This window comes from Leptospira kirschneri serovar Cynopteri str. 3522 CT (assembly GCF_000243695.2).
Taxonomy (GTDB): domain Bacteria; phylum Spirochaetota; class Leptospiria; order Leptospirales; family Leptospiraceae; genus Leptospira; species Leptospira kirschneri.
In genome coordinates this window covers 325,001-380,000 of the sequence record NZ_AHMN02000011.1, presented here as the reverse complement: position 1 = coordinate 380,000, position 55,000 = coordinate 325,001, and the positions used below count along the sequence as shown (strand labels likewise).

Genomic DNA, 55,000 nt, shown 5'->3' with positions numbered 1-55,000 from the left:
CCATAAAAAATCAATGTTTAAAAATTTGTAATGCGGTTTGAGACGCAGAAATTCCCAAAAATCAAGTCGGCCCGGATTATTTAACTTTTTGTGGTAAATCCTACATTCTCAGTTTTTTACAAACTAGAATTTGACGTTATGCGAAATTAATCGACGCGGGGAACTTTAGCAGAACGCTCTTTCAAACCAAAGCGTTTCACTTACTGAATGCCGATCTTTAGAGAATCATTCGCTGAGTTTTCTGGATCGTTAGACGGTATCGTGTTCTATAATCAGGTGAATTAGCGCGAAAGGGATCGATGCGGGGTTAATAAATTGCGACTTAAGACGATATGTTGCATTACATTTCCTGCATGCAATTTATTAACCGGAGCTAAAGAGCCCGGTCCGGCTGCCCATAGCAGCCGGATTCGCCCTGATTTTCCTACGCCGAATTCTTGTTAAAAAAGGAACTTTATAAAATCCATATCAAGATTCCAATTTTTGCATAAAACCAAACGGCTTTTGCGGGCCTAACTCTTGAAATGATAATGAAAAAATTCCAGGACCTGTTTAATTTTGAAGACATATTTTTAGGTATTTTTTTTGTTCTAACAATTAGGGGAAAATTTTTAAATGTCTACGATCTTATTCTCTATTTCAAAACTCGCCACTCTGTTTCTATTTCCTCTACCGTTGGTTCTTTTGATTCTTTTGCTTGTTGGTGCAAAACTCAAAAAATGGAAAGAAAAATTTTCCGTTTGGCTTCCCGTTTTGTTTCTTTGGACCTTATCCACAAGTACGGTTTCCCAAAAACTGATTCAATCTTTAGAAATTTATTATCCTCCGGTTTCTTTGGAACAACTTCCAAAAGCAGACGTCATACTTGTGTTAGGCGGAATGGTTTCAACGTTAAGCATTCACGACGAACCGGTCGATCTTTCCAACAGCGCAGAAAGACTTACCGAAACGGTCCGACTTTATAAAGCCAAGAAGGCACCTAAAATTCTATTCTCCGGAGGTTCCGGAAATCTTTTTTATCAAACAGTGCCGGAATCCGAACCGGCGGGCAGATTTCTAAAACAAATGGGTATACCCGATTCCTCTTTGATCTTAGAATCTAAAAGTAGAAATACCGCCGAAAACAAAAGTTTTGCCGTAGGACTTCTAAAAGAACACGGTTGGAATTCGGTGATTTTAGTGACTTCTTCTTTTCATATGAAAAGGTCCGTCGAAATCTTTCAGGAAAATGGAATCACGATCATCCCCTTCCCTACCGATTTTCGTTCCCAAAAAGCAGTTTTAACCTTGGATAATTTCTTTCCCTCTACAGGTTGTCTTGAAAATTCCACGATTTCTATTAAAGAATGGATCGGTATTTTGGTTCATAAAATCCGAAACTTTTAATCTAGATTTTGCAGTAGTTCCCACATTTGAAAAGTTCATCTGTAAAATCCTCGATTTGTGAGAGTTCCTACATTTGAAAAGTCCATCTGTAAAATCCTCGATTTGTGAGAGTTCCCACATTTGAAAAGCTCATCTGTAAAATCCTCGATTTGTGAGAGTTCCCACATTTGAAAAGTTCATCTGTAAAATCCTCAATTTGTGAGAGTTCCCACATTTGAAAAGTCCATCTGTAAAATCCTCAATTTGTGAGAGTTCCCACATTTGAAAAGTTCATCTGTAAAATCCTCAATTTGTGAGAGTTCCTACATGAATCTAAAAAACGAACCTCCAAGAGCCAGAGATTCCACTGAACTAGATCCATAACGGGGGATTTACACTTTTCTCCGCCCATCCGTTCTGATTTTATGGTCTAAAACGAAAAACAGTCGGAACTTCAACGATGAATATAAAATTTACGGTACTATCTGGGATCATCCTTTTATCCCTCGGCTCCATCGCTTACTTCTCCTCTAAGGAAACCTCTTATACCCTACTCGACGCCTCGGAACTGGCCGCCTCTCCTACAAAATACGAAAACGATCTTTTAAGAGTCAGAGGTTTTGTAAAATTAGGATCCGTAACTCGAGAAGGCAAAACCGCAAAATTCATCTTAGAATTCAACGATAAACAAATCCCCGTTTTTTTTACCGGAGAAACCCTACTCCCGGACGCTTTTAAAGAAGGTACACGAGCACGAGTAGACGGTTATATGAAAGACGGAATACTCGTTTCCGATCACGTAGAAGCAAAATGTGCTTCCAAATACGAAGCAGATTATTCGGAAGAAAATAAGTAAAATAAAAAGGATTATAATTTTTTAATATGAATGATTTCGGCGCACTTTGTATTATTACGTCATTTGCGGTTCTAATATTTTCAATCTTACAAACGTCTTACGGACTTTGGAAACGTGACAAAAAAGCGATCGAACTAGGTAGATACACTTTGATGACCAATTCCGCGGTCATTCTTCTCGGATTTATAGTTTTACTCGTTCAATTATTCAGAACCGATCTTTCCAACTATTACGTGGTAATGCATTCGAACGAACACCTACCTTTATTTTATAAACTTACCGGCATTTGGTCCGGATCTTCCGGTTCCCTGCTTTTTTGGAATCTTTTACTTTCTATTTTTACTTTTATCGTTCTTTGGCAAACAAAAGATCTAACCCAAGATAGAATCCCTATCTTAAATTTAACGTTAGCCGTCATATCTGCTTTTTTTTCTTATCTCGCCGTATTTTATCCGGATGCTCAACCCTTTCGAGAATTTCAACCGGCGGCAGTTGCAGGAAGAGGATTAAACCCTCTTTTACAACACTGGGCAATGATCATTCATCCTCCGATTCTTTATGTGGGTTACGTAAGTTTTGCGATTCCTTTTGCAATTGCAGCTTCGGCTTTAATCACAGGACATCTTTCCGAAAATTGGTTTCGTTTTGTTAGAAGATGGACTATCTTTTCTTGGTTTTTTTTAGGAACCGGAATTCTACTCGGTTCCAAATGGGCTTACGAAGAATTAGGTTGGGGAGGTTACTGGGCCTGGGATCCGGTGGAAAACGCCTCTCTTATGCCCTGGCTTTTATCCACTGCGTTTCTTCATTCTATGATCATCCAAGAAAGAAGAGGTATGTTAAAGTTTTGGAATATGCTTTTGATCATACTCGCTTTTCATTTTTGTTTATTAGGAACTTGGATCACTCGAAGTGGAGTACTCGAAGGTCCTCATAGTTTTTCCAAGTCCACAATTGGCACTCCGTTCATCATCTACATCGGAATCAGCTTTTTATTTTTTTTAGGATTTCTAATCTACCGCAGAAATTCTCTAAAACCGGAACACAATTTAGACGCAATGACTTCCAAAGAAGGAAGTTTTCTTTTTAATAACTTTCTTCTTGTGATTGCAACCCTAGCAATTCTTCTAGGAGTATTTTCTCCTCTTCTTTACGGAAGAGAATTTAAGGCCCCTTGGTTTAACTCTTGGGGAGTTCCCTCCGGAATTCTTTTGATCCTTTTGATGGGTTCGGCCCCACTTCTGGCTTGGAGAAAAGGCGCAGATAAAATTTTCTTCTCCACTTTACTCAAACCGTTATTAGTCGGAATTGCAGGAGCTGGAATTTACATTTTATTTTATACTAAAAACTTTACGATCAGCGAATATAGTTTAGGTGACGTATTAGGAGAAGTTTATTCAGTGATCGCGGTCGGTCTCGGAATTTTTACGATTGCAGGGATTGTACAGGAGTATCATAGAGGAATCATCGCCAGAAAAACTGCGTATCCAAACGAGAATTATTTTTTTTCCGGATTTAGGATGCTTTTAAAAAATAAAAGAAGATACGGAGGTTATCTAGTTCACTTGGCGATGGTGATACTTTTTATAGGTTATGCAGGAAACGCGTTTAAACAAAACACTTCTATTAAGTTTTTCTACTTTTTAAACGCACCCGAAAAAAACGAAATCGTATATTCCAGCCAGGACACTGGCGTTTTAGGTAACTATCAGATCTCCGCTCATACTTTAAAAATCAAACCTCTCGTTAGCGGAGAAGCCAAAAACGGTCTCAATATTCAGAACGTTATCGTTTCTCACGAAGCGACCTTTCAAGTAAAACGGAACCTAAAAGAATTTTCCACGATGGTTACAGAAAGAAGATTTTATCCACAAATCTCTCACTTAAGCGGAGACTTTGAAACTCATATCCCTACAAGTGAACCCGCAATTTCTTCCACTCCTAAAGAAGACTTATACATTCAACTCGGGGCCATCGAACATTCCGATCTTTCCGATGAAAATCCAGACCTTCCCATACTTTTTATGAATTATCTTTTTACAAATGAGAATCAGCCTGTTCGTAAATTAGAAAACTTCAACCGATTTCCGAGGCAACTCGTAGCCAATTTAGAAGTCTGGGTAAACCCTCTAGTAAAATTCATTTGGGTGGGTTCTTTGTTATTTTTCTTTTCGGGACTTTTGATCCTGCTTCCGATCGGAGAATCCAGATTATGAAGATAGTATTTCATAATATTCTAATTTTATTTATTTTTTGGTGCGTGTTCATTTTGAACGGCTCATTTAGTTCTTTGTCCGCGGATTCCACATTCACCAACTTAACGGAACCGGATCAGATCCGAACTTTTCACGAAGTCACTTCTAAAATCAGATGTATCTGTATCCCTTCGATTACAATCAAAAGTTGTTCGTTTAACAATTGTACCGTTTCGGCCAAATTGAAACTTTTTATAGAAAACAGGATTCAAAAAGGGGAAAACGCGGACGTAATCGTAGATAAAATGGTTCACGGTTTTGGAGAAGAAGCTCTCTCCGATCCGGTGATCCAAAAATTCGTGGAAGCGGGTAATACCGGAATGGCAAACTCCGTCGTCTTCGGTTTTGGTGAGAATATTCTGGCGACTCCGGATTCTACTTGGATCAACTTAAGTCTTGTTCTCGCTGGTTTTTTAGGAATCATACTCATCTATCTTTATATGAAACGAAAAAATCCGGGTTCTTTAAAACGAACTCAGGAATCCGGGAATTCAGTCAAACAAGTAGAAGATTCTTTTCAGAAATATATTTCCGAGATACAGGAAAAACAAAAATAATGGACCCTTTACTCATTTCGTTCTACGTTATTTTACTTGGAATCATTCTTTCTCCATTTTTATGGATCCGATTTGTAAACCACTCTAAAACATCCGACATCGAATCCGAAAAGTCGGAACTGATCAATCGGAGAGAGGTGATTTTAGAAAACCTAAGAGATATAAAAATCGAATTTGATACTGGCAAACTCACTGAGTCAGAATTTCATTCCATCTCTTCCGGAATTGTTAAGGACTTAGAAGACTTCGACGAAAAAATCAGATCCGTCACCCAGAACATTCCAAAACAGGTAATCTCATCCGAAACCATCCCCAAATTTTGTCATGAATGTGGTTTTAAAATAGCTTTCTATGGAGCCAATTTTTGTCCTTCCTGTGGAACCAAATTGTTGATCTGAAGGCATTTCTTTTTCCTAAAACGCCTCAGATGACCTTTTTAAAAATATCCTATTATTTTAGTATATTTATATATTCTTTTTTATTAATAGATTGTTCAGGAAAAAATCTTAAACTTCAAGGAGAACCGAACCGTCTTTCTGAACTTCCTTTTTACGGAGCCGGTTTTTTCGTTTCCGCCTCTAAAATTGAAAAGGGTGACCTTGAAGAAATCAGAAAGGATATTAAAAACGAACTGGCCTCCAGAATTCCAAAGGACAGGATCGAACGATGGAAAGAAGCCGATTCGCTCAACGGCTCGGAAGGTATTTATATCCTTTTTCAGATCGTTCCGGAAACAAGAGTTCTTCCTGAGTTTTTGGATTTTCAATTTTACTTAAACGACATTCCCGCCGACAAAATTTGGAATTATTACGTTCAATCTTTTACTGCTAGAATTCGTAACTATCGTTTTTCAGCTCTTCCTGTCTATGGAACCTTCGGTTATCCTTTTTATACGGCTCCACCCGGAGTTTATTCTTCAGGCACCTTTGTTTATGATTCGGATATTACTACAGAGACGGAACACATGTATCGTTTTTTGGTCCGTTTTCCTAAGGATACTTTATTTAAAAATTCCCAGAGTAAAACTTTTTTTCAGGTCGTAACTCCGGCCAAGTCCATTCTACGTTTTGAATATTAGTATAAGAACTTGTTCCAAAACCTCAAAGAATTTTACACGATAATTCTTTAGAAATTTTTAATAAACTGAATTCCTCCGCAAGCGACACGAAGGACTTGGTCAGAGCGCTTGACTATTGTGACCTAAACGACATCCAAGCGCGAAAGACCAAACGGTGAGCCCGGAGTCGGCGTGGTCTGTGGAACCGACATCTCTGAACTTCGATTTAGATCGTTCCGTAAATGCGGTCGATTCAGTTTTTTTAGTAATTCCTACCTTCAATGATTTTCCGTTTGGCCCAAATTTTCGGAATCTATTTAACGTGAGCAGGGCGTAACGCGAAAGGGATCGATGCGGGGTCAATAAATTGAATCTAAAGACGATTGTTGTATTATGTTTCCTGTATGCAATTTATTGACCAGAGCTGAGAGCCCGGCCGGCTGCCTGTGGCAAGCCGGATTCGCCCCGGTTTTCTTATGTCGAACTCACTGAATTCGACGTAAAGAATCCGTTTTATCTTAACGCGAGCAGGCGTAAGAGATTTGTTTTATAAAAACCTGATTTTTCCATAAAAAATAAAATGAAGAACTCCCCAACTCGAGTCACAAAAAATGAATGTTTAAAGATCTGTAATACGACTTAATCTGCCACAAATTTATATTTTAACGTGAGTTCGTAAAGAAATCCATGATTCATTTTTATGAAAAAAAATTGGAATTTGAACCTGCAGATTTTTTTCTTAAACGTGGGAACTACTACTTTTAGAAAATTCTTTCTTATTTTCTTACGTCCTGCTCACGTTAATCTTAGGTCAATTTTTTTGTAAGAAAAATAGATGTGGGAACTCTCACAAATCGTGGATTTACAGTTAAACTTTGAAAGTTGTGAGAACTACTTAAATCATCGTCCAGTCCGATTTTTGCACAAAATCGCTGTTTTACGGTCATCATCAAATTTAAATCCCATTTTAACGTGAGTTCAGTTGAGAAAGATTTTTTTAAAAGTATGAGTTCCTACAAATTTTAGAATTTATTTGTAAAATCGTGGTTTGTGAGAGTTCCCACACTTGAATACGACAGATTCAATTATTATAAACTTCTTTTTTTAAATTGTGGTAGTTCCTACATCATTTTACGGACAAACCTAAGTTTTGTATGAGTTCCCACATTTAAAGAATCGATCTATAAAATTCAGATTTCAACTTTTTTCAAAATCATGGGTTTCTTACATCTTGCTCACGTTATTTAAGGCTCGATGATAAACCGAATCGGATTTCCTTTTCTCAGATCCAAGGCCTCGAGGCATTCATTCAATTCTTCTAATGGATGATGAGAAGTAATCGAATGTGATAGATCGATTTTCCCTTTTAAATAAAGATCGATCAGTTCCGGAATCGCTCTTCGATCAGATCCATAAGAACCAGACACCGAAATCATTTTTTCGATTAATATAAAAGGAATCTGAAATTTCAAAGGTTGTCTGCCAATACCCACGAGTACAATTCTACCTCCTGGGTTCATCGCTCGTATTGAATCTTCTACATTAGACATATAACCCGAAAAGTCGGCGAGTAGATCCACACCTTTCGACACTTCCTTTAGAACCTTACCTGAATTTCGTACTTCTTTTAAATTGATCACTTCATCGGCTCCGTATTTAGAAGCATTTTCTAAAGCTCCCAGATCCACATCCAATGCGATCACCTTACCTTTTGTCATCGCCCTTGCAACCGCCACCGCATGAATTCCAAGACCCCCACAACCAAAAATGGCTACCGTATCACTTTCTTGAATATTCCCTCTATAACGTATGGCATGATAAGGAGTAGACACCGCATCCGCAAGAATCGCCCCTTGATCATACGGAATCTCGTCCGGTAGAGAATACAAATAACGTTCTTCTACTATATTAAATTCTGCAAAACTTCCGTCTCGATCAAAACCGAACACTCCTACGTCTTTACATAGATTTTCTTTTCCTTCTTTACAATAAGAACAAACTCCACAAGAAGTTCCGGCCGCTATGACTACCCGATCTCCTTTTCGAAAGCGTCTAACGTTTTCACCTACTTCTTCGATAACTCCCGATGACTCGTGTCCGGGAACTCTGGGAAAATGTTTACACTTGAGAGTTCCATGAACCACGAGATGTACATCCGAACCACAGATTCCACAAGCTTTAATTCTTACCTTTACTTGTTCGGCCCTAAGTTGTGGAACGGAAACGTCTCTGATTTCTAATTTTTTTTTACCGGATTCTAAAACCGCTGCTTTCATTTCCCATTCTCCCCATTTTTTTATCAAAACCGAGTTAGACTAAGATCATTGATAAAGTGGTCAAGACGATTTGTTTTTAAAATCAGTTTCTCTTCAAAAGATTTTATAAAAACGAACTGAGAAAAGACTTTTGAGCAATAGGTTTCGAACTTGAATCCGTAAGTGTCAAATTTTTCATGGAAATAGAATCTCAAAACTTCAAAGAAATAACTTATAAGTTGAAGCGATGTTTTTAGAACTGATTCTTAAAATGAAACGTTCGATATAGTCACCGGAGGAAAATATGGATACGGAAACGATCTACCGGGAAATCAAAGCTAGTCAAAACGGACAAGATTGGCATCATAAAAATTGTTTTGGTTGTGGTCCCGAAAATACCAAAGGAATTCACGCAAGTTTTCCATTTCATGAAGAAAGTGGAGAAGTTAGATTTCCGTTTAAAATCGAAAAGGCTTTTGAAGGTGCTCCTGGTTACGCACACGGAGGAGTTCTAGCAACTCTACTCGACGAAGCCCAAGGAGTTCTTTGTTTTCATCTCGGTCATTTCGTCATGACGGATCAACTTTATATGCGTTATCACAAAGCGGTTCCACTAAACGAGGAAGTTGAAGTACGTTGTTGGGTTACTATGGTGAGAAGAAGAAGGCTTTACACTAAGGCCACGATTCATCTTTCTAAATCAGGCGAACTTTTAGTTTCTTCCAAAGCGCGCTGGTATGATATGTCGGAAAGAACGATGAAAAGAATGTTTCAAGGGACCGTCTTTCCGATCGATACACTTCTACAAGTTTTAGAAGTAAATCAAAGACGAGGTAAAGAAATTAGAAAACGTCTTAAACTTCAAAAGGTAGATTTATAGATCTCATTCTATAACCAAAAATTTAAGACTTGTAGTAAAACCGATTTCGAAACTAAAAATTTCAGACCCAGTGCAGAAAGAATCAAAGTCGATAAAAGAACTTGTAGATTTCAAACCAAGTTTGGTAAAATTCGTAGAGAACTTTTTTACCGAGCTGGCCTTCGTAAGAACCAGAGTCAATTTTTCTGGTTTTTATTGAGTTTTTTTAGATATATTTTCAATTCGTTTTTTTAAAAAATCACAAGTAGATACAAACATTTTAATATATTCAAGAATTCTGAAATATAAATTTTAACCCTGAACTTCCAATAGAATTGTTGAAAAATAAATTCTCCATCTATTTCTATTTCATGGAAAACGGTCGATTGAATCAGTTTTGTTAATTAAACTACAAAATTTTTCAACAACTCTAATCTACTACTCGAAAGTAGTATTATGAACTTTTTCTAAAATTAAGATGTGAAAATAATTCCGGGTTAGAATTAATTTAGGAGAATTTTACTACTCGGACGTATAAACAGAATATTTGAGTTAGATTGTTTCAAAAACTTGAATGTTTTGTTTCTACTCTAAAATACCGAATTTACGGTATTTTTTAAGTACCACTATTTTTTTCGCAATTCGACCCGTTAATACTTGGTACTATTTTTATACGTTCGAGTACAAGTGAGTATAACTCAAAAAATTCTCGTATCATTTTAAACTATTCTCAAATATAAAAATTCCCACAATGGATTTGAATGTCCAAGAAACTCATTCGATTCAAATAATTTTTTTTTAGACTCTACATAAAAGCTGAATTTTCCCTAAAAGCAAAGTCTAATTTCTAAACAAACATTTCGCAACTAGGAGAAAAACATTGATCGAATTATATTCGGCGTCTACACCCAACGGAAGAAAAATTTCTATTTTACTAGAAGAATTAGGAATTCCTTATACAGTTCACCCGATTGATTTGGGTAAACTGGAACAAAAACAAGAGTGGTTTCTTAAAATCAATCCAAACGGAAGAATCCCTGCAATCATAGACAAAGACAACGGAAACTTTGCAGTATTTGAATCTGGAGCAATTCTGATTTATCTCGCTGAAAAAACAGGAAAACTTTTACCTAAAGATCCAAAAGAAAAAAGTACCGTAATTCAATGGCTTATGTTTCAGATGGGAGGAGTTGGCCCAATGCAAGGACAAGCCGGAGTATTTCTTAAATACGCACCCGAAAAAATTCCGTTCGCGATCAATAGATACCAAAATGAAACCAAACGACTATATTCCGTTTTAGATAGAAGACTGAGTGAAAGTAAATTTTTAGGCGGTAAAGATTTATCCATCGCAGACATTGCTACCTGGCCTTGGGTCAATATGCACGATTGGGTAGAAATCAGTCTGAATGAATTTCCCAATCTAAAACGCTGGAACGATGAATTAGAAAAACGTCCTGCTTTTATTAAGGGTAAAGATATACCAAATAAAGTAGATCATAAAAAAGACGAAGAAGAGATCAAAAAGAAAGGTCAATCTATATTAATAAAATAGAATTTACTGATTTTTACTAATTTGACTTTCGAGTTTTTGCAAAATCGGTTCCGAGGCGGGAAGAATCACAAAAAACGTGGTCCCTTGTTTGGAAGTTTCAAAATAGATTTTTCCATTATGATCTTCTATGATTCTTCTACAAATGTCCAGACCTAAACCAGTTCCCGCACCGGAAGGTTTTGTAGTAAAAAAGGGTTCGAAGATTCTATCTTTGATCGATTCTTCGATTCCGGCTCCACTATCCTTAATTGCGACTTCCCAAGTAGTCAAAACTCTTTTGCAAGAGATTTCAATTTTCCCTTTATATCCCATCGCATAAAGAGCGTTTCCGATCAAATTTGTCCATACTTGTGTAAGAGACTCCGCATTTCCTTGAACGTAGGAAGTTTCCGGCATTTCACGAACGATCTCTACTTGAGTTTTGTATTTAGAATAATAAAGAGTCAGTACGGTTTCCAATTGTTTCCGTACATCTACGGGACTCATAGCAGTTTCGCTACGATCTCTATAAGCATATTCCTTCAGAGCTTGTATTACTATAGAAGCTTTTTCAGCGGCTTTTTCGATCGTAAAACTCGCTCTGGCAAGACCCGAAAGAGATAAAGCATTTTGCGCGATCATAAGTAATTTTTCTTTTTGATTTAGATATTTAAAATTTTCTAATACATAATCCGGATGAATCCCAAGATCGGTGAGAATATCCGCAAGACGAGTTGTTTCGGAAAATCCGAAGTCGTTTAACAAAATCGCTATTTTTTTTCTCTTGGTTCTTTCTTCTCTTGTATCGTAAAATTCTCTGAGAGTAATGCCTTTTGAAAAAAGTTTTTCCCAAATTAATTTTTCATCTTCGGTAAAATCGGAATAACTCCTAAGAAGACCTTCCCAAGAATTGGACAATACCAACTGAATGGCCTCGTTAGAAGAAACAATAGCGCCTAACGGAGTATTTAGTTCGTGTGCAATTCCTGCAACCAGCTGTCCAAGCACAGCCATTTTTTCAGAACGAACGAGTTGTTTCTGTGTGTTTTTTAAGTTTGCAATCGCTCTAATTACCTGTTCATTTTTAGAAATAAGATATTGATTTACGGTTCTAAGTTCTTCGGTCCGTTTAGCGACTATCTCTTCGAGCCCTTCGTTGACGGAACGAATTTCTTGTTCCGTATCAGTTATTTCCTTAACGAGTAAGGTTTGTCTTACGCTCGCAATTACGACCACGATCGTAGTTCCGGTCCATGCAACAATTCGAACTCCTTCCGGTAAACCACTGAAAGTTCCTGCCAATACAATCGTAATCGAACTTGCAATCACTTCAAATAAAGGTAATAGACGAAGTGCCGTTTCAAACCTCCTTCCCCAAATAGGATGATCATTCAATTTTGGTTTCCAGGTCCAAACTCCATACCCTAAGATTAAAGTCGAAATAGAAAAACCGGCATTGAGAACGGTTCCATCGGGAGGAATCTCAATGATAAATAACGCGTTCCATAACAACCAACAAAAACCACTCCCTCCCATGCCGATTATAAACGACAACCAAGATTTATCAGGTTGCAATCTTAGAACGGGAATCAATAAAATTCCCAAAGCGGCAGCGGTTAAAAAAGAAACAGGATGATTGATCAACGGAAGAAGTTGAGAAATTCCAACTCCTTCTCTCTGAGGAAGATACAATGCGAGTGAAAATGTTAGAACCGCCGTGATAAGACCGAGAGCGTCCAATGCAGCTACTCTGATTTTATTTCGATCACATTCAAAAACTATAATAGAGTATCCTATGATAAAACAAGGAGCAACCCACGGAAAAAGAAAATCGCTCGGGGTTGGTGTCATGTAATAATTAAAATAAACTTGGATCGCCCAAGATAATTGTCCGAGCGCGTTTGCGGTAAGACCAAGTGCAAACCAAAATCGAAAACGATAAATCTCGGCCTCCGCTGAAAAACAACCAAGCCAGGCCAAAGCCGCCGCACAAAGATAAGAAACGGTCCAATGAATATTATCAATGAGTCTGTCTATATTTTTTTCTTTGTAATAATAATTACCAAAAAAGGATACGATCACTAAAATCGTACAGATTCCAAATATCCATTGTCCCAAGTAGTAGACGGAAAATCTTGAATGGTTTTTTACGTTTGTCATCAATTGCTCAGGGACGACGACAGCTTAAGAGTTAAGCGCCGATTTCGTCGATCTTTTTCTGGTTTCAAAGATTCTCAAAATAAAAACAGTTTATACAATACTTACAAAAAACCTTTTTCCGTTTTGACTATTTTTTTAACTTATACTCAGAACTATATAATAAAACACCTAGTCTTTTGCACTAAAACCGGGTTTTGTAATAGGAATTTACAGAACTTAATTTTATAGGAATCACTAATATTTAGCAAGATAAGGTGACATTTAAGATTTTCAATAGAACTTAGTTACATAAGTAAATCTTTATATTTGAAAATTTCAAAAAATTCTAAAATAAGGTTCGATCCGTTTTTTGGGTAAGATGAGGCACTCCATTGACCGAAATAGGAAGATATTCTCCTTTCACTTTTCGAAACGTGCTGACAGAAGTATTCCAGATCCAAGGCATCCAGGAAAAAGGGTCTCCTTTCTGACGTAAAATATGATTTAAAACCAAAGAAATCGGAGTTCCAGAAGTAAATAAAAAAATCCGCTCCTGCTCTCCGGAAGAAAATAAAACATTATAAGAATGGAATATTCTAGTTTCAAAATTTTCGTATGTTTCTATACCATCCGCCTCTATCGCGTTTTCTCTCCAAAATTTGAGAATTTCTTCCGTCAATTTATAGAACAAGGCCGCAGATCGGATTCCCCCTCTGGTCTTAACTTTGTAGAATTGTGAAAGAATTCTAGCGAACTCAGGCTTATCCGACACAAGTAGTTTGGCCAAAGAATTCCAAAGTTCTGGTGAAAATTCGTTCCAACCTGAATCTCTACAAACGAAAGAATCCGTTTTGTATTTTTCCAGATCTCCAACTTCAGAAACCACACCTTTCATGAACCAGTCCGCGGTCTCCAAATGTCTTCTCAAAGTTCCGGTAACAATTCGATCTGGAAGTTCTCCGTTATACGCCATATATTTTCCGAGCGCAAACGACTGATTTTTTCCAAGCGAGGTCAAAAGGTCGTAGTTTTCGCCTTGGGAATTTGCCTGGCCGTGACGAATCAGATGAATGATAGACATAGCGACTAACTTTCCGTGTTAAATCTAGGATTCGTAATTTCTACTTTTTCTATAACGGTTTCTTTAACGTGATTCCAATAGATAGAATCTTCCAGTGAAAGTTTCTCTTTACGGATTTTATCCCTGAGTTCTACGTTCCAAACGTTAACTAATTTTTTCTTTTCATCCAGGGAAGGTGGTAAAGAAAAATCTTTGTTTAAGAGTTTAGCCAAACGATTCAGCTCCCGATCTAACAATTCCTCCCCAGAACGAATTTCCCTAGATACAACTCCCAGCATATTCCAACTTACTAATGTTTTATAAGAAAGAAGATCTTTGTCCTTAAATTGAGGAAGCACTTCCTTCATTAGAAAATCCTGAATTGATTCTATTAAATCGGTAGACGTAGGTTTATCCTGCATTTTCTATGATCCTCATCGCTTCGTATTCCATCTCACAAGCCCTTCTTCCGATCGCCGCAAGTTCAATTCCTTTATCCTTTCCAGAAAGATGTCTTTCCGCTTGTCCGATACATCCAATCGCCCATCTAAGATTTCCCATCACTTCCCAATAAGTAATCATAAACGGATCCAGTTTTACACCTGAAACCTTTTCATAGGTTTCATAAAACTCATTTCGATCTGCAAAACCCCCCGCTTCCTTATTCAACTTTCCAAATCTCCAATCCCTCATACAAAGCCAGGTCAGATCTTCGTGACGATCCCCCCAATGTGCAAATTCCCAATCCACTATTCCTTGAAGTCCGTCCGGAGTTACCATAAAGTTGCCGGTCCTAAAATCACCGTGTATTAATACGACATCATCCGAAGGTTTTGCCTTTTTTTCCAACCAGTTCAGAATCATTTCCATAGCAGGATAAACTTCCGGCATTTTTTCCAATTCCAAACGTAGAGAACGAATCGAACCGTTAGCTATTATTTTATCGTTCGGATTTTGGTCCATCCAAAGTGTTTCGCGTAACGTTTCATTTTTACAATCCTTCGGTTTTAAAGAATGAATTTTTGCAAGATTTTCGGCCAGATCAGTCGATAATTGTTTTCTAATACGATTCAAAGAAGGATCTTTGACGATATATCTTCCCGTCGCCTTACCGGAAATTTTCTGCATAAAATAAAAAGGACTTCCGGTAATTCTTAGATCGGTTTCAAGCCAAAAAGGCCTAGGAGTATTCACTCCCGAATTGTAGGCGAGTTCGCAAACTCCAAATTCATTTTCCCGACTTAAAGAAGCCAAAAGAGACGCACCCTTATCCGTTCTAAATACGGTATCGTAAGAACCTTTTTCGGGTCCCTCCAATACTTGAACTTGAGCGGAAAAATTTTCCTGACAGGCCCCGCCGCTTAAAGAAACCATAGAATGAATCTCGGTTTTACCCTTTAATCTTACGGAAAGATAGTCTTCCAAGGTATTTTTCAATTCTGTATCATTCATAATATTCTCGAATTATAATATTAAAAATCACTTTTACCGCTGATCAGATTTCTTCCGATCACCATCTTATGAACCTCGCTAGGACCGTCTGCGATTCTTGCGGCTCTCGCATCCCTATAAAATAGTTCCAATTTCATGTCTCTTCCGTAGCCATGAGAACCACAAATTTGAATCGCACGATCGATCACCTTACAAAGAGTTTCCGAAACTTGCCATTTTGCCATGGATATGATTTGTCTTGCGTCTTCTCCGGCTCTTAAAGTATGAGCCGCTTTCAAAGTGAGCATATAACCGGATTCGATTTCAACAGCGGATTCGGCGAACATCCATTGAATTCCCTGATGATCTGCAATCCTTTGACCAAAAACTTCTCTCTTGAGGGCGTATCCTCTAGCCATTTCCATAGATCTTCTTGCAAGACCAATCCATCGCATACAATGTGTTAGGCGAGCAGGTCCCAGACGTTCTTGAGACCATTTAAATCCCTCGCCTACCTTTCCCAAAATGGAAGATTCAGGAACACGAACGTTTTCGAACTTTAATTCGCAATGACCACCCGGACCGTGAGAACCCATCACGCCAATTTCTCTCATCATCGTATAACCAGTAGTATTAGTAGGTACCAAAAATAGAGTAGTTCTTCGAAAAGAATCCGAGACCTTAGACATCACGATCAGAAAATCCGCGCCGTTTGCACCGGTGCAAAACCATTTATGTCCGTTGATCACGTATTCGTTTCCTTGTTTAACCGCATTGGTGGTCAAAGTTTGAGGATCAGCTCCCGCACCGGGGGGAGGTTCCGTCATCGCAAAAGCAGAACGAATCTTTCCTTGAATGAGCGGATAATAAAATTTTTCTTTTTGATCTTTGTTCGCGGCTATATGAAGAAGATGCATATTTCCTTCGTCGGGAGCGTCACAATTGCAGAGAAAAGGGGCAATCGGAGAACGACCTAACTCAGAAAAGATGATCGCAGTTCCGACCATATCTAAACCAAGCCCTCCTTCCGATTTTGGAAGATGGGGAGTCCAAAGCCCTAGATCCTTAACTTTTTTTCTAAGTTCTTCCGTGATTTTTTCGGGCATCCTACCGTGATCGTAATCATAGTGAACTTCGGCAGGAATTGCAAAATTATCAACAAAGTCTCGGACTCTTTTTTTGATCTCTTCAACTTCTTGAGGAATTGTAAAATCCATACTTACTCCTTCTACCGAAAGTAAACACTTAACGGAGAATTATATTTTTAGAATGCGTTCGAAAACTTAATTTTAAACGATCTAAAAGGTCAAGCCGGAAGAATAAAAATAAAAAGATTTATCGATTGTTTCAAGATGAAAAATATAGAAACTGAACAGATCAAAAAACTCACAATTATAAAAACAGAAATACCACAACTCGAAACTATATAATAAAAAACCAAACCAATAAAGTATCAATCCAATAGTTTACACTTCAACCCTGTGAATTTACGAAAAAAACGAGGCGAATCCAGCTTTGTCGGACCATGCTCTTTAGCTCCAGTCAATCAATTGCATAAAAGAAACGTAATACGATATTTAGTTTTAAATTACAATTTAGAACACAACCTGTCGAGCGACCGTAGAAGCGAGACGCTGAGTTACTTCGAGCGACCGTAGAAGCGAGACAGCTTTAGTTACTTCGAGCGATCTAAAACGCTTTCGTAAAAAGCGTTTTGCTTTAGTTCAATTTTGATTCTAAAATCCTATTCAACTTGTGGGGTTGGTTATGGTAGAGAGCGTTGCATGAGTTTCTCTACGTTTCAATCGCTTTCGCATTAGAATTCGTGTTACTCATAACTATATAATAAGGTACCTAATATTTTACATAGAATCAGCGTTTTATGATAAAATTAATTCTCCATCTGTTTCTATTTTATGCAAATCGGCAATTGAAGCAGTTTTGTTAAACGCCACTATGGAATTTTTCAACAACTCTATTTACAGACACTCAATTTTCTAGAGATTAAAAAAACTCTATAAAATATCATAAATTCTAAAATAAATCTCAGCTTAGAGTAGTAAATTGTTTAAACACTATGTTTAATAGCTATAAATATTTCATTTGGTCTAAAACGTTTTTTATAGACATTCTAAATTCTTTATATATCATATAGAAAAAAATCAGAATATACAAATCAAATTAAAATTTCACTTTTAAAGAAATGAAATTTCAGTAATTGATCATAGTCGCCAAACTACGGTTTTACGATAAAATTGGATTTTAAATCTTTATTCTTAGATTTTATAGAATCTACGATTTTTCAATGTAAATCAAATCATCCAAACCTTTTTGAGAATAGAATTTATTGAAAAATTAATTCTCCATATGTTTCTATTCCATGGAAACGGCCAACTGAAGCAGTTTTGTTAATCGAACTATGAAATTTTTCAACAACTCTAACAACAAAAAGTTCGAACTATTCATAGATTTCAAAAGTTAAATGATTTTCAAAAAAATCACAATATTCTTTCGAACATTCAATCCAATTCAAAAAGTAAAGTTCTTTACAAGATTCATTCAGTCTTGAAAATAAAATCGTGTCAAAATCTACAATCATAGAAAGAAACTGGCCAGCAAAAGAGATCATCGAAGATCTATCCGAACTCAGAAAACAATCTCCCCTAACACATGTTATGACTAACATAGTGGTAACCAATTGGACGGCAAATGTGTTACTTGCAGTTGGTTCTTCTCCTGCTATGGTGATCGCAAAAGAGGAAGCAGGAGAATTTGCAAAAATTGCAAGAGGGTTGTTAATCAATATAGGCACAGTAACCTCTAACGATGCGATAGCTATGAAAATCGCAGCAGAAGTAGCTCATCAAGCAAAAACGCCCTGGGTATTAGATCCAGTAGCCGTGGGAGCGCTCGGATTTAGAACAGAATTAGCAAAAGAACTGCTCAACTTCAAACCGACCGTAATTCGAGGAAACGCATCCGAAATACTAGCGTTAGCCGGAACAGAAGGAGGGGGAAAGGGAGTTGATTCCACGGCCATTTCTTCTGACGCCTTACCTTTTGCTCGGATACTCGCCGAAAAAACGGGGGCCGTAATTGCAATCAGTGGAGAAGTGGATTACGTAACCGATGGAAAAGAAACCATTTCGATCAGCGGAGGAGATCCGATCATGACCCAGGTAACTGGAGTCGGCTGTTCCCTAGGAGGAGTAATCGCGTCTTTTTTAGGAGTACAAAAAGATCCTCTAAGAGCAACCGCATCTGCATCCGCAGTTTTTGCGATTGCAGGCACACGTTCCGCAAAAATATCAAAAGGCTCTGGAAGTTTTGCAGTCAATTTTTTAGATCAATTAAATCTACTTTCAACAGAAAAATGATTATGACTAAATTTTTTACTACTCTAAGCTACAAAATGGATTTCCAATATTCAGTTTCCGAAATACAGCTTTTTTCAGAATTTATGGTATTCTAATATATCCGAATGAGTAAAAAATACGATAAAAAATCAATAATTTTATTGTAAGTATGTTTACTACTATCACATATAAAAATAACACTATGAATTCGTTTCCAAAAAAGTTATAACCATAGCTTTCCCTCAAAAACCATGAATTCCAAGTTAGGTGCAATATTTGAAAACGTCTACATATTTCGCAAATTACCCATTGATACCATTTTATATGCCCAAGTAGCAAGTGCAAAACATTGAACTCCACATAATAAATCACAAGAAAAATTCGTTTTTTAGAAATATCATATTAACAGTATATTCTAAATTTCACAAATCATTATGGTTAAATTCTTTTTAAGTTTTTATACATCGAAAATAAATAATCGTAAATCCGTCTTATTTTTGTTAGCGCTTCTTGCCAGCTAATTCTTTCCCGGAAAAAAGACCCAAGCACACTTTAAATTTTTCTTGCATAGAGTATCTTCAAAATTAAGATCATGCGCGTTTAGCTCGAGTTTAAAAGGATCAAAAAAAATGAAATATCAGTGTTTACTTACCGAAATTAGAGATCAGGTTTTAATCGTAACCCTCAATCGCCCCGAAAAATCCAACTCACTAAACGTACAAATTAGAGACGAACTTGAAAATGTATTCAATGTAAACGCAAATAACGAATCCGTAAAGGCGATTCTACTCAATTCTTCAGGCAAACACTTTTCAAGTGGATACGATTTAGAGGAAGTGGTTCAAACAAAATTAGAATCCTTTCGACACAGAATATTAGAATATCATTATGCACTTTATAGTTTTCCAAAACCAGTGGTTACAATATTAAAGGGATTTGCATCCGCGGGAGGTTTTGATCTGGCTCTTTGTGGAGACTACATCATCTCTGAAAAAAAGGCGATTCTTTTCAGACCAGAAATCCGATTTGGAGGTCCACCTCTGATCACCACACTCGCCAGAAAAGTTGGGCCTAACAAATCTTTAAGTTTGACTTTAAAAGGAGATCCGATTCGATCCTCTCAAGCTTTAAATTTGGGAATTATAGACGAGATTTATGAAGGAGATGACATATTACAACACTCGATCCAAGTCGCTTCTAAACTTTCACAATGGAATTTGAATATGTTATCCACATTAAAAGGAATCTCGAATAATTATTTCATGGGGAACTTATACGAAAATTTAAAAAACGAGTTCGACGTATTCGCTTCCGTATTAGAAGATCCTAAATTTTTCCAAAAAGTCCAAAACTACGCGGCGACGATACGACAGTGAATACCCTTTCTAAAAATTTCATACACTCATTATTTGGGATTGTTTCTATAGAATTTTTTGCCAAACGCCCAATCATAGAAACGTCAAAATCTTGTTTAAAGTTGAAGTGTAATTTCCGATTCTTGTAAGTATTCCACTTCAGAAGTATTGGAACTCTTTATCATTAGTACTTTTGAATTTACTTTATCAGAAGAAATCGAATGTACGATCCCGGATGGTATAAAAAGAACCTCTTCTGATTGTAACATTATAGGTTCGGCTCCAGGTAAGGTAAGTTGAAGGTTTCCACGAACTACATAATAAACACAATCGTCGTTTCTAAGAACAAGATGAATTTTCTTAGGTAATTTAGGAATATTGAATACGTTTACACCAATTTTACCATGAGCTAACTCAACCGAAAATTTTTTCGTTTCTGAGGAATACTACTCAGACGCATAAAAATAGTATCAGAAAATGAATGAGATTTTACAAAAACGCAGAAATTCTCAAAAAATTATATCTAACTTGAAATCGTTGGCTTTTTTGTGTGAGATCCCACATTCTAAGTTTTGAAACAGGTTCAGAGTAATATTGTCCAAGTAGTAACCAAACAAAAAAGAACGACGTAAAGTCCGTTCCAAAATTTCTAAAAATGTAGGAACTACTTGCTATCCTAACAGTAAAAAGATACACCAGAAAGACGTAATCTGCGGGAACTACCCGTTTTGATCCTACTCAAAATTATAAAAAATAACATGAGAAAATTTTTCGTAAAATCGTGATTTGTGGTAGTTCCCACATTTTAGGAATCGATACGGGGAACACGCTCTTTCAAACTAAAGCCGCCTCGCTTCTACGGACACTCGACAGATCGCGTTTTAAATTGAAACTAAAGATAATTGTTATATAATGTTTCCTGTATGCAATTTATTGACCAGAGCTAAAGAGCCCACTTATGGCAAACCAGATTCGCTCAGATTTTCTTACATAGAATTCACATTAAAATAAATAGCAATGAACACCAGAGACCCAACAAAGTTGTAAAATAAGATCAAACCTAAAAAATCTTACAACGACGATTAGGAATCTCGTTTTTATTCTAGTATGTGTTTAATGTGAGCAGGGCGTTAGAAAATGAGAACGAATTTTCTAAAAGTGGTAGTTCCCACAGTTTAGTATTTACGGTAATTTCAAGGTTTGTAAGAGTTTCCACATCTATTTTTTCGCGGTAAAACAAAATTTTAGAGAACAGATTCCTTACGTTCCTGCTCACGTTATTTAGCGTTTGAGATTGATATAACGTAAGTTCAACGTAATTTTTACGAATAACTCTGAAAAATTTACGCCGACATAAGTTAAACTAAATTCAAAAAATAGAATATAGTGGATAAAAACCTAAATCGAATTGTATCTTTAAATTTTAAAAGGAAGTAGATGTGAACCGAATCGATATTGTAAAATTCGATTGGAGCTTGTCGGGATCGAACCGACGACCTTCTGAATGCAAATCAGATGCTCTCCCAGCTGAGCTAAAGCCCCTTGTCAATACCGGCTGGGCCTGATGTGATTTGAACACATGACCCCACGCTTATCAAGCGTGTGCTCTAACCAGCTGAGCTACAGGCCCGGTAAGAGACATGTTTTTGGTTGAATTCTCAAATGCAACAGTTTTTTAGTAAAAAACTGTTGGAGACTTAAAAACCATTCCTACGATAAACTCGAATTTGATGATCCAAAAAATCTGAGATCACTAAGTAACGGTTGTCGGGTGAAACGTCAAGACCAGTAGGTTGATTACCAGCTTCCCAAAATTCCTTAACCGTGTCTGTAGTCGTGTCAATGACGTAAACTCTTCCAAGTATCAAACCTTTTTTGAGATAACCTTCGGTTGGATGATTAGGACCTCTACAAGAAACATAAAGATACTTTCCGTCAGGAGAAAGAGCAATCGTATTCGGTTTATCGAATACAGGAATCGACTTTTGGACTTTTTTTTCTTTTAAATCATAAACTTCGATCTTGCTACAACACATATCAGAAACATAAATCTTATTTTCAGTATTGCCCGAAACGATATGGCGTTTGTTTCCAGGAGGACCGATTGTATCGATGAGTTTTTCCTTATCCATGGAATAGATTCCGAGTCTACCACCTCCAGATTCCTGATTGCTTGCGGAGAATTGGGCAATGTATAATTCTTTACCGTCTTTCGAAAGAAGAAGCCCGCGAGGTAAACCGATCTTATCCGTTTTACGAGTTTCTGTTTTTGTTTTTCTATCGATAACAGAAATATCTTCACTGATCCAATTGGAACAATAGACCAAATCTCGGATCGGATCATAAAGAAGAATTTTAGACCACTTACCGGTTAGATCGACTGTCGCTTTATACTCTAAAGTTTTTAAATCGAACACGTGAACCGCATTCGCCTGCATCTGACTGACCCAGAGTTCGTTGTGCTCCGGAATCGAAATCGTTTCCACAAAACCCAATTTTTTTTTGTATTTTTCGGGAGGAGAAAGTCTGACGGTTTGACCGGAATTTATATCCAAAACGTCCATACCTTCATCTTCTAAAAGAGGAATCGCAAGTCTAGTATTGTCAATAAATCGAACGCTTTTGGGTTGAGATCCCGTTTTAAATCTTGAGATAAAACGATGCGTTATGCCCTCTTTATCCAGAGCTATCAGTTTTTCATTTAACTCTTCCGGCTTTCTAATACGGTAAGACGAATTCTGAAAACCTGGAGAAGAAAGTTTTAATTCTATTTCCTTCCCGTCCTTATAAATGGGAATTGCCATTTCGACCAAAGCGATATTTTTATCCGTTTCTAAAACCTTAAAAGGAAGAATCTCCTCTTCCAAACGTATTACGGTTCCTTTGTAAGGATGGATACTAAACTTAACAATTTCGGTTCCGTTTTTTTCTCGATTGATTGGAGAAGAAAGTAAAGAAAAGTCTCCACTTTTACAGCAGACTAAAAACAGAAATATAGGAATTAACAGAGTTACGTCCGATTTGATTTTGATAAGTTTTAGAAATTTTTTTTTTAGATTCGGGTTCAAGAAATACTCCTTAGGTGTTCTTTTTAGCCTGTGTTTGATTTCCCAAAATCAAGTTGGTCCAGTAAAAAGGACGTATTAGAAAATGATAAATTGCGAATGTGATTCCAAAAACCGATAAAAGATGTAAAATAAATTTTTCAGCGAGTCCCAAAGAAGAATGAACCACAAAGTAACCGGCTAAAAGAGAAACGGGATGGTGTAAAAGATAGATCGGAAGACTTGCGGTCCTCATGTATTCAGTCCGATCGTTTTTAAAGTCGAAAAATTTCTGAAATATACCGATCAAAAGACGGATCATCAACCAGCCGGAGGCGCATTTAGAAAAAATGTGTAAAATCCTTCTCCAATTTCCAGTATAACCAAAGTAAGACCAAAACGGATCGATCCTACTGATCTCGTAAAATCCCCAGAACGAAAGTAAAGCAAGAGGAGTCCAGATCCAAAAACGATCCAATTGAGGTTCCAAAAGAAAAGTTTCCTTAGAAATCAAAAAACTTCCACAGAGAAAAAAAGTGAAATTATAGACAAAGTTTACCGGTTCAATCGCAAACCAGGATTCATCTTTCAAAAAATAGAAATTGATCATACAAGTACCTACAAAACTAATAAAAGTAAAAACGATGATCGTCTTAAATTCTTGTATAAAACTTTTTTGATCTGACTCCTTATTCAAAAGAAACGCCAAAGGTAGTGTGATCCTTCGGGTCAAAATATGAAGAATCGTAAATAAGATCAGAAAATAAAGAAACCAGAGATGAGAAGGTCTAACATTATAATTTAAGAATATTCTAAAGTAAAAATCAAAGTAAGAAATTTTCGTTCCGGCTTGTAAAAGAGACACGTAGGATTGCATAGGTGCAAAAAGTAAAATCCCGACAAGTGTCGGTATAAAAATCCTAAAAATTCTCATCTTTAAAAACTCTTTCAGAGTTTTTGTTCTAAAAATCGCCTCCGTAAAATATCCCGAAAGAAAGAAAAAAAGAGGCATCCTAAAAACGTGAACCCATTCACCAAAGACGTCGAAAATCTCTGATCTTTGTTCGTTTCTAAGAGGATATTTGATTTCGGCGGCGTAAACGATCGCCACATGAAACACTAGACCGGTTAAAAGAGCAAAGGAACGAAGATTGTCTAGATAAAAAAGTCTTTTTCGAGTTTTAGATAAGATCGACTTAAGATTCAAACATCCACCGTATATTTAAAAAGAGAATCCCGAAGGATTAAGGTCGCAGGGTCTTCTTTTTTTTGTTCCACCATTTTATCTTTTACTAATAGATTGATTGCGCTTACCAGGTCCTTGTGTTCCAACCCAACCCTAAGAATCGCCCATCGAATAAAATGATTCAAAGGAATTTTACAAATACTACCATCTTGTGTTCCGTATGTTTGGGAAAAATTAATTAAAGCCGAAGTTACTAAATTCTTTTTATCCGCTTTTAAAAGAGTAGCGATCGTTTTGTTGGTCTCCCTCAATCTGGAAGTAAGAATTTTAACAATTTTCATGGAAAAGCCGGGATTGGTTCGTATCAAATTGAAAAATGCACTTTCATTGATTGCGATGAGTGAAACGTCAGTTTTTGCAACCGCTCTTGCGCTTCGAGGAGTTCTATCGATCAGTGCCATTTCGCCGAACATATCCCCCTCTTTTAATTCTACGAGGAGTTTATAGGCTTCTTTTACTTTTTTATGAATTCCGACTTTTCCGTTGACGATCAGATACATTTCTTCCGCTTCCTGATTCTCCTCAAAGATAATATCGGATTCTTTGAATTCGACCCCTAATTTCTCAATCATGGATTCGGTTACTTTCATAATTCTCAATAGACCTTAATTATAATATCACAATCAATTCGTTTTTTGGGAACTGAACCAGCATCGAAAGTTTTAGAACTTAGATCAACTAAAATCCTAAGAGTAGAATCCTTAAGGCCAATTATAAAAAGCCTGCATTAAAATAAAAATTGCAAATCAGGATCAAGAGGTAGAATTCTACAATAAACTTGAACTTTTATAAAATGAATTTTGAATTCAGTGATAAGCACAAAACAACGATTTTACGTAAAAATTTGATTTCCAAATTCCTTTTTTTGGATTTTATAATGGCTTATTATATTTTAAAACGAAATAGAAATTTACAGTCGATTTAACGTGAGCAGGGCATAAGAAAGAATTTTCTAAAAGTATGAGTTCCTACAATTTTAGAATTTGTTCGTAAAGTCGTAACCTGCGGTAGTTCCCACATCTGTAAAATTCAGATCCCAATTTTTTTTAGAAAAGTGAATTATGAATTTCTTACGTTGAATTCACATTAATTCATTCAATCTCTATTTGATCAGTAATTTAGAATCTGCCTCAAAATCTCGGATGTAGGAACTCTCATAAGCGTTTAAGAACAATGAAAAATGTTCGAATGTTCATATGACGTGATTTGTGGGAACTACCACATTTTACAATTGAACTAAGAGCCGGTCTCAAAACTGGTTGTACTTTTGAATCGTAATTATTTACTTGTGAAATGGACAAATATTATTCAGAGATACCGGATGGACTTTGGAAACAAATAGCCCCATTGATCCCGAAAGAAAAGGTAAATCCGAAAGGAGGTCGCAATCGAGTACCAACACGATTAGTAATGGCAGGTATCATCTATCGAATGAAAACAGGCTGTCAGTGGCGTGCCATTCCGAATGAGTTTGGATCTGGCCAAACTTGTCACAGAAGATTTCAAGAATGGGAACGAGCAGGAGTATTCAAAAAGATTTATAAATCTATTTTAAAATATTATGATGTAAAGAATCAGATAGCATGGGACTGGGCTTCGATGGATTCAGCAATGGTTAAAGCTCCCAAAGGGGGAGCTTAACTGGGAAAAACCCTACAGACCGTGCCAAATTAGGGTTAAACGGCATATTCTTACAGATGGAAATGGAATTCCTTTGGCAATTACGTTGACTGGAGCTAACGTTCATGACAAACACGGTGTAAAGGATACGTTGAATTCAATCCTAATATTTTCCGGAAAAAGAAGAAAGAAGCCAAAACATCTTTGTTTAGATAAAGGTTATGATTTCAAAGATATAGAAGTTTTAATCAAAAGAAGAAACATTCAATCTCATATTCGGAAAAAAGGTGAGAAGCCTCTCATTGGTAAATATAAAGGAAAACCTAGACGAGGGGTCGTTGAAAGAACTAACAGTTGGCACAATCGATTCAGGGCTATCCTAATTCGTTGGGAAAGAAAATCTGAAAATTATCTTGCATCTCTTTATCTCGCAAGCTCTATCATTGCTTTTAACTTTTTTGATAGGTAGTTTTGAGACCGGCTCTAAAGCTGAACACACATTTTTCAAGTGTTCCGACAAGAATGAGGTTTTTACTTGCAAAAAGTATGTTTTTCTGATAGGGAAAAGTCCCCCAAGACTTTCCTCTTCCCAAAATTAGGGAAAACTCATGTAACGCTCTCTATGAATCACTTGCAGGTGTAAATTTTACAGAGGATTTATCGTAATTCCGACAGATTTATATTGAGATCCAAATACTTGTGGGGTTGGTTATAGTAGAGAACATTCTACTGAGTTCTTCTACGCTTCAATCGCTTTCGCATCGAATTAGACCAGACTCACATTTTTAAATCCAACTACCTCCTTAGAAGTCATCGTATTTTTTGGGATCATAAAACTGGATAAAACAAAACTTGACAATTTTTTTTTAAAGATCCGTTCCATTAAAATGAGTAACTGACGCTTATACAATTGAGTATCTTGAATTTTAATCGCAAAACTATTTGGTTGAGTGAAAAATGTTAACCTCTGTTATATAGCTTCAAGTAGCACGTTTAAATCATAACTCAGAGAAAAAAATTGGTGCCAAATAGGTAAGAATATTCGAAAATTCGAAATCGTTTTAATAGAACCAAAAAATCGATTCGAAACATTTTTATCAAAAAAAACGTCTAAATAAACTTATATGATAGGATTTTTGTCTGGAGGTTCATTTACAATCGATTGAAAGAATTATATCGATTCCAAATAACACGGGGCGATGAATCTCGAAAGGCAAAATTACTTTTACATTTCAATTTGTCGGATCACTTTCATAATCGCAAATTAGAATTCACGTATTATAGAATCTTAATGTAGATCCTAAGAAAACAGGAAATCAGGAAAAAGGAGAAAAAAATGGCAAACATAATCAAAAAAGATCGGGTGAAAATACGTTTCCTCTGTGATCAAGTAGGAGAACTAAAATCGAAAGGACTCAATGTAAGAACGGTATTCGATCAGTGCTGGAACCGAATTCCGGAAACAATGATACAAAAACTCAACGCCGAAGAACTACTCATTTATATACAACGACATATTCTTCCAACAGAAATAACTCTGATGAATACAAATAAAAATGTGGAAGATTACAAAAGTAAAACCGCATAAAAAATAGAGAATCTATCTTAAAAATATCTTAGAATTCGACATTTTAAGCAATGATAAAGTATTTTTGAGTGGCTGATGCTTTAGAGAGAAGTCTTTTTATTACTGATCTCTATAAAATTGAGTACTAAATGTCTATCATAAAGTACCTTTTCACGTAAGCTCGATAGAATTCAATGCGAAAGCGATTATTATGCTACGATTCATAAAAAGCAACACCTGAGTTTGGAAATTCCGAAAGAATTGAAACTCAGCAAAACGCTCTCTACGGATTGGCATTCAAGAGCTGTTGCATTGAGTTCTTTTATCTGCACAAATTTTCTTTCTACTGAACTACAGGGTTAAAGCGCAAATTATTAAATAGAAATAGATACTTATTATGTATTTCTGAGTAAAACACAACGCGTTCTATAAAACGTGTTGCACTGATCTTTCAAATAGTCTTTCGACAGACAAAAAAAATCCCGAATCGAAAACGATTCGGGATTTCTTAATACATTCGATTTTCCGAATATATTTTCTAATTTTCTTGGTTTTGTAAAGAAAATCTACTAATATCCAGAACCGTATAGCGAGTTTCCGCTCCGGTAAGATTTAAAACGGCGGAATCCCCCGTTTTTTTACCAAGCAAAGACTTAGCCAGTGGAGACTGATAACTTATGATATGTCTTTCTGTATCAGCGTCCCAAGCGCCTAAAATGGAATAAGCCACGACTTCCCCTGTGGATTCGTTTTTGAGTTTTGCGGTAACTCCTATGTTGATCTTATCCGTCTTGACGTTGGTAAGATCCAAAATAATCGCACTTTTGATTTCCGCTTCCAATCTTTTGATAGCCGCTTGCAATTGAACTTGTTTTTCCATAGCGGCTTTATATTCAGCGTTTTCCCGCAAGTCCCCTCTTTCCTGAGCTTCTCCAATATCTTTGGAATTTTCCGGCATCTCTACATTCAAGAGGTGTTCAAATTCCTCCTTCTTACGATTAAGTGCACGTCTCGTAACTAAAATCGCACCTTCAGGAATCCGAGTAAGAATGTCGTCGTCCTCTTCATCCTCGTCTTCATCTTCTTCCCAAGCGACATCAGGTTTCAACTCGACAATCAAAGAATACAGACGTTCTTTTTCAAGATCTGTAAAATATGGAACTTCTTTATAAAGGGCGTATAACTTACGGATATATTCAGAATTTCCGGAATGGATCGCCTCGCGTAAAATCTCATCGTCGTTACCGTGTAGGATTTCCTTACAAGCATTCTTGAGTTTAGTTCCCTTATCCTCTATTTTAGCAAGAGGTTTAAACATACGGAAAACCTTGAGGATCAACTCAAGACGTTCTTCTTGTTTAGAAGATAAAAGCCATTCTCCTTCCCAAACTTTGGTAAGAATAGACTTAGCGACCCAAATAAAAACTTCAGGAGTTTCTTTTGCTCTCACACCTGCGGATTTAATAAATGAATTGAGGAGATCAAACTTACCCTCTTCTTCCAAGATGGAGAATACGTATTTATTCACCTTGATCGGAACTTCAAAAAGAATTCCGGTCAAAACCTCTTCCGGATTGTGAGCGTGCTTACGAACTAAGTTTACGTAACCCTTTTTGATTTCCGCATTTCCGATTTTAGTGGAAACCTCGATTAAAGAACTAACCGATAAAGACTTGATCAACTCTGCAATTTTAGATTCGTTCAGATGTCTTGGAATTTCCTCGTCTCCGAGTTCTTCCGACGCAGTTTGCAAATATAAAAACGCTACGATCTTACGAACCGGATCAGCCGCTTCCTCTTCTTCATAATAAAAGTGATTGAAAGTTTCAATGGCTCCTTCGGCATCTTCTCGGTTATCCAAAGCTTCCATTGCAATATCTAGTTTTTTATTTGCATCTGTCTGGTGAGCAAACTTCTCCGACAATTCTTCCGACAAAGAAATCGCTTTTTCACGATATACTAATTCATCTTTTTTCTTTGGATCAAATCCGATATTAGGTTCTTTTTTAATGATATTCTTAGCTTTGTTCCACCATTTAGACCATTCTGCAACCGGAAGAAATTTTCCGGAAACCTCCGATTTAATATCCGCGGTTAACATTCTATTGTTAAAAGAAGTCAAAAGTTCCTTAAAAAAATCGGGAATATTATTTTTAAATAATTCCGTAATCTCGTCTTTATTTTCGTAGTATTTTACCCAGATGTGATCTCTTTTCAGAGGTTTTAAACTGGTAATCGCCATCTGAATTGAAAGTTTATGATCCTTTTTATCTTTAAAATCTACAAAAATAGAATCTCCGTTAGGCGAAATTGAAGTTATTTTCCCCACGCCCCAGTTTCTATGGAGAACGTAGTTGTTGGTATCGAATACGATGTTCCTTTCGAAGTTTGCGATACATACCTTGATCGGCTTTCTATTGTTACCGATCTCAGACATCTTGAGAAAATCTTCCAAAAGGGAATGATTTACATACTTTGCTTTATAAGCTCTGATAAGTTCGTTTCTGGCTTTGTTGGAAGAAGCTTCGTGTTCTAAAATCTTTTTTAAAAGATAAATCACCTTGTCCCAGTCTTCCAACTGTTTATAAGGTTCCACGATCGGATAAAGATAACCTACGAGTCTGGTTCTTTCGCGATGACCTAACATGATTCTTTCAATTCTTTCGAAAAATTGAAGGTCCTCGTGATTATTATTTACGATGATCGACCAAATCTCTTCTAACTGAACGTAGTCTTTTGTCTTAGCAAATGTTTCGATCGCTTGTTTGAGATACGTAATCGCTTTCTCTTTATTTTCTTCTAAAATAGAGAGGGCATATTTTTTTAAAATTTCAGGGTTTTTACGATCGTGTTTTGCAAGTTTTTCTAATACGACTTTAAGCTCTTTATTCTTTTTTAATTTTTCAAGAGCCTCCGCTTTGTATTTAAGCGCGAGTCTTTGATCTCCATATTTCAGGATTTGATCCGTAATATGTTCTATGATCGCCCACTTACCGGCTACTTTAAAAGATTCTAATAGATTTTTTAATAGACCGGAGTCGCTAATCTCCCCTCTTTCCAAAGAAAGAATCCCAAGTAAATATCTTGCGGATATACTATCTTCGTGTTCAGAAAGATATTCTTCGATTTTTCGTTTTGCTTCGTCTATTTTTCCGGCTGACTTATAAAATTCGATGAGATCGTCAAAAATCTTGAACTTGGATGCAGGAATGGAATTCGCATCGGTGCGAACATAAATTTCTTCGTTGAAAAGAGATGTCAGCTTATCCAGATCGTTAGCCGGTCTGGATTCCGTAGTTGCTGATATTTCGTTAGACATAGGATACTCCACCGATTGAGTCTCGGCTTGATGATGAAAATTGGGACGTTTGGGGTAAAATTCCTCTCTGACAGCCCTGTATTTATCAATTATAGGCGAGTTGGCTTATCCGTAAACCAGAATTTAGAGAGAAGGAGAAAGCCTCAGAAAAGGAAAAACGGGATTTAAAAATATCCCGTTTTTCTTACAAAAACTTTTTATTTGCCTGCAGTGCCACCACTACCACATTCTTTTTCGACTTTGGTCTTGAGCATCTTATCCAATTTATGTTTGCTTCTGCAATCTTCATCATCGAAATCGATAGAAGCTCCGTCGAAGTGAACTTCAAACACATCGGACAATACTCTCAACTCGTCAAAGAAAAGATATACAGTTTCTCCGCTCGTATCCGGACGAGAACGAACTTTAAATTGTTTGAAAACGATCGTCTTCACTTGTGGATAAGAATTTACATCCTGAGGAACTCCTTGAGGAATATAAACGGTCAATGGTCTCCATCCGATAAAATCGAGAGATCCAAATTGAAGAATGTGTGTGTCCCCTTTCCAATCTTCAATCCAACCTTCTAAATTGTATTCGTTTCCTCTTCCACAAACCCAAACGGACATCGCCTTACTGACACCCGGAAATTCCACTCCGTAGATTTTAGAAACTTTTTTCTGATTATTTGCATCTAGAAATGCTTTAGTACGAAGTATTTCGTATTCGGGTATTCGAGGTGGACGAATCGTTACAGAATTCTCACCTGGATAAGTGAATTGAAATTTAACTCCTAGAACTTTTGCGGTTCCTGCGTCTACATTCTTTATATCCCCAGGTTTACCGGAAATCAGTTTTACTTCTCTTAGAGCTTGAGCGTTTTGCGCAGTCGCTTGATACGCTTGCTGTTGTCCGCCTTGTGGTGGTTGTGTATCTTTATCGGTAGTAACTTCCCAACCATAAGGAGCCGAAGGCGCCGGATTATCCCAAGATTCCACCGTAATAGATCTAAGCTCCAAACCACTTACGTCGATTCCTGTAGCGGTATCGATTCCACGTTTGCCTTTGATGATGTTTTGTCCATTCACGATTCCTAATAGAATGGCTCCTCCTAAAATCGTAGTTAGAGCCGCAGTGATTTTGAACGAGTTCATGAATCTTCTCATGTTTACTTTCCTTTCCCCGAAGATTACCAATTATCTTTAATTTCCGATCCAGGATACTTCGCATCCGATTTATCGGCACGAACTTCCAAATCGTCCACATAAAAGTAGAATTGTCCTCCCACTTCGTGAACGTCGCTGACTACAAATAGAGATACAAAATGAAGATTCTTATCTAAAAGAGCGAATCTTGTACTTTGAGGCACAAAACCCGGAATTGTAGCGGTTAGTTTTCTCCAACCGAAGTAGTCCAATCTTCCTAATCGTATATTGTGGGTGTTTCCTCTGTAGTCTCTTAGTTTAGCGAAAAGAGTATGACGAAACTTTCTTCCCAAAGCCCAGATGGATAATTGACGAGCTTTCCCTTTTACTACGTATTCATGAGGAGGAAATACTTCCACTCTATCAAATCCTCTGACAGTATAATTTGTTTTTACTCCAAGGATATGATTCTTTTCGATCTGATCTCCTCCGTTATCCGGAACCGTGTTTTCGTCGAACACGTCTCTTATCAGTCCTCTTTGAACCATTTTGAGAACCTTTGTTTCTCCGAGAGGAGTTGTTGATTTTGCTCTCCAGTCTTCGGCCTCTTCGAAATTCTCTAATATGAGTTTTTCAAGAGGATCCGGGTTTGCCCCTGTTTGCTGATTCCCACCAGCCTGATTGTTTCCGGTCTGCTGGCTATAGACACCTGGTACTGCAAGAATGCAGAGCAGTCCGGCAAGTAAGATGATCTTCTTCCTCATGAGAATTTCTCCTGGTTACAAAATACAAAATAAAAAATCGTTTAGAGACAAGGTCCGACTCTTGAAACCACTTCTAAAAAGTGTGAAAGAATTGTTTGGACCCGAATCGTTTTATGTTTCCTTCTTCCAATTCTTTTAAAAAGAATTTTAAGAAATCCGATTCTACTACCCGTCTCTGTATAAATATCGGAAGATAAAGGATCAAAATTAGCAAACGAAAAAGTTTTTTAACAATTCGTGATTTTTTTTAAAAGATTTAAAAGCGAAAATCTTCATTCATAGACCGTCCCAAAAACCATTGGCTTCTTTAATTTTTTGTTTCTTTTAGGATTTTATAGTGATTTTGGGACAAACTCAAAAGTGAACTTTCAAATCTAAAAATAAGGTATTCGTTTTCAACCTCTTCCCGAATGTGTGGACACGGCGTGCAAAAGGATAAAAAGTATGGTCGGCAAGACACACTATACTAGTATTCAAGAAGAATGGAGTTTTAATTTCTACGTGAACCTTTTGTAAAATCTTAGAATCGAATTTCTCTTTAATTTTCAACAAAACGTGAGAGTTCCCACATTTTATTTTACTGTAAAATCTAAGTTTGCGGTAATTCCCACAGATTAAGTCGCATTACGAATTTTTAACTAACACAAGCTCGACGTTAGAAAATGAAAAGAATTTTCTAAAAGTGAGTTCCTACAATTTTAGAATTTGTTCGTAAAATCTAAGTTTGCGGTAGTTCCCACAGATTAAGTCGCATTACGAATTTTTAACTAATGCGAGTTCGACGTTAGAAAATGAAAAGAATTTTCTAAAAGTATGAGTTCCTACAATTTTAGAATTTGTTCGTAAAATCTAAGTTTGCGGTAGTTCCCACAGATTAAGTCGCATTACGAATTTTTAACTAATGCGAGTTCGACGTTAGAAAATGAAAAGAATTTTCTAAAAGTATGAATTCCTACAATTCTAGAATTTGTTCGTAAAATCGTGATCTGCGTGCGGTAGTTCCCACATTTTTTTGAAACCAAAGTGTTTTACTTCCTGAACTTAGAGCATCACTCTTTGTTTAAGCGCACACATGGGTAGATTCATCTATTATGGATCGAGGCAAAACCTATCGAACTCCTTGGGAAGTGTTCCGAGAGTAATCAATCTCTCGCCTTCTTGACTTCGTAGATTCAAGAATATCATCTCAGATCTGCGAACTTTCCGAATTCTTTCATCAGTAATCTTTAAGTTTTTGGACCCAAACTCGATAGATTTTGCCAAAAAAATATCGCACCAAAAATGAATTTAAAACTGATAACCCATTCGAACTTCTAAGTGTGGGAACTCACATAAAACTTCAAAACTATAAGTTTTAACATTTTATTAAAAATTTATAAATGTAGGAACTGAACTTAACCCCGAAATTAGAACCAGTTAGAATGTTTGAAATCGTATAAAAAGTATGGAGGAAACAATAAAGAGACGATTTTTGTGGGAACTCTGACGTTTTAGAAAATTCTCTTGAATGGATTTAGATCTATTACTGATCCTTAAAAAAATAGTACCTCAAATTTTTATTATAAAACCCGTTATTGTAGTTTTTTATTTCTGATGATTTTTAAATTTGCAGAACTTCCATAAAACCTAAAAATAAAGTACCTGGTATTTTGCGTGAAACAGGACATTATAACAAAATTTATGGCACTCAGTTTACGCTTTTAAATACAAATTTTTACAAAAAAATATTATATTCAAAAAATATAAATTTAAAACTCATTTTCTTTTTTCAAAAAACTAACCTAAAAAGATACAAATAAACCAAGAATAATTGAGAAAAAAAAGTCCAGATAGTCCGTACATTCCAGCTCGAACGAGTTTCTTTTCTGGATCTGTGATCGGCCTAAAAATTGTAGGGTATTCTGAAACTGCAAGTTTATAGATCCTTCCTGCATCCTGAACGGAAAGTTTATAATAAGGATACAAGGAATGATTTTTTAAATTCTCGCCCCAAAAAAAGACGGAACTTCCCCAATTACAAGTCGGAAGTTCCATTTTCTCACAAGCGACCCAAACGTGAACCGGGTCACCTTCTTTCCAACTTGATGAAACTAATGGGGCGACAGGAAAATAAATCGTTTTAGTAAGTTGTGGTTCCGCCTTCGACTTGCTAATGGCAGATCTAGAATAGATATAGTCCGGAAGAATTTTTACTTCTCTAAATACCAAAATTCGATTTTTTCCAAACTCTCCTCTTTGTGAAAGATCCATATTTTTTCCGATAGGAATTCCTAGAAAAAATCCTATCGTATGACTGATGTAAAGTGAAGAAACTCCCGCTGACAAAAGACTTAAAAACAATGCAACGTAGAGAAGGTTACCAAATTTTGTACTGAGACGGATGACTAGAAAAAGTAAAGGAAGAAATAAAAACAAAAGCCAAATGATGGTGAAAAAAACGGAACCATACATTCCAAGAGGTATGAATAAAAGCGCCATTCCATTTACAAGACCAAACCCGATCAGCAATAACTGCCAAGTTACATTTTGCGGAGACGGTTCAGGAGGAAATGGACGATCTCCCATTTTTACGAGAGCAAAAATCATAATTCATTCGACGATCAGTTTTTGATTCAATTGCAACCAGATTTGACGAATTCGATCCGTCTGCGCCTCCGGTCCTGAAACAGAAAACAAAAGACCACGATTTTCTCTTAAATAATATTTTTCTAAAACGATCATAGGAACCTTTCTTCCGTCTTTGTGAAAAATTTCAAAACGAGTCGTATAAGAATCGTCTTCCTTCTTTCTTCTAAAATTTGTTTCCCGAATTGTTCTAGGATTGATTCCACGTTTGAGATCCCAAAGTTGAAAATAATTTTTAGAAGTATAAATCGCCGCAACCGGATGATAAGAAAGCCCTATCGTAAATAGAATTCGATCGGGTCTGTAGTTAAGAAATTTTTCGGCTTGGGAACGATACACTTTTTCCCATTCCTCTTTGTTTTTGTTTTGTACAGATCCATCATACTCAATCGATTGATAAAACCTTCTAACCTTCCAAATATGATCTCCTTCAGTTCCACTTTCCGGAGTTTCCGGTTCTGGGAAAAAATGTTTCCAATCATTTACAGTTTCCAAGGAGAATCGGAACTGATCACTTTCAATTTTTAGAATATTCTTTTTTACGCAACCATACGGATCGGTAAGATTATCCACGTCCGTTTTTTTGTGGGTCATGTGTCTGGCCAGTCGATTCAGTTCTTCTGTCGCATTTCTGTATCCCTCTGGTACAAGTTTTCCAAATTGAAACCGATAACAAAGTCCAATTCCTTTTAATAAACGAATCGCGGAATACGGTTCACTGTGTTCCGCCAATACTTTTGCCTCACTTAGATGAACGTCCAATTCGGAAACATCCGGAAACACCTCTTTAAAATCCCGATCCACCAAAAACTCGACTTTTCCATCTTTGTAAAACTTATAGTTTCTTCCGTGTAGATCCGTTTTCCAAACAAAATGGGCATTAGGTCGGAAATACTTCATCACTTTGTTATAGATTACAGCCTCTTCTTGTTCTTGATCTTCATACCAGTTACCCCGAAGCAAAGGATCGGAATTTGTAGTTTGTGTTTGAGCCCAAAGTCGAGTAAAGTTTTCTTTTGTTTGCATTTGTGCCAAGATCGGCAGAAAAAAAAGAAAAAGAGTTAATATACTTAAAAAGCTGAATATTCTAATTCTTTGATACAACTGTATCCACCATCTATATTTAAATCTAAAAGTTTACATTATGAAAAAAGAATCACATTCCCTAGAAAAAGTCCATAGTGCCGATTAACAAAACTGCTTCAATTACCGATTTGCATAAAATAGAAACAGATAGAAAATTCATTTTTCAACAACTCTAATATTTTACGCTGCCATACAATTTTTATAAGTTGTAGAATACAAAAAGCGATTTTTTCGATTACACTTTTTCGTTTTAGGAGTATTTAAAAGTATACTATCATTTTTAAATCGTTTGAACATGATACATCAAAATTTTGCTACTTAAAACTATATAATAAAGCACCCAATATCTCACATTCAAACAATTCTTTACGATGAACATTTTCAACATTCAATTTTATAGGAGCTAATAATATTTTAAAAGAACCAACTTCTATTCAATAAATTTTCAATCCAATTGATGTCTGTAAAACAGCAATTTCATGCCTAAATTTGATTGGACATCATTCTGTTTGGATTAAATAGAGGTCACTATTTTATAAAATGAATTTCCTATTTCCTTTAAGAACTCAAGTTAAAATATGCACAAACAAATAGTTACATCAAAATATAGTTATATACTATCTATAATAAATTAACGGCGAGATAATATTTAGATTGATGGAAAGATATAACCTTCAATATCTTATCTATCCTACAAGCAAATAAATTATTTTAATGAATATAAAAGATAAATAAAGAGGTGATCTGATTCATTTGAGACAATAAACTTTTAAAATAAATTTAGATAATCTGAAATTATGAAAAAAATAATTATTAGAATAGTATTGAGGAGCTACTTAAAGTTTTGAAAATAACATGAACCTTTATAAAAATCTCAAATGGATTAAAGTGCAGGTAAATTCGGGAATTCAAAATTGCGCCGCCTCTTATACAATACTAGAAAATCCCCGAGCGTTCAAACTTGACATATAACCAAAATCTAGTTTCTAAAATTTTTTATATTCAAATATAATAATTATTCAATATTTTAACATGAATAAACAATGGTATTATATATCAACGGGACACTTTGGATATCCACAACCTGAAAAAGATTTTGGATTTTTAACTTTAACTTATAAACCTAATGTTGGTTGTCCCACTTGTGACATTGGAAAAATCCAAACTAATTCTTTTCGTTTTCGGAATGAACCAAAAGTAAAGCATAGCCAATTCATTGGTTTAAATTGGATTCTTGACCAGATCTTTATTCGTGAACATGTGAAAAATGAATTTGAAAAAAATAATTTAACGGGAATATATTTTTCTCATCCAGTTATTCATAAATCGGGAATACAAATCGATTCATTGTATCAGTTACATGTTGATACACTATTGCCGCAAGGTTTGATTGATGATAACTTAGAAGTAGAAATATGTGAAATGCCGAAAGATAAAGAAATGTTAAATTTTTTAAAAGCTATTGATAGCGAATCACTAAAAGGACCATTTTGCGGTCAGAAAAAGTATAATTTTCCACAAGACCAAAAAATGAAATTCCGAAAAAATATTTTCATGAACATGCCTGATTTTGTTAGAACCAATGAATGGTTTGGAAGCGGAGGTAGCGCTAACCGGCCAATTCTTATTTCAGAAAAAGTAAAAGAAATAATAGAAAAAAATAAATGGAGAGGGGCGTTTTTAAATCCTATAGAATTAATTTAGAACTTGTCCCAAAACCGTCCAATGTAAGAACTACTAGAAAGTTTGCAAATTGCTAAATACACTTAATTTGTAAGAACTACTACATTTTATTAGAAATTTATAAAAAGTTATCGCGTAAAATTCTTTGAGGTTTTGAGACAAGCTCTTTGTAAAACGAATCATTTCCATTATATTCTATTTTTTTCATACGTTTTGAATTCTATTTTTTAGAACTGTTCTTATTCTTACGTTTTTGATCCGTTTTATTTTTCCATTCCTCTATTTTTTTAGTTTTTACGAAACTCTATTATCAATCACCTACAATTTGAAAGTAATTTCCTTCTTTTCTATTTTCGTAACGTTTCCAATTGATTTTTTTACCAACCGGAACATAAGGATAATTTTGTTTTTTAACTTTCATTCCGTGAACCAAAGAATAAATTCCAGCTGCAAGCGAAATCGCAACGTCTTTTTTACGTTTTGTCATCAGAATCATATCATTTTCTTTATCTATATAACCGATTTCTAAATAAGCTGAAATAGAATTGATAAAGGTGGGTAACGCGTATGTCGAAAGATAAGGTTTGTTGATCGGCCCTGGTTCCGGAAATTTTTCCTCGGTTTTTATTTTTCGAAGTCCATATTGAACGAACCTCATCAACTCCGCAGAAGCATAATGATTATCTCCCCCAAACCCCTCTCGACCATCTTCTCTTCTCCAAAGTTCCGGCTCTGATTTTTCTCTCTTCCAGAATTTACCTTCGGCTACAAAATGTTTATGAGTTTTAGAATATTGCCCTTTTCCACCGACCTTTGCCAATTGTTCCCAACCGGGAAGATCCTTGTATTTCCAACTAACCATGTTTTGACGATAACCTTCGAATGCAGATAGGTCCGCTTTTTTACCGTTCCGACTTGGCCAATATCCGTGAAAGTAAATCCAAGCATCCGCAACCGCGTTTTCTAATTTGGACCAACCTTCTTTAAAAACCATCCAATCTTTCCAAGGAGAATTTTCAAACTTCTCCTTCTCGTATCTGCCTTCGCTGATTCCTTTTAACACGTAAAAAGTTCTGTAAGACGGTGTAAGCACAGCCGCCATTCCACCAGGATGTTCCTTATAACTCGGATTGAGATGAAGAGAAACTACCAAGTTCGGTTTTTCACGATTGATAAACGAAATTCTTCCAAGTTGAATCTGTTTGTTTTTTTTATCCGGATAATCGAAAAGACGATACGGAGCATTCGGATCCTCGTTCGAAGAATAATCTTTTTCTTCTGCATTTTCGTTTCGAGTCATTACGGAATCGATTTGTATCCAAGGTAAATCTTCATTGGTAAACGATTTCATATAAGACCGAAAGATTTTAAATCCTTCCTCGGTTTTGGTAAGATCTAAAATCTCCTTTAGTTCTTTAGAAAGTTCTAATACGATTGTTTTTTCCTTAGTTCCCTTAAAAGAAGCTCCCGCTTTATAGAGTTCCAAGTATTTATCCGAAATCGGATCGTATTTGTCTCCGTGGTCTTCCTTGGGTTTGAGATCCAAACCTCCATGTCCCGGATCGATGACTATTTTAAAAGTTTTAAGCGGAGATTTAGAAACTGGTTTAGAATCCACCTTTTCAGGACCGGCCAAAAGTACCGATCCTGAAAACAGGAAGATTAAAAAGATGGAATTATGAATCGAAAAAAAGTTTTGAAAACACCTCACTATTTCTTCTGAGCTTCTGAAGGTTCGGAATAGATCATATTTCGATTGTCACTTAGATCAATCTTATATTTTTCACGAATGTTTTTACTTTCCTCTTCCGGTTTGAGATTACTCAAGATAGAAATTCCATATTCCTTTGCAATTCGAAAGTGCATTAGAGAATCCTTATATCTTGAATCCCTACGCATTCTGTCGGCCTGAATCATCTGATAGTAAGCGATCTGAAGTTTATGATGATTTGCAGAAATTTCTCTGCTTCTAGCCGAAGCGGACTGAGCAGAACCGTTCTGAGTTTGCTCCACACTCACAATCGTATCCGCACATTCTCCCAAAAGCTGATCCGTTCTTTTATTATAATGATCCGAAAATTTAACATAGAGCTTATCCATACTCTCAGCGGTCTCGCGCATTTTTCTTCCGGCCACCACGTATTGTCTTCTGTAATAATAATGAAGCGCATCGTTGTATTGTTTCCAGATCGAGTTTAAATCCTCGTTGGAACCTTGAACGTTGGAACCAAAATTTTTTGTCACGGTTGCGAGGGCGTGAATATCGTTTTTCACTTTTTCTTTCATGGAATCCAGAGTTCTCGCGTAATGAAATTCTTCCAGATAATCCCCTTGATATTTAGGATCGTTAATCGCATTTGCAAGCTCGCTACTCTTAGCCTCTTCTTTGGGTGCGTTTGTTTGAGCCGAAATAGAAAACGTCAAGAAGAATAAAGTTAAAATTGAAACTAAAATAAAAAATCGAAAACATTTAGATGACATGCGAATCTCCTACACGGCAGTATAACACAGTGTTTTAAAACGCAACTAGTATTTTAAGGTGAGTTCGACGTAAGAAAATCGAAACGAATCCGGCTGCCTATGCAGCGGACCGGGTTCTTTAGCTCTGGTCAATAAATTGTATACGGGAAACATTATACAATCATCATCTTTAGTTTCAATTTAAAACGTGATCTGTCGAGCGCCCCTTAGAAAGCGATGCATTGAATTCAAGAAGTGAAACGGCTTGAGTTACTTCGAGCACGCGAGACAACTTTAGTTTGAGAGAGCGTTCTGCTTTAGTTTCCCCGCATCGACCTCTTTCGCATTAATTCACGTTATTTTGCATTCAGAGGATTGAAGAAGTACAAATTTCAATTTGTTTGTACTATAAAATTACAAAATCGTAAATCCATATCCCAGAAAATATAATATACTGTAATCTTAATATACTCGAGTATATCACCAACACACTATTATTTTCCAAAGGAAGATCTAGAACGGATTTGACGCCACTGTCATCTGAATCGAATCCTAAGCAGACCATCTCCAACTGGAAAAAGAGTATAAGTCAAATTGGAATTTTGAACCTCATTCCAAAATTCTCTCATCGCCTTATCCGAAGGGGCCTGCCAGGAAGGATCAAAAATTCTACCATGCCAAAGAACGTTATCGAACACAGCAGTATCTGGTTGTAAACGTTTCAGAATCCGAAAAATCTCAGGATACAAAACTTTATCACAATCGACAAACACAAATTTGGCGGCCCAAATGGTTTCGGGATTTCCGCAAATTTCTTTGAGATAATGAAGACAATGAACCTTTAAAAGATGAATATCTAAATTTTCAAAAGGATGTTTTTCTAAGTAGGAATGAACTTTAGTAATATAATTAATCTCTCTTTCTAAAGAGACAATTTTAGAACTTACTTTTAAACCAGAAGCCATCCAAAAAAGGGAAACGCCGTACCCGGTTCCTAATTCTAAGATCTCTTTGGGTTGTTCAATTTCCACGAGAAAACGAAGAACCGAACCGGAAGCAGGAGTTAAAACCGGAACGCCTAGTTCGGTGGCCTCTTTTTCCATCTGAAATAAGATTTCAATCGGACGTGGAATCAAATCCGAATCGATCTTCTCTTCCAGACCGTTCAGAAAAATCGAGGTCCCGTATTTTCCTGGAGGACTTCCTTTACTCACGGCAAAAATGGATGAAATCTATGTCTTTCTTCTTTCGGAATTCTTTTATCTAAAACTTCTCGAATATAAGAAACCGAATAACGTTTTGAAAAATGAATGAGTACGATCTTTTCGTTTTTAAACGAAGAAAGATTATCTAAAATCTCGTCCAGATGAGTATGACCCCATTCCCTTGCCTGAGCTACGTTTCGTTCTTCGTCTATATAAGTACATTCAATAAATAGAATACTAGAATTTGCAACGTCTTCGTGTTCCAAAACGTATTCTATCTTTGTGTCTCCCGAAAAACTGATGACCGGAATTTCGCTCAATTCAGAGACTTCTATTTTTTCCTTCAAAGCCTGGTTGAGTTCGTTCTGAGAAATAGATTGAAATTCTTTTTTCAACTTTTTTCTTTTCTGATACAAAGTATATCCTTGAGAAGGAACCCTATGAAAGGTTTGATGAGGAGAAAAAAAATGATTTGAATCTAAATCAATCTTATCTCCCGGACTTACCGCACTGAGTTCGTATGCGTAAGTAAAATTTTCGATCTCAGAATAAAGATCCAAAATCTTTCGCATCGGTTTTTCTAAAGGAGCGGGAACAAAAATTCTAGGCGGTTTTAGTTTCCTCAAAGACCTTTGAGATATATAATAAGGCAATCCGCTGGAATGATCCAAGTGGGAATGAGTCAACAACAGGTTATCCAGATGTATCCGATTAGGATTCTGAGCACCAATGTCAAACATCAAACTTAAGGAAGGAAGATACAAGGAAGTACGAATACCTCCCTCCGAAATTCCTTCGAATTGATATTGTTTATGTTGAAATTTACAATACACTAAGGAATCCTTTCTTCCGGCGTAATGTGTTTTACGGATTCATTTAAGCCTTTTGTAATGTTTTTTGGACCGGTCAAAATCGTTTTAACAGAAGAACTTACAAAGTATTTTTTTCCTACTCTTTTAAGATCACCTAACGTAACAGCTTGGATTTTGTCTCGATACGTTTTTAAATAATCGTTTGGCATACCGTGTTCTTGAAATCGAAGAAAGTTATGAAGAATTCCTATCTTATCCACAAACTGAAAGATAAATCGATTGACGATGGATTGTTTTGCAGATTCCAATTCCTTTTCTGTAATATTAGAAATCGTTTCTTCACTTAGAATTTCACGCATCAGATCATAGACTTCCTGAGTTGTAGAAGTTTTTGTCTGAGTGGTAAAATACACCACTCCATAATCCTTCTCGAAATGAGTGGAACTACCCGACGAATAAGCAAGTCCTCGATCAGAACGAATCTTTTGCATCAAATAAGAACTAAAACCTCCACCCCCGATGATATAATTTGCCAACTGAATCGCGTAAAAATCAGGATCTTTATGCGCAGGAAGAATTCCGGCCATCATCACTACACTTTGAGTCGCTTCTTTATCCACACCTAAAACTTGAAAAGAAAGAGAATCCAAATTTTTCTTTAAAATTTGTGTATTGATTTTTACAGAAGTTTCATTACGAAAATTTTCCCTTAAAGGCAAAATGGAAGCGATCAAAGGTTCCGCTTCTTCTTTTTGCAAATCTCCCGTAAGCAGAACGATTCTTTTGGAAGTGGAAACGGTTTTATAAAAGAATTCTTTAATGTCCTTTGAACTGATTTTTGCAAGAGAATCCAACTCGGCACTTTTACCTAAAACGGTTCCTTTATAGACGAGTTCTGCAGTTTTACGATAAGCAATATCGGAAATCTTATCGTTTCTCCTTTTGATCGATTCCTCTAAGTTGAGTTTTGCAACCGCAAAACCTTCTTCGTTTAACAACGGAGAGGCGATAAATTCACGAACGAGAGGAACTATTTCTTTTTCGAATCTAGAAAGATAAGAAATCGTGAATATAATTTTTTCGGAATTTACGTCCGTGTCGATCTTAGCTCCATAACCTTCTAAAGTTTCTATAAATTTACTTCCGGGCGCAGAAGGAACCCCTCCGTGTTTCCAAGCCTGAACGAAAAGTTCCGGAACTTCGGGAGGAAGACTCGGATTGTACAATACTCCCACATAGATATGAATTTCTAAATTTCTGAGAGGAAATTCCTCTCCCGGTAAAAAATAAACCTCAGTTCCTTTTCCAGCGCCAAATACTTTCACTTCCGGAAATTCAAAAGTGAGGGCGGGAATTTTTACGTCTTTTACGAAGTCTCCCGGAGCGGCCTCCAAAAAAGAAACTGTAAAAAACAAAAGTAAAACAGAATAACAGAATATTTTACTATAGTAATTTTTTATTTTTAGATTGGATCCCATTCGCAAATCGAAAAATTTTCCTTTAAACAGAAATTTTTTTTGAAAAAAATCAAATAACCTATTTGATAAAAAGTAAAACATAGAATACAAATTCGAAAATCGATCTTTACAACTTAAGAATCTAGAAAAAATAAAATTATATTTTTCTAATCGTTCTAAATTATACGTTTGATAAACCATGACGTCTTTTAAGCATTTCATCTTAGTTACCTGCTCCTTTTGCGGGAGGGTTCAGTTCCGCGATTGTTCTGTTTTCGGATACAAAATATTTTTTTGCGACTCTTTGTACGTCTTCCGGAGTGACCGTATCCAATTCTTCATAACCTCTTAAAAGTTCCCTCCAATCTCCGTATAATAGCTGATAGAGGGAAAGAACGTCCGCAAGTTTTCCGTTGTCGTCCAAGGCGCGCAAGTATCCGCCTAAGATTTGATTTTTGATTCTAAATAATTCTTCCGAAGTAATCAGTTCCGTTTTTAACTTATCCAATTCTTCTTGGACTAGATTTGCCACTTTTTTCTGATCTGCGTTTTGATTGTTTGTAATGTAGATAGAAAACAGATTGGAAAATCTATCTCCAGGATCTCCGTTCCAGCAATACACTCCTTGTGCGACTTGTTTTTCTAATATTAATTTTTTATAAAGCCTTCCAGATTCTCCTTCGGCGAGCAAAGTATCGATTACACTAAAAACGGCGTCGTCAGGATGAGGAAACGCTGGTTTATGAAAACCAATGATTTTAGAAGGAGTACTCGGATGAACCACGGAAACAAACTTAGATCCGTCAAATCCCGCTTGAGCCGTTTTCTTCAAAGGTTGAAGACTTCCTTTTTTTAAATCTCCAAAATAGTTACGCAGGATTTTTTCCGTCTTATCAAAATCCAAAGAACCAACTACCGCGATCACCATTCTTTGCGGGTTATAGTAGTTCTTAAAAAACGTTTCCGTTTTTTCCAAATCCAAAAAGCCTAAATTCTTTTCATAGCCGATTACGGGCATACGATACGGATGTCCTTCTGGAAACGCTGCGTCCAAATATTTTTCCCTTAAAATTCCAAGACCTCTGTTTTCGACGCGCATCCTTCTTTCTTCCAGGACCACGTCTCTTTCTGTATAATATTCTCTTAATATAGGATTTTTCAATCGATCCGATTCGAGCTTGGCCCAAATTTCCAGACGATTTGCAGGAAGAAGAATTTGATAGTTAGTGACGTCGTTCGAAGTATATGCGTTAAACCCTACTCCACCGTTTTTAGAATAGATATAATTGTCTTCATTAGAAATTACGAATTTACGATGTAGTTCTAAAAGGGAATAAAATCTTTTCTTCAAAGTTTCGATTTGATTTTTAAATTCGTCCGAAGGTTCTTCTCCTTTTTCCTTCATTTCCAGTTCTTTCAGCCTTAGGGTATCCAACCTTTTTCCCCAAACGGCGATCTGTTCTAAGTAAGGTTTTTCCTTTTCATAGTTTGTGGTTCCTATGTTTTTAGTTCCCTTAAAAAGCATATGCTCTAAGAGATGTGCCGTACCGGCGATTTCCGGAGTTTCGTCCGCAGAACCCACTAAAAATTTAGTATAAACGGCAATGGTAGGAGAATCTTCCCGTTTCATCATCAGAACTTTCAGTCCGTTTTCCATCTGAAAAGTTCTGGTTTTTTCTTCTAAAGATTTCTTCAAACCGGAAAAGATAGTAACATCCGCATAAACGGAAACATTCGAAATACAAACGTAGATTCCTAAAATTATAAGAATCTTACTGACTTTTTTGTAATGGAAAGTTTGAACTTTAAAACAAACCACAAAGAGTTTAAGAACCCATAGCATAAAACACATAGCTACAGTCTTTCCTCTTTAAGGCCTGGTGTCCAGAAAGTTCCCGGAAAATCCTGCTTCCTTTTCCGATGGATTCAAATACGTTTGTCTCATGCGGCGAACTTATTTTTTATTTTTGTCGGTTTCAGTTTTAACCTTTCATTCCGTTTGTGTTCCCGCAGACCCGGAATACAGACAAAAGGTTCTTGAGAATGTAAAAGACACAGGTTTTATCTCCAGAGAATTTTTTCAGATCCTAGTCAAGGTTCCTCTTCCCTCCAAAGACATGGGAATCAAAGAACTAAGAAACCAATGTAGAAAGATCGCAGAGACAAAGCGGGACGAGATGGCGGTTTCAATTTTACTAAAAGAAATTCGTGAAAACGAACTCATCTTTAGTGGACCATTACCTCCCGATTTAACAAGCAGTTTACCACCCGCTCTTCCGGGTCAAATTACGACTACTACGGCCGCTTCTTCCGCCGTTCCCGGAAGTATAGCCGTATCCGGTAGCACAGTCGGAACTAATCCGACCACAAACCCAAATCAAAGTACAAATCAAACTGCAAATACTGCGACTTCTGTTCCAGATCCAAAAGCGGTTGAAAAAAATAAAGAAAAAGAAAAACAATTAACCCAAGACGTTCTGGTATATAGAGGTGCGTTCGCTTGGTTTTTAAACTCTATGTTTCTTTTTAGAGAAGACTATACAGACTCCGCGAATTGTACTTTCATTTATAGAAATATTCAAAAAGATTTGTATGCGAGCGTTATACGAAAGGGATTAAAACCAATCTCCAAAGAAGAAGTTCCGGAGGCGCCATGAAATCGATTCAACTGTTTTCGATCGTAACGTTGTTACTATCCGTCTATCACTGTTCACCCACCCCTAGTACGAAAATAGAAAACGAACATCCTAAAAAAAACACTACAGTAATGGAAGAATCCAACGAAAGTTCAGGAGATGAATTTATCAAAGCTACCGAGGGTTTTTTAAACTCGGATACGTTTCAAGTAGTAGTCTCTTCTTTAGAAGGAAATGCGGACGGAGCCCAAGATCTGGCTCGCAAAAGGGCTATCAATCTTCTGATTGCAGAAAAAGGGGATAAGTTTCGTCCTTCCGATAAATCGGTTCTCAAAGAACTGGTTGAATCCAAAGGACAGATCGTAAAATCCTCCGGCCCGATCCAAGGAAAAATCTACTTTTTATTTCAGATTAGTTCTCCCGGTTTGAAAGCGAGTTTAAAACGTTAGACGCCATTTTGAAAGATACTTCACTTAACGCGAATTTAACATAACATGAGTTCAACGTAATAAAATTAGGGCAAATCCGGCTTGCCACAGGCAGCCGGACCAGGCTCTTTAGCTTCGGTCAAGTAGTTATTATGAAACTACAGAATCAGATTCAATTTTCATAAAATACCAATAACTTGACCACACAACGCGATTCATAGAGAGCGTTGTGCTTTAGTTCATTCATCGATCCCTTTCGCGTTATATTGAACTCACGTTAACATAGAAAAGGTGAAACAAACTCGAGACCGATCAACAGATTTATCCCCTAACAAAAACGTGACGTTTTTATCATTCCGAAGTGTATGAGATCAATCCACTGAAAACAAATCGAATTCGATACTTCCATGTATAAGAATCAATTTTTTATAACTCAGAGCAATAGAGTTGTTGAAAAATTTCATAGTGGCGATTAACAAAACTGCTTCCATCGGCGTTTCCATACAATAGAAACAGATAGGAAAATTCATTTTTCAACTACTCTAATATTTAGGAACTCGATTTGATAGGGATAAATAGTTTCACAAAAATGTGGGAACTCACACTATTTAATCACGAAAAATGAATATTCCACGTGAATTCAGACCATAATTTGCTTTCTGAAAAAAATTTGAAATCCGAACGATTCCTAAAATGCGGAACTACCGCAAATTACAATTTTACGAACAAATCTTAAAATAGTAGGAACACATACTTTTAGAAAATTCTTTTAAGGCGTTATATAATTACTGAATCATTTCCACCTGTTGAATTTTACCTGGAATACAAATATTCTTATCGAAGTTACAATAGTAGATTTTTCCTTGAATTTCTAATTCTCCTTTACCAGTTACTACTAGAGGAATCGGATCCACCGAAGCGAAATATTCTTTTTTCTTTTCCGAAATTTTTCCTTTTACTTTTAGATCCGCTTTTTCCACCTTCACTCCGCTTTTAGGATTTAAAATTATTTTATGAGGGGCGTCCTTTTGAACACCGAAGTTAGCTGGATGAATAATTTTTAAAAGATACGCATTACCGAAACTTTTTTCCAGTTTAAACTTTACGGGACTTTCCTCTTCGGCAAAAATTCCAACGGAACCTATTAAAACACAAACGAGTAATAACTTTTTCATACTAATTTGACAGGGTTTCTTGTAGTTTTGTTTATGAAAAGAATTCTTCGTTTTACCGATCCCTATAAAAATTGAGGTAGTAAATTATTATCACAAAATACTAAGAGCTTTATTATATAACTCCGAATAGAAATCAATAACCAATGTAAGTTTGCAACAAAAAGATCAAATTTAAGAATTTCCGGCATTCTGAAACGTATCAGTCAAAACTACATAATAAAAACTCCAATACAATCGTCTACATTTCAATAATATAAATCCAGAGTAAAAAAAATTTGGGCGAATCCGGCTTTACCGGACCTCGTTCTTTAGCTCCAGTCAATCAATTGCATAAAAAAAACGTAATATACTATTTTGTCTTAAGTTACAATATAGAACACGGGTTCATAAAGAGCGTTCTTCAATCGCTTTCGCATTGGATTCTATCGAACTCACATAAAATCGCGCTTGTGATGAACATTTCAGACTCGATTTGATAGAAATGAGTAATAAAAAAACGTCAATGATTCGAATCTCTAACCTTTGTAAAGATAGAATCAATCTCTACTGAAAATCCATCTAACAGAGCAGATACGATTTTACCAGAGTTAACAGAAGAAAATAGTGTAAATCCAGATTCTCCATTACGATAAACTTCTACCGAACGTTCTATAGGATCCACGATCCAGTATTCTAAAACTCCGTGTTTTTCATAGAGTCTCTTTTTAGTCTTTAAGTCGTGATAGGCGTTTCCTTCTGAAAGAATTTCTGCAATCCAATCGGGAGCGCCTTCGATTCTTTTTTCTTGTATGATAAAACTACGAGCTTGAGAAATAAATATAAGATCGGGTTGAACTACGTTATGTTCATCTAAAAATACGTCGATGGGAGAAAAGAAAACCTCGCCTAGTTTATTTTGTTCTAAATATTGCAAAAGACTAGAATATAATTTACCAGAAACTCTTTGATGCTCAGGGATCGGGGCTGGAACCATAAATATTTCACCCTCCAAAAGTTCGGCCAATGTTCCTTCCGGAAGTTTGGCAAAATCTTTTTCTGTTTTTAAGTCAGTAATCGACATATGATCACCCGGCCCTAGAACCTCAGTTTTTATAATGGAACAAAGTTTGACAGATCTTTCTAAGTCTGTCAAGAAGAAGGGCGCTTCAATTCAGAATCATTCTAACTGTTTTTGTTTTAGCTCAATTTTTTGAATGTGTCATTTTACAGACCCTATCAAATTAAATACCTAAATTTCTATTGCAAAACAATGTTTCAGCTTAAAATACTGGGTTTTATTATTTAGTTCCAAATAGTAACCATTGACAATAAGATCAAGAAAATCTAATTTTCAATTATAGTCGTCAACAATTTTAAATGGAGCTGAAAACGCACTCCGACAACGCAGAATTCATATTATTGAAGTGTAAAAGACTCGACCACAATTCATTAGAAATTTATAATAAATTGCTGAAGCTCCCGCAGAAACTGTCGTATTGTACGAATTACAGTTTTTCAACATTCTTTGAATATTCTATTCGCTGTATGAGTTCCCACAAAAGGCGACTCTCTGGATATTTGCAAACCTCCATAAGTTCATTATCAAATTTTCGGAAACTTTAAGTTTAGAGACTGGCTTAAAAGTAAGGTTGATCAAAAAGATTTAATATTCTTTTCAGAACATTCCGCTACTTGTAGTTTGTAAATTGAACGTCAAAAGGAAGATCCGCATTTTTTAAAAGATGAATTACTTCTTGAAGGTCGTCCTTTTTTTTACCGGTAATTCGAACACATTCACCCATAATCGTAACGTTGACTTTCAATTTGGAATCCTTGATCAGCTTCGTGACTTCCTTGGTTTGTTCCTTTTCCATTCCCTTGCGGATCTTGACTTTCATCCGAACGGTTCCGCCGGTAGCGGGCTCAATCTTAGATTTGAAATCGAAATTTTTCAGACCTAAACCGCGTTTTGCCATTTTAGAAACGAGAACGTCAATTACACTCTCTAACTTCGCTTCGTTATCCGAGGTCAAGATGAGTTGTTCGTCTTCAAGTTGAATGTCCGACTTAGAACCTTTAAAATCGAAACGATTTTTAATTTCTCCAAGGGCCTGGGTGACCGCGTTCGTCAACTCAGGTCTACTGATCTCGGATACGACGTCAAAAGAAGGATCGCTCATACTCTCTCTCCGGTTAAAATTTGTTTTGCTTCGTTTATTACACCCGTAATCGCGGATTCAAGGTTTTGTTTTTCCTTACCGCCACCTTGCGCCATATCCGGCTTACCACCGCCTTTTCCACCTAACAATTCACAGGCGGTTTTGATTAGATTACCGCAGTGTATCCCTTTTCCAACGAGTTCGGAAGAACAGGTGATCACTACGCTTGCGTTGTCCGAGTTTCTACTTCCTAAAATAACAAGAAGATTTTTTTCTCTGACTTTCAAGTTATCGGAAAGACCTTTTAAAGAATTTGGATCCTTGTCTTCAAAAATTGCAGAGACGATTTTTCCAATTCCTATATTCACGGAGGAAGTTAGAACGTTTTCAATCACAGAAGTGTTGTTTTCGAAATCTCTTTCGGCCAAATTCTTTTTTATTTTTAAAAAGGAAAAAGTGTTTTCTTCTATCTTTGCGGCAATGTTTTCGGAAAGGTCTCGAAAAAAAGAAACAGCACTAGCACCCTCCTTCTCGAGTTTTTCGCGGATTTCATCCGGGCCAGGTATGGAAAAAGTGATAAGAATTTTAGATCCTTCTTCGCCTAACTCCGATTTGATTTTTAAATTTAAGTTCTGCGCGGATTCAGTCAATTCAGCAAAACGATTTTGGAACGTTTCGATTACAGCAGGACCACAAACTCCTTCGATACGACGGTTTCCCGCACCGGGAGAAGATTCTTTTTTAATAAAAAAATATCCGATCTCACTAGTGCGACTAACGTGTGTTCCGCCACAAAATTCTACAGATGCGTCACCCATCTGAACGACTCGCACGCGATCTCCGTATTTTTCTCCGAAGGTTGCAACGGCTCCAGTTTTTTTAGCGTCTTCGATAAGAAGTTCTTTGGTTTCAACAGGAAAGTCTTTACGGATCGACTCGTTCACCCAAGATTCAATTTTACGAATTTCTTCCGAAGTCAAAGCGGAAGGGTGAGAAAAATCAAAACGAAGATATTCGGGAGAAACGATCGAACCTTTTTGTAAAACGTGATCACCTAAAAGAGTTCGAAGAGCGCCGTTTAAAAGGTGAGTTCCCGAATGATGAAATTTAAGTCTTTCTCTTCGGATTGTTTCCACTTCCGCTTCGAGTTCTTGAGAAACGGTAAACTCTCCGCTTAAGACCTCTCCAAAATGGATAATACTATCGTTCTCTTTTTGAGTATCAAAAACTTTGAATACGTTTTTCCCCTGACGAAAAAAACCAACATCACCTACCTGTCCCCCTCCTTCTGGATAAAAAGGAGTTTGGTTCAAAACGATCGCGCCAACTTGCCCTTCTTTCAAAGAATTCGCCGGCTTATTATTAAAAAATAAATGTGTAATATTCCCTTTTCCTAATAAAGAAGAATAACCGAGAAACTCCGTTTTTTCCACGGATTGACCGGTCATCAGGGAAACCTTATTGGCCTTCCAGGATTCTCTGGAGAATTGTCTGTCTTTCTCCAATTCTTCCTGGAATCCTTTTTTATCGAAGTCTAATCCCTGTTCGGCGACGATTTCTTCGGTCATCTCCGCAGGAAAACCGTAGGTTCCATAAAGTAAAAATGCGTCCGCTCCGGAAAATATAGTTTTGCCCGAGGTTTTAGTCCTTTCAACGAGGGTTTCGATCTTTTCGAGCCCGAGTTCAAGAGTTTTCAGGAACAGTTCTTCTTCCGCGAGAATAGTTTTTTGAATCGCTTTCACGTTCTTTCCCAGTTCCGGATAACGTGGTTTATAGATCTCGACGACCTTATCCACGAGTTTATAAAGAAATGGTTCTCTAAAATTCAACTTTCTTCCGAAAAGGGTAGCGCGGCGAATCAAACGACGAATCACGTAACCTCTTCCGGTTCTGTCCGGATAAATCCCATCTCCGATTGAAAAAAGCACCGAACGAATATGATCGGTCACAACTCGAAACGCAGTCTTTCGATTTGCTAAAATACGTCGGATATCATTTTTCTTCGTTGCAGTTTCGACTGAATTTTCTTCTTCGTAAGAAAGTCCGGACAATTCTTCATAAAAGGAAATGATCTTTCGAAGTTCGTCCGTATCATAAACTGAATCCACTCCCTGCAAAAGAAGAGCGACCCGTTCCAAACCGGAACCAGTATCAATTCCAGTTTGTTTGAGAGGATGCAGATTTCCTTCTGTGTCTTGGTTAAACTGGTTAAATACTATATTCCAAAATTCTAAAAAACGATCGCAATCGCAACCCGGTTTACAGGTTCCGCTAGTCGCACAATCGGGGCCGCCCTTTTCAATTCCACGATCGAGATAAAGTTCGGAACATGGTCCACAAGCTCCGCTGTCTCCCGCAGGTCCCCAGAAGTTGTCCTTTTTTCCGAGACGCGTTATGCGCTCTTTAGGAATTCCCTTTAAGATCCAGATTTTTTCGGCTTCGTCGTCGTCGGTATAAACAGTGACCCAAATCTTATCCTTGTCAAAACCCAGATGATTGACGGAACAATCGAGTGCGTAGGAAATCGCTTCTTCCTTAAAATAATCTCCGAAGCTGAAGTTCCCGAGCATTTCGAAGAAGGTACAGTGTCTTTCGGTTCTTCCGACAACTTCGAGGTCGGTGGTGCGGAGACATTTTTGGCAGGAAGTCGCCCTTGTATAAGGAAGTTCTACCGCACCTGTAAAGAGAGGTTTGAACTGAACCATTCCTGCCGTTGTAAAAAGAAGTGTGGGATCTCCTGCGGGAAGCAAAGAAGAGGACGGAACTACGTTATGCGATTTGTCCTTGAAGTAGTTTAAAAAGATTTCGCGGATTTCCGCTACGGATTGGCGTTTCATAGTACCTCTAAAATCAAAAAATGCCTGAAGCTCTCGGACGAAAGAGATTCAGGCATTTAAAAAAACGAAATGAAAAAGAAACTTAACGTTTGGAAAACTGAGTTCCTCTTCTCGCTTTGTGTAGACCGTATTTCTTTCTTTCGACCATTCTTGGATCTCTAGTTAAGAATCCTTCTTTTTTCACCGCTGGACGGAACTCCGGTTTAATTCTGCAGATCGCTCTTGCAAGAGCATGTCGAATCGCTCCGACTTGACCCGTAATCCCTCCTCCGGTTACGTTCAAATTGAGATCATATTTATCTTGAACATTTAAAAGAGAAAGTGGGCGAATCGCTTCTTCAATAATTGCTTTCCGATTTTGAAGATAATCTTTAATATCTTTGTGGTTTACGGTGATTTTACCGGAACCTTCTTTAATTTTTGCGCGTGCAACAGAAGTTTTTCTTCTTCCTACGGCCCAAATTTCTTTTGCGGGTGCCATATTCGATCTCCTAAATGTCAAGTTTCACAGGCTTTTGTGCCTGGAGGTTGTGTTCAGCACCCGGGAAAATTTTACAATGGGTGAGCATTTTATCTCCGAGTTTGCTTTTAGGAAGCATTCCTTTTACAGCCTCGTAGATTACCTTCTCCGGTTGTTTTGCGATTAAGTCCTTGAAAACGGTTTCGGTCATCCCACCCGGATAACGAGAGTGATGATAATACATTTTCTGAGTCTCTTTGTTACCGGTCACTTTTACTTTGGAAGCATTGATAACGATGATATTATCTCCACAATCTTGGTTGGGAGTAAAAGTTGCTTTATGTTTTCCGCGAAGTCTTGCGGCAATTCCGGAAGCGAGTCTTCCTAGAGTTTTTCCTTCCGCATCTACTACGAACCAACCTTTTACAGCGTTTTCTTTTGTAAGAGAAGGAGTTTTATGTACTTTTGATAATACTGACATGAAAAATCGTCCTGTAGAGGCCAGAATTTCGCTTTAATCCCCAAAGTCAAGAAAAAAGAGCCAAAGCATCAGGAAGAACAGATTTTGCCTATTGTACTGATTTTAATTCGGGATCGGTTCTGATTCAATGCGAGTCCAGTTTACATAAATTGAAAAAAACTTATCTAAAAAAACAAAGAAAAAACCAAAATCTTTGTTTAGGAATCCATAAAACTGAAACTGTGGGAACTACTATAATATTCCTGAGAGAAAACACGTTTCAAAATCACAAAGCGGCGGGAACTACCACAATCACAATTGTAAGAATAAATTTTAAAATGTGGGAACTCATTCTTTTAGAAAATTCTTTCTCATTTTCTTTCGCCGAACTCACGTTAGTTAAGAAAATAAATTCGTAAATTCAAAATTGAAAAACGTGGTAGTTCCCACAATTTTAAAATTAACTGTAAAACCTCGATTTGTAAGAGTTCCCACATTTTATTTTTACGGAAAAATCAGGTTTTATAAAATAAAACGAATTCACGTTAATTAGAAGTTTTAGAAAAAATTTTAAACATCTCGTTTTTACTTTAGCCGCGGGACTTTGGAACCTTCATTTATTTTTTGTTAAACGTTTTAATTAAAGGTGTTGAAAAACTAATTCTCATCTATCTCCGTTACATTGAAATAGACAATTGAAAACAGTTTTGCTCAATCTCCATTATGGAATTTTCCAACAAATGCAAATTCTTTGCAAAAAACTTATCATTTACAA

The 55,000-nt window shown here is 36.6% G+C and carries 42 protein-coding genes, 2 tRNA genes and 2 pseudogenes (1 of these 46 only partly in view); 15 read left to right on the top strand and 31 right to left on the bottom strand.

Annotated features, from left to right (window positions below):
* Positions 1-615: 615 nt before the first annotated feature.
* From LEP1GSC049_RS212050 to LEP1GSC049_RS212075, 6 genes are all read left to right on the top strand, one after another.
* Positions 616-1,386, top strand: a complete 771-nt coding sequence (locus tag LEP1GSC049_RS212050) for a YdcF family protein (RefSeq protein WP_004757083.1) — start codon at positions 616-618, stop codon at positions 1,384-1,386.
* 439 nt (positions 1,387-1,825) lie between these two features.
* The gene (locus LEP1GSC049_RS212055) at positions 1,826-2,221 is read left to right on the top strand and encodes a cytochrome c maturation protein CcmE domain-containing protein (RefSeq protein WP_004757115.1); all 396 of its coding nucleotides are present in this window, start codon (positions 1,826-1,828) and stop codon (positions 2,219-2,221) included.
* A 26-nt stretch (positions 2,222-2,247) separates the two neighbouring features.
* Positions 2,248-4,437, top strand: a complete 2,190-nt coding sequence (locus tag LEP1GSC049_RS212060) for a heme lyase CcmF/NrfE family subunit (protein WP_004752859.1) — start codon at positions 2,248-2,250, stop codon at positions 4,435-4,437.
* Positions 4,434-5,033, top strand: a complete 600-nt coding sequence (locus LEP1GSC049_RS212065) for a cytochrome c-type biogenesis protein (protein WP_004753094.1) — start codon at positions 4,434-4,436, stop codon at positions 5,031-5,033. The genes LEP1GSC049_RS212060 and LEP1GSC049_RS212065 overlap by 4 nt, the downstream gene beginning before the upstream one ends.
* Positions 5,033-5,431 (top strand): zinc ribbon domain-containing protein, encoded by a 399-nt coding sequence (locus tag LEP1GSC049_RS212070; RefSeq protein ID WP_004752906.1) that lies wholly within the window; start codon positions 5,033-5,035, stop codon positions 5,429-5,431. The genes LEP1GSC049_RS212065 and LEP1GSC049_RS212070 overlap by 1 nt, the downstream gene beginning before the upstream one ends.
* A complete protein-coding gene (locus LEP1GSC049_RS212075) occupies positions 5,398-6,111 on the top strand; it encodes a hypothetical protein (RefSeq protein WP_025186073.1) in 714 nt (237 codons plus the stop codon). The genes LEP1GSC049_RS212070 and LEP1GSC049_RS212075 overlap by 34 nt, the downstream gene beginning before the upstream one ends.
* A 99-nt stretch (positions 6,112-6,210) precedes the next feature.
* Here the strand turns inward: LEP1GSC049_RS212075 and LEP1GSC049_RS2000000228345 are convergent, their stop codons facing one another.
* On the bottom strand, positions 6,211-6,372 hold the full coding sequence (locus LEP1GSC049_RS2000000228345; RefSeq protein ID WP_016560922.1) for a hypothetical protein: 162 nt from the start codon (positions 6,370-6,372) through the stop codon (positions 6,211-6,213).
* A gap of 962 nt (positions 6,373-7,334) precedes the next feature.
* Positions 7,335-8,366, bottom strand: a complete 1,032-nt coding sequence (locus LEP1GSC049_RS212080) for a zinc-binding dehydrogenase (protein ID WP_004757066.1) — start codon at positions 8,364-8,366, stop codon at positions 7,335-7,337.
* Between the two features lie 283 nt (positions 8,367-8,649).
* Here LEP1GSC049_RS212080 and LEP1GSC049_RS212085 point away from each other — a divergent pair, with 283 nt between their 5' ends.
* Both LEP1GSC049_RS212085 and LEP1GSC049_RS212090 read left to right on the top strand, forming a co-directional pair.
* The gene (locus LEP1GSC049_RS212085; protein WP_004753423.1) at positions 8,650-9,225 is read left to right on the top strand and encodes a PaaI family thioesterase; all 576 of its coding nucleotides are present in this window, start codon (positions 8,650-8,652) and stop codon (positions 9,223-9,225) included.
* Between the two features lie 859 nt (positions 9,226-10,084).
* The gene (locus LEP1GSC049_RS212090) at positions 10,085-10,759 is read left to right on the top strand and encodes a glutathione S-transferase family protein (protein ID WP_016560918.1); all 675 of its coding nucleotides are present in this window, start codon (positions 10,085-10,087) and stop codon (positions 10,757-10,759) included.
* A 3-nt stretch (positions 10,760-10,762) separates the two neighbouring features.
* Here LEP1GSC049_RS212090 and LEP1GSC049_RS212095 read toward each other — a convergent pair whose 3' ends face one another.
* The 5 genes from LEP1GSC049_RS212095 to LEP1GSC049_RS212115 all read right to left on the bottom strand — a co-directional run bounded on the left by LEP1GSC049_RS212095 (position 10,763) and on the right by LEP1GSC049_RS212115 (position 16,585).
* Positions 10,763-12,898: a sensor histidine kinase gene (locus tag LEP1GSC049_RS212095; RefSeq protein WP_016560979.1), complete on the bottom strand. Its 2,136-nt coding sequence runs from the start codon at positions 12,896-12,898 to the stop codon at positions 10,763-10,765.
* A gap of 325 nt (positions 12,899-13,223) precedes the next feature.
* Positions 13,224-13,958: a histidine phosphatase family protein gene (locus tag LEP1GSC049_RS212100; protein ID WP_004781624.1), complete on the bottom strand. Its 735-nt coding sequence runs from the start codon at positions 13,956-13,958 to the stop codon at positions 13,224-13,226.
* A 5-nt stretch (positions 13,959-13,963) separates the two neighbouring features.
* The gene (locus LEP1GSC049_RS212105) at positions 13,964-14,359 is read right to left on the bottom strand and encodes a DUF6285 domain-containing protein (protein ID WP_004762335.1); all 396 of its coding nucleotides are present in this window, start codon (positions 14,357-14,359) and stop codon (positions 13,964-13,966) included.
* On the bottom strand, positions 14,349-15,389 hold the full coding sequence (locus LEP1GSC049_RS212110) for a phosphotransferase family protein (RefSeq protein WP_004753250.1): 1,041 nt from the start codon (positions 15,387-15,389) through the stop codon (positions 14,349-14,351). The genes LEP1GSC049_RS212105 and LEP1GSC049_RS212110 overlap by 11 nt, the downstream gene beginning before the upstream one ends.
* Before the next feature lie 20 nt (positions 15,390-15,409).
* The gene (locus tag LEP1GSC049_RS212115; protein WP_016560978.1) at positions 15,410-16,585 is read right to left on the bottom strand and encodes an acyl-CoA dehydrogenase family protein; all 1,176 of its coding nucleotides are present in this window, start codon (positions 16,583-16,585) and stop codon (positions 15,410-15,412) included.
* Positions 16,586-17,947: 1,362 nt separating this feature from the next.
* On the opposite strand from LEP1GSC049_RS212115, the gene thiM reads away from it, so the two are divergent.
* Positions 17,948-18,745, top strand: a complete 798-nt coding sequence (gene thiM / locus LEP1GSC049_RS212120) for a hydroxyethylthiazole kinase (protein WP_004753385.1) — start codon at positions 17,948-17,950, stop codon at positions 18,743-18,745.
* Positions 18,746-19,353: 608 nt separating this feature from the next.
* On the top strand, positions 19,354-20,100 hold the full coding sequence (locus LEP1GSC049_RS212125; protein ID WP_004753131.1) for an enoyl-CoA hydratase/isomerase family protein: 747 nt from the start codon (positions 19,354-19,356) through the stop codon (positions 20,098-20,100).
* Between the two features lie 95 nt (positions 20,101-20,195).
* Here LEP1GSC049_RS212125 and LEP1GSC049_RS0206645 read toward each other — a convergent pair.
* The 6 genes and pseudogenes from LEP1GSC049_RS0206645 to LEP1GSC049_RS212150 form a co-directional block, all read right to left on the bottom strand.
* Positions 20,196-20,522: pseudogene (locus LEP1GSC049_RS0206645) on the bottom strand (cupin domain-containing protein); the annotation flags it as partial.
* Positions 20,523-21,548: 1,026 nt separating this feature from the next.
* Positions 21,549-21,621: transfer RNA gene (locus tag LEP1GSC049_RS212130), tRNA-Ala, on the bottom strand.
* Positions 21,622-21,635: 14 nt separating this feature from the next.
* Positions 21,636-21,709 (bottom strand) — tRNA-Ile (locus tag LEP1GSC049_RS212135).
* A gap of 67 nt (positions 21,710-21,776) precedes the next feature.
* Complete coding sequence (locus LEP1GSC049_RS212140; RefSeq protein ID WP_004757010.1) at positions 21,777-23,147, bottom strand: YncE family protein; 1,371 nt, start codon at positions 23,145-23,147, stop codon at positions 21,777-21,779.
* Positions 23,148-23,157: 10 nt separating this feature from the next.
* Positions 23,158-24,330, bottom strand: a complete 1,173-nt coding sequence (locus tag LEP1GSC049_RS212145; RefSeq protein WP_004753410.1) for an acyltransferase family protein — start codon at positions 24,328-24,330, stop codon at positions 23,158-23,160.
* Positions 24,327-24,959, bottom strand: a complete 633-nt coding sequence (locus LEP1GSC049_RS212150; protein ID WP_004753234.1) for a Crp/Fnr family transcriptional regulator — start codon at positions 24,957-24,959, stop codon at positions 24,327-24,329. Before LEP1GSC049_RS212150 ends, LEP1GSC049_RS212145 begins: the two co-directional genes overlap by 4 nt.
* Positions 24,960-25,662: 703 nt before the next feature.
* On the opposite strand from LEP1GSC049_RS212150, the pseudogene LEP1GSC049_RS2000000227580 reads away from it, so the two are divergent.
* A pseudogene (locus LEP1GSC049_RS2000000227580) lies at positions 25,663-26,458 on the top strand (IS5 family transposase).
* A gap of 867 nt (positions 26,459-27,325) precedes the next feature.
* Positions 27,326-27,577 (top strand): hypothetical protein, encoded by a 252-nt coding sequence (locus LEP1GSC049_RS212160; protein WP_004752868.1) that lies wholly within the window; start codon positions 27,326-27,328, stop codon positions 27,575-27,577.
* Between the two features lie 517 nt (positions 27,578-28,094).
* On the opposite strand, the gene greA is transcribed toward LEP1GSC049_RS212160, so the two are convergent.
* The 5 genes from greA to LEP1GSC049_RS212185 form a co-directional block, all read right to left on the bottom strand.
* The gene (greA, locus tag LEP1GSC049_RS212165; RefSeq protein ID WP_004757086.1) at positions 28,095-30,875 is read right to left on the bottom strand and encodes a transcription elongation factor GreA; all 2,781 of its coding nucleotides are present in this window, start codon (positions 30,873-30,875) and stop codon (positions 28,095-28,097) included.
* A 197-nt stretch (positions 30,876-31,072) separates the two neighbouring features.
* A complete protein-coding gene (gene flaA1, locus LEP1GSC049_RS212170; protein WP_004753217.1) occupies positions 31,073-32,020 on the bottom strand; it encodes a flagellar filament outer layer protein FlaA1 in 948 nt (315 codons plus the stop codon).
* Between the two features lie 23 nt (positions 32,021-32,043).
* The gene (gene flaA2 / locus LEP1GSC049_RS212175) at positions 32,044-32,763 is read right to left on the bottom strand and encodes a flagellar filament outer layer protein FlaA2 (protein WP_001227585.1); all 720 of its coding nucleotides are present in this window, start codon (positions 32,761-32,763) and stop codon (positions 32,044-32,046) included.
* Positions 32,764-34,539: 1,776 nt separating this feature from the next.
* A complete protein-coding gene (locus tag LEP1GSC049_RS212180; protein WP_016561001.1) occupies positions 34,540-35,349 on the bottom strand; it encodes a hypothetical protein in 810 nt (269 codons plus the stop codon).
* A gap of 3 nt (positions 35,350-35,352) precedes the next feature.
* Entirely contained in the window at positions 35,353-36,492 is a 1,140-nt protein-coding gene (locus tag LEP1GSC049_RS212185; protein WP_016560905.1) for an LIC10775 family protein, read from the bottom strand.
* A gap of 1,014 nt (positions 36,493-37,506) precedes the next feature.
* Here LEP1GSC049_RS212185 and LEP1GSC049_RS212190 point away from each other — a divergent pair.
* The gene (locus LEP1GSC049_RS212190) at positions 37,507-38,178 is read left to right on the top strand and encodes a hypothetical protein (RefSeq protein ID WP_004752939.1); all 672 of its coding nucleotides are present in this window, start codon (positions 37,507-37,509) and stop codon (positions 38,176-38,178) included.
* A gap of 289 nt (positions 38,179-38,467) precedes the next feature.
* On the opposite strand, the gene LEP1GSC049_RS212195 is transcribed toward LEP1GSC049_RS212190, so the two are convergent.
* The 6 genes from LEP1GSC049_RS212195 to LEP1GSC049_RS212220 form a co-directional block, all read right to left on the bottom strand.
* Positions 38,468-39,868: an N-acetylmuramoyl-L-alanine amidase family protein gene (locus LEP1GSC049_RS212195; RefSeq protein ID WP_016560906.1), complete on the bottom strand. Its 1,401-nt coding sequence runs from the start codon at positions 39,866-39,868 to the stop codon at positions 38,468-38,470.
* Complete coding sequence (locus LEP1GSC049_RS212200) at positions 39,868-40,638, bottom strand: hypothetical protein (RefSeq protein ID WP_004753363.1); 771 nt, start codon at positions 40,636-40,638, stop codon at positions 39,868-39,870. The genes LEP1GSC049_RS212195 and LEP1GSC049_RS212200 overlap by 1 nt, the downstream gene beginning before the upstream one ends.
* A 515-nt stretch (positions 40,639-41,153) precedes the next feature.
* Positions 41,154-41,831 (bottom strand): O-methyltransferase, encoded by a 678-nt coding sequence (locus LEP1GSC049_RS212205; RefSeq protein ID WP_016560945.1) that lies wholly within the window; start codon positions 41,829-41,831, stop codon positions 41,154-41,156.
* Complete coding sequence (locus LEP1GSC049_RS212210; protein ID WP_016560982.1) at positions 41,828-42,655, bottom strand: MBL fold metallo-hydrolase; 828 nt, start codon at positions 42,653-42,655, stop codon at positions 41,828-41,830. The genes LEP1GSC049_RS212205 and LEP1GSC049_RS212210 overlap by 4 nt, the downstream gene beginning before the upstream one ends.
* A complete protein-coding gene (locus tag LEP1GSC049_RS212215) occupies positions 42,655-44,313 on the bottom strand; it encodes a M16 family metallopeptidase (protein WP_016560959.1) in 1,659 nt (552 codons plus the stop codon). Before LEP1GSC049_RS212215 ends, LEP1GSC049_RS212210 begins: the two co-directional genes overlap by 1 nt.
* A 1-nt stretch (position 44,314) precedes the next feature.
* The gene (locus LEP1GSC049_RS212220; RefSeq protein ID WP_016560919.1) at positions 44,315-45,943 is read right to left on the bottom strand and encodes a M16 family metallopeptidase; all 1,629 of its coding nucleotides are present in this window, start codon (positions 45,941-45,943) and stop codon (positions 44,315-44,317) included.
* A gap of 28 nt (positions 45,944-45,971) precedes the next feature.
* Between LEP1GSC049_RS212220 and LEP1GSC049_RS212225 the strand changes: the two genes are divergently transcribed.
* Both LEP1GSC049_RS212225 and LEP1GSC049_RS212230 read left to right on the top strand, forming a co-directional pair.
* On the top strand, positions 45,972-46,748 hold the full coding sequence (locus LEP1GSC049_RS212225) for a hypothetical protein (RefSeq protein WP_004753376.1): 777 nt from the start codon (positions 45,972-45,974) through the stop codon (positions 46,746-46,748).
* Positions 46,745-47,176, top strand: a complete 432-nt coding sequence (locus tag LEP1GSC049_RS212230) for a lipoprotein (RefSeq protein WP_004753192.1) — start codon at positions 46,745-46,747, stop codon at positions 47,174-47,176. Before LEP1GSC049_RS212225 ends, LEP1GSC049_RS212230 begins: the two co-directional genes overlap by 4 nt.
* Positions 47,177-47,940: 764 nt before the next feature.
* Here LEP1GSC049_RS212230 and mpl17 read toward each other — a convergent pair.
* From mpl17 to LEP1GSC049_RS212270, 7 genes are all read right to left on the bottom strand, one after another.
* Entirely contained in the window at positions 47,941-48,330 is a 390-nt protein-coding gene (gene mpl17, locus LEP1GSC049_RS212235; protein WP_004753006.1) for a cell surface protein MPL17, read from the bottom strand.
* 499 nt (positions 48,331-48,829) lie between these two features.
* The gene (locus LEP1GSC049_RS212240; RefSeq protein WP_016560900.1) at positions 48,830-49,390 is read right to left on the bottom strand and encodes a Uma2 family endonuclease; all 561 of its coding nucleotides are present in this window, start codon (positions 49,388-49,390) and stop codon (positions 48,830-48,832) included.
* A 607-nt stretch (positions 49,391-49,997) separates the two neighbouring features.
* Entirely contained in the window at positions 49,998-50,489 is a 492-nt protein-coding gene (locus LEP1GSC049_RS212245; protein WP_004753408.1) for a YajQ family cyclic di-GMP-binding protein, read from the bottom strand.
* Positions 50,486-53,305 (bottom strand): alanine--tRNA ligase, encoded by a 2,820-nt coding sequence (gene alaS, locus LEP1GSC049_RS212250; protein ID WP_016560930.1) that lies wholly within the window; start codon positions 53,303-53,305, stop codon positions 50,486-50,488. The genes LEP1GSC049_RS212245 and alaS overlap by 4 nt, the downstream gene beginning before the upstream one ends.
* A gap of 82 nt (positions 53,306-53,387) precedes the next feature.
* Positions 53,388-53,786 (bottom strand): 30S ribosomal protein S9, encoded by a 399-nt coding sequence (gene rpsI, locus LEP1GSC049_RS212255; RefSeq protein ID WP_004753014.1) that lies wholly within the window; start codon positions 53,784-53,786, stop codon positions 53,388-53,390.
* Between the two features lie 10 nt (positions 53,787-53,796).
* Positions 53,797-54,246, bottom strand: a complete 450-nt coding sequence (gene rplM / locus LEP1GSC049_RS212260; protein ID WP_004752993.1) for a 50S ribosomal protein L13 — start codon at positions 54,244-54,246, stop codon at positions 53,797-53,799.
* A 744-nt stretch (positions 54,247-54,990) separates the two neighbouring features.
* On the bottom strand, positions 54,991-55,000 hold the end of the coding sequence (locus tag LEP1GSC049_RS212270; protein WP_004756944.1) for a YceI family protein. The gene runs 620 nt beyond the window's last position; 10 of the gene's 630 nt are visible here — the last part of the coding sequence; the start codon falls outside the window, past its right edge; the stop codon is at positions 54,991-54,993.

Bases quoted from the DNA above. Each gene is read 5' to 3' on its own strand.
- LEP1GSC049_RS212050 (WP_004757083.1), top strand. From the start codon at position 616: ATGTCTACGATCTTATTCTCTATTTCAAAACTCGCCACTCTGTTTCTA.
- LEP1GSC049_RS212055 (WP_004757115.1), top strand. From the start codon at position 1,826: ATGAATATAAAATTTACGGTACTATCTGGGATCATCCTTTTATCCCTC.
- LEP1GSC049_RS212060 (WP_004752859.1), top strand. From the start codon at position 2,248: ATGAATGATTTCGGCGCACTTTGTATTATTACGTCATTTGCGGTTCTA.
- LEP1GSC049_RS212065 (WP_004753094.1), top strand. From the start codon at position 4,434: ATGAAGATAGTATTTCATAATATTCTAATTTTATTTATTTTTTGGTGC.
- LEP1GSC049_RS212070 (WP_004752906.1), top strand. From the start codon at position 5,033: ATGGACCCTTTACTCATTTCGTTCTACGTTATTTTACTTGGAATCATT.
- LEP1GSC049_RS212080 (WP_004757066.1), bottom strand. From the start codon at position 8,366: ATGAAAGCAGCGGTTTTAGAATCCGGTAAAAAAAAATTAGAAATCAGA.
- LEP1GSC049_RS212085 (WP_004753423.1), top strand. From the start codon at position 8,650: ATGGATACGGAAACGATCTACCGGGAAATCAAAGCTAGTCAAAACGGA.
- LEP1GSC049_RS212095 (WP_016560979.1), bottom strand. From the start codon at position 12,898: ATGACAAACGTAAAAAACCATTCAAGATTTTCCGTCTACTACTTGGGA.
- LEP1GSC049_RS212100 (WP_004781624.1), bottom strand. From the start codon at position 13,958: ATGTCTATCATTCATCTGATTCGTCACGGCCAGGCAAATTCCCAAGGC.
- LEP1GSC049_RS212105 (WP_004762335.1), bottom strand. From the start codon at position 14,359: ATGCAGGATAAACCTACGTCTACCGATTTAATAGAATCAATTCAGGAT.
- LEP1GSC049_RS212110 (WP_004753250.1), bottom strand. From the start codon at position 15,389: ATGAATGATACAGAATTGAAAAATACCTTGGAAGACTATCTTTCCGTA.
- LEP1GSC049_RS212115 (WP_016560978.1), bottom strand. From the start codon at position 16,585: ATGGATTTTACAATTCCTCAAGAAGTTGAAGAGATCAAAAAAAGAGTC.
- LEP1GSC049_RS212125 (WP_004753131.1), top strand. From the start codon at position 19,354: ATGAAATATCAGTGTTTACTTACCGAAATTAGAGATCAGGTTTTAATC.
- LEP1GSC049_RS212150 (WP_004753234.1), bottom strand. From the start codon at position 24,959: ATGAAAGTAACCGAATCCATGATTGAGAAATTAGGGGTCGAATTCAAA.
- LEP1GSC049_RS212160 (WP_004752868.1), top strand. From the start codon at position 27,326: ATGGCAAACATAATCAAAAAAGATCGGGTGAAAATACGTTTCCTCTGT.
- greA (WP_004757086.1), bottom strand. From the start codon at position 30,875: ATGTCTAACGAAATATCAGCAACTACGGAATCCAGACCGGCTAACGAT.
- flaA1 (WP_004753217.1), bottom strand. From the start codon at position 32,020: ATGAGAAGATTCATGAACTCGTTCAAAATCACTGCGGCTCTAACTACG.
- flaA2 (WP_001227585.1), bottom strand. From the start codon at position 32,763: ATGAGGAAGAAGATCATCTTACTTGCCGGACTGCTCTGCATTCTTGCA.
- LEP1GSC049_RS212180 (WP_016561001.1), bottom strand. From the start codon at position 35,349: ATGATTTTTGCTCTCGTAAAAATGGGAGATCGTCCATTTCCTCCTGAA.
- LEP1GSC049_RS212190 (WP_004752939.1), top strand. From the start codon at position 37,507: ATGAATAAACAATGGTATTATATATCAACGGGACACTTTGGATATCCA.
- LEP1GSC049_RS212200 (WP_004753363.1), bottom strand. From the start codon at position 40,638: ATGTCATCTAAATGTTTTCGATTTTTTATTTTAGTTTCAATTTTAACT.
- LEP1GSC049_RS212215 (WP_016560959.1), bottom strand. From the start codon at position 44,313: ATGAAATGCTTAAAAGACGTCATGGTTTATCAAACGTATAATTTAGAA.
- LEP1GSC049_RS212220 (WP_016560919.1), bottom strand. From the start codon at position 45,943: ATGTGTTTTATGCTATGGGTTCTTAAACTCTTTGTGGTTTGTTTTAAA.
- LEP1GSC049_RS212230 (WP_004753192.1), top strand. From the start codon at position 46,745: ATGAAATCGATTCAACTGTTTTCGATCGTAACGTTGTTACTATCCGTC.
- mpl17 (WP_004753006.1), bottom strand. From the start codon at position 48,330: ATGAAAAAGTTATTACTCGTTTGTGTTTTAATAGGTTCCGTTGGAATT.
- LEP1GSC049_RS212240 (WP_016560900.1), bottom strand. From the start codon at position 49,390: ATGTCGATTACTGACTTAAAAACAGAAAAAGATTTTGCCAAACTTCCG.
- LEP1GSC049_RS212245 (WP_004753408.1), bottom strand. From the start codon at position 50,489: ATGAGCGATCCTTCTTTTGACGTCGTATCCGAGATCAGTAGACCTGAG.
- alaS (WP_016560930.1), bottom strand. From the start codon at position 53,305: ATGAAACGCCAATCCGTAGCGGAAATCCGCGAAATCTTTTTAAACTAC.
- rpsI (WP_004753014.1), bottom strand. From the start codon at position 53,786: ATGGCACCCGCAAAAGAAATTTGGGCCGTAGGAAGAAGAAAAACTTCT.
- rplM (WP_004752993.1), bottom strand. From the start codon at position 54,246: ATGTCAGTATTATCAAAAGTACATAAAACTCCTTCTCTTACAAAAGAA.